We start from the raw sequence: 57,671 nt of genomic DNA on the forward strand, positions 1-57,671 counted from the left end.
GCGGCTTTGATCAATTGACGGATGGTTGCCGACTTATGGCTGCCGAGATTGTCCATGACGACAATGTCGCCTGGCTTGAGCACCGGGACCAACTGCTGCTCGACATAGGCGCGGAAACACTGGCCGTTCATCGGTCCGTCGAAGACACAGGGTGCTGTAAGCTGATCGTTTCTCAAAGCGCCCAGGAATGTCAGCGTGCGCCAGTGGCCATGCGGTGCAAATGCCCGCAGTCGCTTGCCTTTTGGACCCCAGCCTCTGATCGGCGACATGTTGGTCTTGATCCAGGTCTCATCAATGAAGACCAGCCGTTCGGGATCAAGGTGATTTTGCAGGGTCTTCCAGCGCTGTCTTTTGCGAGCGACGTCGGCACGAGCTTGCTCAAGGGCGAATAGTGTTTTTTTTGAAGCGCAGCCCTTCACTGCGAATGAATTCCCAGATCGTATTGTGCGAGACGGAAATACCCCGCTCGGTCAACGCCGCCTTCAGGCCATGGAGTGTCAGGTGTGGGTTCTCGGCGAGCCGTTGCACAATGATATCACGATGCGGTTCGAGTATCCGCTTGCGGTGGCCGCCCATCTTGCCGGGATGAACCGATCCGGTCGCACGATGGCGCTGGGACCATTTTACGACTGAAGATGCGGCAATTTCAAACCGCGTCGCCACTGAACGAACGCTTTCGCCACTCAGCACGGCGGCAATAACGCGCTCTCGAAGATCATTCGATATCGGTGCGGTCATCCAACGCTGGCCTCCATCCAGCCAGCATCAGTGAATCAGAACAAAACTGATTTGGGAAGCGCATTCGATTCAGAGAAAAACGGAAACGCTCTAGCCCGCTTGCCCCGAATGTGAACACGCCACACAGCAGCAAGGTAAAGGCGAGCAGATACCACCGCAACCATTCTGAAGCGTCCAGGGCCCAGCCGATCGCCGTTGCCACGGAAACGAACCCAACGACCAGAATGTTGCGCCGATGTGCCCTGTCTATGAATGCCAGGAGAGCGGATTGCTCCAGCTTGAGCTGGGCGAGTTGTCTACGCAGTTCATCAACATCCTGCGTTAACCGAGCCCGCTCAGCCGCAAGAATTTCCTTATCAAACAAGACAGTCGTCCAATCGTGTTTCCTTCTCGTGACCCGTTGATTGCAGCAGCGTGTCGGCCTGCCGAGCGGCGAATATGGCCTCCAAACGGGATCATATCCGCCCGCTTTGGAAGTATTCAAACCTCTTTGGCATTGTTATTCACAAGTTGACCGCCACTGAACTTTAATCCGGCTGCCATTAGAGCCCCGGCAATTGCCACCCCGGAACTGGTTAATGAAAGTCTGTAAAACGTTTTGATATGCATTTGACGCCCTCGGCGAGCTGATCTTAAGGACACTACCATTCTCCGCAGAAACCATTCGCGGTATTATGATCGCCCGGTACATGTTGTCGTTGGCTTTGCAGCAATGGTTGTTAAGTTCCATTTTGCGAGCCATGGAAAAGTTACGGATATTTTCTGTATATAGGCGATTTCAGGAACGCAAATTCAGGAGTTCCCGTATAGTGTGAAAATATGTACTTTCTCGCACAAGCTTCGGCAGAACTGGCGAATTCCACACAGTCTTGCCTCCTTTCGCTCTCAATTGGTTCAGTCGAGCCGAAGCTGAAATTGCGGCCAATTTAAAGAACAAGTCCAAACGGTCCAGAAGAATGCGAGCATGGGAAGGCGAGAGCCGGTTTCTTCTGAACACAAAATTGATGGTAGGTGGCCACACGATGACCGGGTTCGGAAATTGCGTATATTTCTCCTCAGAAGGCTCACATGCGTAAGCTGGCGCTGATCGCCGCAGCTTTTGGGGCGGCATTGTTAGTCATTGCCATTACATTTTGGCAGGTTATCATTCGACCGGTCGACGAGTTCCTGGCACCTGCGACTGCCGAAAATGCGCGCAAGGACATGGTGTCGGCCGAGACCGATGCCGTGATTCTCATGCCGTTCGTGACCGGTGACGTGCCGCGGCTTGTCCGCGGTGGTTCACTTCAGAAATGGTCTCGAAACCTGTGGTTCACTAGTAATGCAGACGCAGGAAACGTCATCGGCGCAACCCTTTTCGCACTCGGTGGTATGCCACTGACAAAAGATATAGGAACAGCGTTCAAGGCGGGTGTCCCGCTTGAAAAATTCTCTTGTATCACCGCTGGCTGCATAAACTGGCCGGAGCAGAAAACTTCGATGTGGGGATTGTTGTCCATGCGTGACCTCGGTGCTGAACTGGGGCCAGAAGTCCGGCTCGAACACGCGAGCTTCACCGAATACAACGCCTATCGCGCGGCGCATGAAGCCATCTCCAATGATCCGTTGCAGTGGTTCGCTGAGCCAGGAGACAATGTACCAAAACCGGACTCGGACGGAACACGGCAGGTCGTTATAACCCTGCCAACACGTTTGATGCCCATCAAACCTTCAACCGTGATGCCTGCGAAAAATCCTGCTTTTGAAGACAAGCTTCAAAGCTTTGCATCAAGGCTGACCGATGGGCTCGATGCGGGTAATCAGACGATCAATGGCACGGACAGTATGCCGATCTGGGTAACCAAAAACGGGGACTACCTACGCGGTGCCGATGGAAGCACGGTTGCGTTACCGGAACTAGCGGCAACCAGTCCTGCATTGCGCCTGACGGTGAAGGCAGAAGATGTTGCGATCGTCAGGGAACGGTTCGAAGCAGCCGGAATCCCGCCAGCCGACCTCTCACAAATTGCGCCGGCTGTTGCTGACGCTTACGCCAGGTGGCGGATCACAGCATCATGCCTTCCGGAATGCGGCGGAGTTGTCCCTTCCGGCAACCCCTTCCATGAAGCTGCCGAAATGAGTGTTTCGGCAGCGCCCTCCTGGTCTATTTCATTCTGGCACGTCCCGCCTGAATGAGCGATCCGGGCAATAAGTTTACCGTAACTGTTGCTATTGTTTAGTCGGTTACCGGTTGTTTTCTTGCACGTGAAGTAGCGCCCGAATCATAGGCCGATACGGCTCGTCATAGATAAACTGATTGCTGAACTGGGTGTTGACCGAAGAGCTTGCCCATGAGATCGCCGGCTGTTTCAGCGGACGCCCGACGCTCCAAGGGCTGGGTCCTGACATCGGCATGGCGGTCGTCTGGTGAGCGCGCGTCTTTGGCGTACCCCGGGGATCGATCCCGTGCCCCCGACCACAAATGCCAATTTGCCATCGATAGACGTCGTCAGCCCTGCGTTCGCATGACTTTACTTCGTCCGCTCGCTTTTCTGGCGGGCGAGCCCCAACCAGCGTGACGGCATATAGCGTATTGGCTCGGCGAGCTTCGTCGCTCTGCCTTGCGGTCCGGCGCATAAACGCAGGCGGCGCCCGGTGGGTCGCTCCCTCGCCATGGTCGGTCATTTCGGGTGCAAGTTCGAACTGTCGCTCTTGTCTTGCCACGGACGGAGTGGAGCACCGCACCGTGATCTCGCTGGCAAAGAGCTGGACACCCGTATTTACCTCCTTTGCGGAATTGGCCGAGTTGCCGGCCCTCAGTTTGTTCCCTTTGCGATTCTAATGTGTTCACAACGATGTTGACGTGATTGTATGGCCGCCGAGGTTAATGCGGACGTCTAGGTATTACCTGATTGGCACGATTTCAAGCGCCAAAGTGATTTGGCAACTGTTTGCATGACGGGTAAAACCAAGCGCAATCCGTGAAAATCAAAACGCGATGCAAGGACGAGGCCGTTTGACGCTTCACTGACACCTTCGCGAGCGTCAGCACTATGGAGCCATCCATAATCCCGGACATATGCTCCCATATTTTTGTTTCTGGGGATTGGGCCTTGCCACTGTCGACTTCATCAATTCTAAATGCGGTAAAGAGCGAGCATTCTCCCATGGGACGCGGCGAGGAGTGACCCTACTTCCGCCACTCCACCATTGGCTTGGGTGTCGCCCGTTCCCATTTCAAAGGAGTATAATCTGCGCCCGTTTTCCGCCGAGAGATGATGAAAATGGCCCCTTTCATCGAGCACTATAATGGTAGAATCAAATGTGGCCGGACGTCCGAGCAGTTTCACAGGCAGTGAATTGGACCACCTTTCGTCAAACCGCAGTGCAGAACGAAGCAGAGAGCGTTTTTTTGTTAGGCTAACACACTGAATTGTACCGCTATCGTCAAAAAATACGAAGCCGTCAGATACGGACGACAAGCCGTTATTGATCGCAGCATCCTGTTGGATGGGGAATTGCGCAACCAACTTTCCAGCTTTCATCTCGAACGCGCGCAACGATCCACGAGCTCCGACGATGACCAGATCATCTATGATCATCGATGCCAAAAGATAAGTTTCGCTTCTGATCGCCCACAACTCTTCGCCAGTGTCGGCTGAGAGGGCAATCAGATGGTTAATCGGTTTATCATCAAACGACGCACCAGCTTCTGTCGTAACGTGAACAACAACATCGGTTGTGGCACCGATATCGAAGCGATGCCCCGGCTTATCGAACTGCCAATTAATCGCTCCCGTAGAGCTATCCAGGCAGAACGTGCGAAAAGCCCGACCATGCATTTCAACAAGAATTAAACGATTTGGCCCGGCAAGGCAGGGACGTCGAAGTGCAAACCCTACATAGGCACTCCACAACTCGCTGCCATTTTTATCATGAGCGTAAGCCTTACCGCCAAGACTGCTTACATATATTGTACCACTGGCCCCAACCACTGGTTCGTTAATGCAATCAGGGAAGTCTACTCGCCAAATCTCATGTCCCGCCTCTGCATCGAAGGCAATCAAGGTACTTTTGTCAGGATTACGACCGAAATAGAACACCTGATATATGCGACCGTCAGCGAACACAGGCGCACGCGCGTTTACATTACGCTCTTTTGCAAGTCGAAATCGCCAAACTTCCTGTGGGACCATAATCATAAATCTCCTGTATTCTGACTACACCGGAACCGGATATTCGAGCAGATAACCAAGAGATCGATATCTGGAGAAGTTATCCCAAGTGCATCATGCCGTTGATGAGGCTACCTGATTATGCTGCCTCCTGCAAAAGGGAGGCGAACACTTCAGCGGGTGTTTTAAATCCAAGACACTTGCGCGGGGTTGCGTTGAGATCATGGGCGAGGGCAGTCAACTGGGCCGGGTTGACCTGCGTCAGATCCGTGTTGCTGGGTAAGTAACGTCGGATGCGCTTGTTGATGTTCTCAATAGCACCTTTTTGCCATGGCGAGTTTGGATCACAAAACCAGCTTCTGGCCCCCATTCCATCCTCCAAAGCCCTATAACCCATAAACTCGGAACCACGGTCAAAGGTAAAACTTCGGCGCGCATGATATGGTAGCGCTGCAAAGGCTTGAATGATTTTGTTCATAATAGGCTTTGAGTGTCGACTGCTGTTTTTAAGAATGACGCAATAACGACTTTTGCGTTCAACAAGCGTCATGACATTGGCTTCTCCAAGGTCACGTTCAAAGATAATCAAATCGCCTTCCCAGTTCCCAAATTGCAGGCGATTACCAACAAAATCAGGGCGTTGATGAATGCGAAACGCGTCTGGAATGCGGGAACTGCGTGATCTTCTGGTGCCGCGTGGGCAGCGTTTTGTTCGCATCTCGGCCAGGTGTTCATACAGCTTCAGAGCGTATTCTTCCTTTGAATAGATGAAGCGATAGATTGTTTCTGCACACAGACGTATCGCGCTCAGACCATGGCTAACCAGTCGGCCGCAGATCTGTTCCGGCGACCAATGGGCTTCCAATTGTTCAATGTGTGAGTTCATGCCGAAGCGCGACTTTTGCGGTTTGAGTTTACGCAAAACGATGTCTGTTTGTGATTAATTTTTTGCCGAAAGACTTCTGCAGGTGTTTTGTAGCCCAAACATTTGCGCGGCGTATTGTTGAGGCGATGACAGATGAAGGCGAGGTCTCGATCACTGAGGGTGAGCGGATCAAGATCTCGGGGAAGCCATCGTCTTGTGCGTCTGTTGGTGTTTTCAACCGTTCCTTTCTGCCAGGGGGACTGGGGATCACAGAACCATGTTTGCGACCCTATCCCATTCTGCAGATAGGACCATTCTGTAAACTCAGTACCACGATCAAACGTAATCGATCGGCGGGCCATTTGGGGCAGGGGCTGGAGTGCCCTAATCACACCTTCCATCACCGGCTTTGATTGACGATCATTGTTGCGCAACAAAACCGTGAAGCGGCTCACCCGCTCGACCAGAGACGTCACATTGGCGTTGCCAAACCTCTTGCGAAACTGGATAGTGTCGCACTCCCAATGGCCGAACTGCTTGCGCTTGGCAACCATGTCTGGACGATAAAGGATGCTCAGTTCTGGTGGAAAGCGGCGTCCATGATGACGCCGGGCATGACGTGGGCGTCGTTTGGCACGACGTTCCGGCAGATATTTCCAAAGCTCTTCTTTTCGACCGTCGGTGGAATAGACAAACTGATAGATCGTTTCATGACTGACAGAGATTGGATGGCGTTCCAATCGCATTCTCCCTGCAATCTGTTGCGGCGACCATCCATCGCTGATGTGATCGATCACTGACTGCCGGAGCTCATCATACCGGATCAACTTGCGTTGCTTCGAACGCCGCTCGCGGGATTTCTGCTCGGCAATAGTACTATAATAGCCGTTTAAATCCTTGATCTCATCATCGTGAAACTGATTGCGCTTGAGTTCTCGAAATATGGTCGAGCGATGCCTTCCAAGCTTCTCTGCAATAACATCAACGGAAAGCTTTGCAGTGCGCCAGCGTGCTATTCTGCGGCGTTCATCCAGATCAATATGCGCGTAGGTACGTTCCATGACGAGGTCCTTGCATTGAATAACCCATTGTTATCATTTGCAAGTCGCACTTCAAGCTAGAACCCACCCCTGCTATATACGCGGATCGCATAAGCTTAATTATGGAACTAAACCATATCCAATGAAACTATCACCGTACCATGTTTCAGTGCAATCGATCGGTCAGTTTATCGACATGTGTTCCGCCATTGATGCATCGGTCGGCTGGGCAAACCTGTTGCGAGTGCGCCATGAAGTGGATCAGGATCCACTGATTGTTGCCGCTGACCGATACGCGACATTGCGAAAGTTTGTGCCGGCCCTGATCGAGGCGCTTGAGTTCAAGGCCGGAAGACGCAGTGCGAACCGTTTCGGCTGTCCGGGTGCTTCGAGAGGTTCATCGAACCGGAAAGCGCGAGTTATCTGCCGACGCATCAATTCAATCAGCCATAAAATCAGCCATCTCAACATTATAGAAGGTTTTTGTCCGTGGACCGGTGAGGATAGGGTCGATACGGCTTACGCATTCCTGATAATGCGTCGTCTTGCGGTGTTCATCCAGCGCTTCCGGCGACTTGAATACCTCGTAGATGATAAAGCTGTGGTCGTCATCTGGACTGCGCAGGACGTCAAAGCGAAGGTTGCCTGGTTCTCGGCGCGTGCCCTCGTAGTTGATACGAAACGCCTCCAGAAACTCTGCGGCGTATCCCTCTTTCACATTAATGCTGACCATTTGGATAAGCATACTCTATCTCCGTTGTTGATAATGCGCATGCACGGTTAGATAACAAACATCAAAGACCTGGCGCCTTCCATAGCGCCGTGGTGACACCTTCATCCACAAGCTGCCGCTGCAAGGCATAGGCACGTGCCCAACGTCCACCTGCCTCGTCGTAGATGGCCTTGTGATCAAAGTTCGGTTCGAAGCTCCTGTCCCATTGAACCCAGCTCCCCGCCAATTCGACGAAATCACGGCGAAGACCAACACCAATAGCAGCAGCAGCGGCACAGCCGAGCGCGGTCGCCTCCTTCACTATGGGAGTAACAACAGGCAGGCCGGTGGCGTTTGAGAGTATCTGTGACCAGTGAGCGGACTTGGACGCACCGGCAGCAAAAACGATCTTGTCTGGCGTCTTTCCGGAAAGCTTGAAGATTGCTTCAAGGTTGCGTGCGGCCACAATCGCAGCATTTTCCTGCAGTGCGCGAAAGATGGCCGCCTTCCCGGATTTTTCCGGATCGATTGAGAGATTGAGCAGCGAGGGCGCGGCGTGGTACCAGTTTCCATAATGCATTACGTCGGAGAAGACCGGGATGATACCGTAGGCACCCACGGGGATGGCTGCGGCTTTTTCTTCCAGCAGCCGATAGGCGTCTCCGCCCTGCCCCGCTGCGGCCAATTCCTCAGCTCCGAAACTGTCGCGAAACCAGCGCATGACGATGCCGACAAAGAAACTGATCGCTTCAACCTGATTGAGGCCGGTTACGACATGCGGGTTGATGCGCAAATCCATTGACGGGTCGGAAACCGAGGGGCCAACATTGACCACCTGCTGCCAGAAGGTACCACCGAGCACGGCGCAATCTCCTTCATTGACAACACCTATGGCCGCGGCCCCGATTTGGCAATCGCCGCCACCCATGACGACGGGCGTGCCTGCGGCAAGGCCTGTTTCTCGCGCCGCTTTGTCTGTGACATGACCAATAACAGTACCGGGCTCAACGCTTTCGGGAAAAATATCATCGCGCATGCCGGCCTGACGCATAGCCTGCGGTATCCAGGCCCGATCCGCCAGGCTATAGAGCCCGGTCGTGCCCGCGTTTGACGGATCGCTGGCGATGACACCGGAAAGTCGTGCCAGCACCCAATCGGACAGCATACTGATCCTGTGCATGCGCCTGTAGACTTCAGGTAAGTTGCGTTTCAGCCAGAGCAGGCGCGGCAGAGCGCCGAGAGCAAAGCTCTGACCCGTGGCTGCGTAAAGTTCTCGCTCGAGATCGGCAAAGTCGCGCTTGAGGTCGCGTACTTCACGATTAGCGCGGCTATCGACATTTGCGCAGGCCCAGATTTCCTTCCCACTCCGGTCATAAACGACAATCGCCTCTCGCATACTTGTGGCACTGACTGCACGAATGTCCGATGGAGAAATACCGGTTTCCGTAATCGCCTTACGGATGGCACGCGATAGAAGCGACCAGTTACCGTTGACATCGAAATCCATCGAGCCGGGGAAGCGGGGATCGACCTCATGCCACCATTCCTGCTGAGCGCTGGTAATCTGGTTGCCGTTTTCATCGAAAATGACTGCGCGGCCACTGCCCGTGCCGGCATCGACTGCCAGCAGATAGGAAATACTCATGTCGTCTTAATCCTTGATCTCGATCAGGTCATTGGCTGTCGTTTCATCCGTGATGAGAATACCGACGAACTTACCACGCAAAGCCGCATGGATGGCCTGGACCTTTTGCGCGCCCCCCGCGGCCGCCACGACCTTTTCCGCCTTTGAAAGGGCCGCGAGCTTTACGCCTATGACCCGTTCGTGCAGCGTCAGATCAAGCGTTTCACCGTGCTCGTTGTAGAACTGGCAGAGGATGTCGCCGACAGCGCCTTTGCGCCGCAGCGGTTCCACTTCGTCGGGACTAACATAGCCCGCACGAACAACGGTGGAATTCGCCGAGAGCTCGCCGATGCCAACGAGTTGATAGGTCGCGTTAAGCGCCATATCAAGCAGGTTGGTAACAGCAGGCTCGGAGGAAAGCTTACTTGCAACATCAGTATCGCGAACGACGAGCGGCGCCGGCACCAGATGAACGCCGCTGCCCCAATTTGCCGTACGCATACCGTCCACATAGGTGCTTACACCACCCGTCAGACTGACAAGACTGATGTTGCGCTCGTTTGCAAGGTGCCCGAGACGCTGGATTGCATTCGATACGGTGCTACCCCATCCCACGGCCAATAGATCGTTCGGCTGCAGGCGCTGCATTAGAAACTGTGCTGCGGCCTGACCAAGCCGATCGCTTGCATCCTGATCGGGCAATTGCGGCACCACATAAGCTTCCAGAAGACCATAACGCGCCTTGATTTGACGCTCGAGTGCCAGGCACCCCTGGTAACGCGAGTTGATCCGTACTTGTATGATGCCTGAACGCCGACCACTTTCCAGTAGACGCGACACCTTGATGCGCGACATGTTCAGCTTTTCGCCGATTTCGCTCTGCGTCATTCCGTCGTTGTAATAATACCAGGCGATACGTGTGAGGATTTCCTCATCTGTATCGGCGTAGCTCCATTCTCCATTATCCGACGCCATACACGCGGCTCCTTCGGTCATCGTGTGATCATTTTATTATCAATTAAACTTTTGATACGTCAACGCCAAAGGGGACGAAAATTTCCTGCACAACCGGTGTCTTAAGCATAGCCAATATATCGCCGTTTTGAACGGTACTTATACATTATTTCACTACTACTCGTCACTGAACGTATTGACGCTCAAATACGGATGTGATCACATGATTGTCAATAACTACAATTGAACAGGTGCGGTATGACTGATAGCCCTGCGACCGGGAGGGTCGCGAAGCTGACGGACATCTGGAAATCCTACGGTGCCATTCCGGTGCTGCAGGGGGTTTCTCTCGCCTTACAAGCTGGAGAAGTGCACGCGCTTCTTGGCGGCAACGGCGCTGGCAAATCGAGCCTCATGAAAATTATGTCCGGTGTCATCAGCGCCAATTCCGGCGCCATCGAGATCAACGGAAAACCGCTGTCGCATGCCTCGCCGGCATTAGCTCAGGAACTCGGTCTCTACCTGGTGCCGCAAGAGGCCCATATCCTGCCAAACCAGAGTGTCCTGGAAAACATCTGTCTCGGCCTTGCCGCGTCGCCACGTTCGCTGCGGCCCCGCGTCGAACAGCTTGTTGGCGAGCTTGCCGTTTCGCTCGATCTCAACGCCCAGGCAGCATCACTGGAAATAGCAGAGCGCCAGATCGTCGAAATCCTGCGGGGTCTTGTGCGCGATGCGCATGTTTTGATCCTGGATGAACCAACCTCCGCACTCACACCATTTGAGACCGGCGCGCTTTTTGAGCGTATGCGCAAACTGCAAGCTCAAGGCGTCGGGATTTTTTTCATCTCGCACAAGCTGCGTGAGATCCGGGAAATCTGCGGCACGATCAGCGTACTGCGCGATGGTGTAATTGTACTGTCCGGCGCACTCGACAGCTATAGCGATGCCGAGATCATCGAAGTGATGAGCCGTGTGCAAATAGCTAAAAACTCCACCCAGCGCACGAGCCGCAAAGCCTCGCAGCTCGAACAGCCGCGCCTTAGCGTCTCCGGGCTAAGCGGAGAAGGCTTCCGGGACATCAACCTCGACGTCCGCGCCGGTGAGATTCTGGGGCTGGCGGGCGTCGTCGGCGCCGGTCGCACCGAATTCGCTGAAACGCTCTTTGGCCTGCGGCGGCAGACTGCGGGTCGGGTCGTGCTGGAAGGGACCGAACTCAAGAAGCGCTCCCCGCGCTACTGCATCGATTTCGGTCTTGTCTATCTTCCCGAGGACCGGCAACAACACGGCCTCTTCCTTGAGGCACCGCTATACTGGAATGTCTCTTCCTATCTGGTGCACCGTCTACCCTTCTTTCTGCGACCGGGGACGGAGCGAAAGACGTTCGAGGAATTCCGCTCCAGTATGGGCATCAAGTGCTCTGGCGCCAGTCAGGAAGCCCACAGACTTTCCGGTGGCAACCAGCAAAAGATACTGCTCGCCAAGTGTCTTTCGGCACGGCCTAAGGTGTTGATTCTTGATGAGCCCACCCGCGGTGTCGACGTTGCAGCCCGCAACGATATTTATGAGCTCATCCGCCAGCTCGCTGCCGATGGGGTCGCCATTGTTCTCATCTCATCTGATTTCGATGAGCTCGTCGAGCTCGCGGATCGCGTGCAAGTCATGGCCTTTGGCCAGTCCGCCGGCGAACTGGAAAAACAGATATCCGTCGATGCAATTGCCCACCTCGCCTTCGGCGCCACGGAGAGCCATTATGCTTGATCTCTTCGCGCGCAACCGTGTTGCGACCCTGCTGGTTGTCTTGGCTGGCGCCTATATCGCCATCGGTGCAGTCGCTCCCGGTTATCTTTCCGGCGCAACAGCCTCCGTCGTAATCTCCAACAGCCTTGTGCTGATGCTGATCTCGCTTGGTACAATGATCGTCATCTTGACGCGCAGCATCGATGTTTCAAGCGGCTCGGTCCTCGGTCTTAGTGCCGCAGTCCTTGGCTTGTCGCTCAATGCCGGTGTCAGTCTGCCGCTCGCCATAACCTTCTGTCTTTTAACCGGTGCAACCGCCGGTGCCTTTAATGGGCTTATGGTTGCTTATCTCGGCATTCCGTCGATCGTCGCCACCCTCGGCACGCTAGGCCTTTTTCGCGGCATCATGCTGGTTTTGACCGGTGGACAATGGATCGAGGATTTGCCGCAGGAACTGAAAGCGCTGGCCGCCAATCTGGGCTTTGGATTTTCTGCACTGACCATTGTCGTTCTCGGACTTTTCGCACTTGCCTGGCGCGTGCTGCGCGCAACGCGCTTCGGTCGATATTTCTACGCTGTCGGCGACAACAGCGCTGCAGCACACCATCTTGGCGTGCCGGTAAAACTCGTGCGGTTTTCGGCCTTTGTCGCGACCGGCCTCTGTGCTGCGCTCGCCGGCCTCGTCTTTGCAGCCCAGATCGGCTTCATCCCAAATCAGGCCGGCAACGGCATCGAGCTCAAAGCAATCGCCGTCAACGTCCTTGGTGGCGTCAGCCTGCTCGGCGGAACCGGGTCTGTCACCGGCGTCTTTGTTGCTGTCATCTTTATCACCTCCATCGACAGCGCCCTCGTCTTCCTCAAGATTCCTGCCTACTGGAACGACTTTATTGCGGGTGCGATCCTGCTAACGGTGCTGCTTCTTGATGGCCGCATCCGCCAGATCATTGATCGGCGTATTCGTGCCCGTCGCTACGCAGTGCATGAGCGAACATCTACCAGTAACATTCCCACAGGCCCTGCCCGCACCATGGAGGCAAGCCAATGAAAAAGATAATCTTCCGCTGGGAGACCGCGCTTCTGGCCATGCTGGTCGCCGAACTCCTGATCTTCGGTCTCGTTAATCCGCGCTTTCTCAACATCACGAACCTCATCTATGGCACATCTGATTTCGTACAGATCGGCATTGTTGCCCTGCCGCTGACCCTCGTCATCATCGCTGGCGGTATTGATGTTTCCTTTGCCTCCGTGATCGGCCTTTCGGCCATCGTTTTCGGAGTTGCCACTTTCTATGGCGTAGCTTTGCCGCTTTCGCTTCTGCTGGCCCTGATAACCGGTGCGCTTTGTGGACTGCTGAACGCTACCGTCATTCATCTCTCAAAAATACAACCACTGGTCGTTACGCTTGGCAGCCTTTATTTGTTTCAGGGAACGGCAACGGTCGCGTCCGGTCTCGTGGGCGCCGGAGGTTATGAGGGGATCGGCAATTTCCCAGAAGCTTTTAACGCCTTCGGATACGCGAAATTTTTCGGGCTGCCAGCGCCGCTTGCACTCTTCCTCGGCCTTTCCGCCATCCTCATCGTCCTTCTACACTTTACCCGCTTCGGTCGCGCCGTATACCTTTCCGGTCAGTCAGAAAGCGCTGCTCGTTTCTCCGGCATTCCTGTCGGTCGGGTGCAAACCGCTACCTATGTTATAACGGGGATCGCTGCCGCCATTGCTGGCCTCGTCATGTCAGCCTATTTCGGCTCGGCCCGCGTAGATCTCGGTTCGGCAACCCTTCTGCCGGCAGTCACCGCTGCAGTGCTCGGCGGCGCCTCCATTTATGGCGGCCAGGGCTCCATTCTTGGCACTTTGCTTGCCACTTTCGTGATCGGTTACCTGCAGCAAGGCTTACAGGCCACCGGTGTCCCCAGCCAAATTTCCAGCGCACTTTCGGGAGGGTTGCTGGTTATCGCGGTCGCATTGCGCCATGGGAGCGCAATATTGGCCGATGTCGTTGCCGTCACCCGACAACAAAGAAACAACCGGGTAACGATCACCTCAGGAGGAGAATGATAATGATTAAGACAATCATGAAATCGAGTGCAATGGCCGCATCGCTTCTCGCCAGCACGATGCTGGTTGGAGCGGCGCAAGCAGAAAACCAGATAGCCTTCATCCCCAAGCTAGTGGGCGTTGGCTTCTTCACGTCAGGCGGTGCCGGTGCGGTCAAAGCTGGTGAGGAGATCGGTGCAAAGGTGACCTATGATGGTCCAACGGAGCCCAGTGTTTCCAGTCAGGTGCAGTTCATTAACAACTTCGTCAACCAAGGTTATAACGCGATCGTCGTTTCCTCAGTTTCCCCCGATGGACTTTGCCCGGCACTCAAGCGTGCCATGGACCGGGGTGTCCTGGTCATGACGTGGGACAGCGACGTCAACCCGGAATGCCGCAGCTATTACATTAACCAGGGCACGCCGGAACAGCTCGGCGGTCTATTGGTCGATATGGCCTCTGAAGGTGTGAAAAAGGATAAGGCGAAGGTTGCTTTCTTCTATTCCAGCCCGACCGTGACCGACCAAAACGCGTGGGCTGAAGCCGCAAAGGCCAAAATCACCAAGGAACATCCGGGCTGGGAAATCGTCACCACGCAGTACGGTTACAATGATGCCCAGAAGTCACTGCAGACAGCCGAAAGCATACTGCAGACTTATCCGGACCTCGACGCGATTATTGCCCCAGACGCCAATGCGCTACCTGCAGCTGCACAGGCGGCTGAAAACCTCAAACGCGCGGAGGGCGTCACCATCGTTGGCTTCTCAACGCCAAACGTCATGCGGCCTTATATCGAGCGTGGCACGATCCAGCGCTTTGGTCTGTGGGATGTGACACAGCAGGGCAAAATCTCCATCTTTATCGCTGATCACATCCTCAAAAACGGCCCGATGAAGGTGGGCGACAAGCTCGACATCCCTGGAATCGGTACTGTCGAAGTCTCCGCCAACAAGGTGCAGGGGTATAGTTACGAAGCTGACGGCAATGGTATCATTCTGTTGCCTGAGCGCACTGTATTCACCAAAGACAACATCGGAAAATTCGATTTCTGATCAGGCCGAACGGTGGGCAGCCGCTACTGCCCACCGAAATCGCCTTAAGGACAGGACAATTGCATGAAAAGCCGTTGGAACGATGATGACGCTGCCCGTTACGTTAAGGCCGCGCTCGCTTCCGGACACGGCGAAGAACTGCGATTGCGGATTTACTCATCCCGCATCATCGGCGGCGACCCGGGATTTGTCCTTCACGGCGGCGGTAACACCTCGGTCAAGGTGAAGGCCTATGATGGCGAAGAGCTTATGCATATCAAGGGCAGCGGCTGGGATTTGGATTCGATCGAGGCGCCCGGACTGCCAGCTGTGCGCCTTGCACCGCTGCTCGCCGCACGAATCAAAGGCGAGAGGCTTCCCGATCCGGACATGGTGGCGCTGCTGCGCGCAAATCTGATGGAACAAGATGCCCCCCAATCCTTCCGTCGAAGCTCTCCTGCACGCTTTCCTGCCGTTCGCTTATGTCGATCACAGCCACGCCACGGCAATTCTAGCCCTGGCCGACCAGACCACTGGCGGAGTGTTCCCTGGCAATCACACCATCGGTGAAGAAGTGTTCGGCGCGCTCGGTGTTGTCGTTCGCGTCAAGTCGACCGATGACATGGTGCGTCTGGCCAAAAGTTTTGAATGCCAACAGCCGGTAACCCTGCATATGGACAAGAACGATGCCGCTTCAGCCTGGTTTATGCGAAAAACGGTAAGTTCAATATGCAAGAACAAACTGGAAAGACGTTACAACCCACTGCCCATCTCACCATCTGTTTGCCAGTTACGACGCCCTGTCGCCTGGAATGGACATGAACCGCTTGCCATTGGCGATGTGCTGATTGCCAGTCAGAACACTTTCCAATATCTCCGTCCTATTGCCTGAATTTGAAAATGAACAAATCCAGGTGGATGTGCGCTATAGTTTTGCGTTCGACTACCCCTTCACACCAGAAGAAATCATCACCGCTTCTGTCACTTTCTTCTGAAAGATAAGATAGGCAATTGCGACCGGCATGGCGCCGAGCAATGCGACCGACATAAGCCGCGCATAGTATACGCCGAAAGCGTCATTGACTTGGGTGATTCCGACCGGAATGGTCATCTTATTTTCCGTCGTTACCGCCAAGAAAGGCCAGAGGAATTGGTTCCAGGCCATAATGAAGGTTATGATTGCAAGAGCTGTGGTGATACCCCAATTGAGCGGGAGATAGATCTTGAAGAGAAGAGTGAAATCCCCACCGCCATCGAGCACCACGGCCTCGCGCATTTCCTTTGGTACAGCATCGAAAAACTGTTTGTAGACTATGATAACTACAGGGACGATCAGTTGTGGCAAAATGATGCCAGCCCACGTGTTAATCAGGCCGAGGTCATTCATCAGAATAAACTGGGTGACGACCAGAGCCTGGGTTGGCACCATGAAACTCGCAAGAACGATACCGTAAAGAAGTCGTCGACCCGGGAAGCGGAGCTGCGAGATCGCGTAGGCACACATCATGCCGGAAACAATAACCGTCACGGTGATGATGAGCGAAGTAGCGATCGAATTAATGTACCAGCTGATTATGTTCGAGTTCCAGAGAATATCGGCATAAGCCGATAAATTGAACTCGTCGGGTAATATGCCTGCTCCAGTTGAGACTACTCGTTCCTCGGTCCGGACAGAAGTGATGAAAGCCCAGTAGAGCGGGAATATCCACAATGCTGCGGCAAAGAACGTGCCAATTGTTAAGACACCGTTTTCCAGTTTTCTCATCGAGTTCATTTACGACCTCTTGCGCGCAGAAGCTGGAATTGGAGGACGGACAATACTGCAATGATGACGAACAGGACCAAGGCTATCGCCGAAGCGTAACCACCATGATTAAGCTGGAAGGCTTCACGATAAACCATTAGCAGCAGCACATAAGATGAATTGAAAGGTCCACCACTGCTCAGGAGATAGACCTGGTCGAATATCTTGAGCTGTAAAATGAGCTGCAGGGTCAGCACCAGCGCCGTGACAGGCCAAAGCAGAGGCCAAGTGACCTTGGTAAAGAGCTGGCGACGTGTGGCTCCATCGAGCTGAGCAGCCTCGTAGTAATCTTTCGGGATATTTCGCAGGCCTGCAATAAAAAGAAGGACATTAAAGCCGTTCGTCCACCAGATCGTCACCATGGCAACCATCGGCATGACCCAGTATGGATTCTTGAAGACCGGCACAGGCTTTCCATAGAAGAAGCTAATGACAGGCTGTAACACGCCGAATTGGAAATCCAGCATCCACGTCCAGATCTGCGTGACGACCGAAACCGGCAGGATGTAGGGTAGAAAAAAGATGGCGAGCGCCAGCGCCTGCAAGGATCCGCGCAGTCGAGTAATCATCAAGGAAATCCCCAACGCAAGCGCGGTTGTAGGAATTACGGTCAGGAGAATGAAATAGCCGTTGTTCTTTAACGATGTAAGGAACAACTTATCGGTGAGAAGACGCTTGAAATTGTCGAACCCCACCCATTCGCCCGGCCCGATAAGCGGCGAGTTTGTCAAACTGAGTTCGACAAGTCTAATGGCAGGATAAAGAAAAACGAGCGCAAAGATGAACACGAACGGTGCCACAAGCGTGGCGGCCACAGCCACTTCTTTGCGTCGGTTGGTAAGCATTGCCACGTCAAATTCTCCCAAAAAAATGATGTGCTGTGTCCGCACCGGCACGGTGCGGACACAGCAGGACTCATTTCAGCGCGCTCTCGAGATCGGCTTTCACCTGCTCGGCAGCCTCCATGGGCTCGGCGTATCCGTGAATAGCCGGTGAGATGACGTTGATCGCAGCATCATAAGCAGGCGAAGCCACGCCTGCGATCGGCGAGCGGGGATCGTAGGATGCATCGTTCGCAAGAGACGAATAAGTGGCGTTTGGCTCCATCTTCTTGAAATCATCGCTTTCGGCGACCGGCTTATAGGCCGGGATGTGACCCGCATCGGCCCAAGAAATGGCATTTTTCTCCATCCAGCCGATCACGGTCATGACGGCCCTACGCTTTTCCGGCGACATGCCCGTGTTCTTCGGAATAGCGAAAGCGTGGGAATCCGCCCAGGTTGTCCTGGTACCCATCAGGTTCGGAACCTGCACCGCGCCCCACTCGAACCCGAGCGTGCCTTTCTTGGCGAGGTCGACCATGGTGGGCACTTCCCAGACACCATTCAACATGAAGGCAGACTTACCCGAGGTAAACAGAGCAACAGAAGCTTCATACGCGGCCTGCTCCGGTTGCCAACCCTCCTTCCCCCAATTTGTCATCACTTCAATTGCCTTCGAAGCCTTGTCGAGACTATCGCCGGGCAGGACCTGCTTCTCCTTGATCAGCTCTCCTCCCTGCTGACGAAGTAGCGTGTAAAAAACACGATAGGTACCTCCGTCATCCCCTGTAGCGTAAGTTACGGGGGCCTCGGCACCCTTTTCCTTAGTCAATGCGAGTGCTTCTTCGAAATCCTTCAGACTTTCTATGCCGGTCAGCTTGCCGTCAGCATCAAGAAAGCGAGAACCTTCAAGATATTTCTTGTTATAATAAAGTACGATTGAATGGATGTCGAAGGGTACCGCATAGAGCTTATCATCGCCCGTTGCTGCGTTTATCGCGGCATCAAAAAAATCACTCCGCGCCACTCCCGCATTCTTCAGATCCTCCTCGCTTATCTCGTCAAGAACACCTTCTTCCAACCCAAGGGGCAAGCGGGAAAGATGATAAGTCATGATATCTGGCCCCTGGTTTACTGCGACGGCCGTGCGAACTTTGGTGTAATAGGGAATCCCCCACTCCAGCGTCGTGCCAGAAATCTTGATATCTGGATGCTCCTCATTAAAGCGATTGATCAGCGCTTTCATCCGCACGCCGTCGCCGCCACTTAAGAAGTCCCACCAGGTTATGTTCTGCTGCGCGATGGCGGGCATGGTCATCAATGCCATTGCTCCTGCTGCAAAAAGACTTCTGTATCGCATAGGATCTCCTCCTCCAAAGGTCCGATCGCCATTTCCCGATGGCGGTGAGTTACAGTTCTTGTATGTCTGAAAGTTAGCGAAGTCGGCTGCCATCCTCCGCAAAGATGAGAACATGTTTGGGATCAGCCGAGAGTGAGATAGACTTTCCCTTCAGGCTCTCCCGCCGGCCACGTGTTTCCACCACGATTTCCCTGTCATTCCCGAGACGGGCATGGAGGTAGGATACCCCTCCCAGGTCCTCCTCCATCTGAACCGTTGCCTCAAACCCGCCTTCGGTCGTGTTGAGATGTTCGGGCCTGAGTCCCAACTTCACGGCCGTGCCTGCGGCAACATCGGTGACAACCTTGGCCAGAAGCTCCTTGCCCAGACCATCCAGCACGATCCGTAAGACGTCACCTTCGCGTCCTGTCACATGTCCATCAAGGAAATTCATCGCGGGTGAGCCGATGAAACCACCGACGAACTGGTTATCTGGATTGTCGTAGAGTTCCAACGGTCGACCCGCTTGCTGCAGCCTGCCTTGCTTCAATACAAAAATTCGGTCAGCCAGTGTCATGGCCTCAACCTGATCATGGGTGACATAAATCATAGTCGCGCCGATCTGCTTGTGCAGCTTGGCAAGCTCGAGACGCATTTGGACCCGCAGTTCCGCATCGAGATTGGACAAGGGTTCATCGAATAAAAAGACCTTGGGTTGGCGAACGATGGCGCGCCCTATTGCAACTCGCTGACGCTGCCCCCCCGAAAGCTCCGACGGTCGCTTTTTCAGTTGTTCTTCCAGATGCAAAATACGCGCCGCTTCGAACACCATCTCATCGATCTTTGCTTTCGGCGTTTTCTTCAGCTTGAGCGAGAAAGCCATGTTCTCGTAAACCGTCAAATGCGGATAGAGCGCGTAGGACTGGAATACCATAGCGACTTCTCGCCGTGCAGGTTCGACTTGCGTGACGTCCCGGCCCTCAATGGAAATTGTACCCGAACTTGTGTTCTCCAGCCCCGCAATCATCCTCAGGAGTGTCGATTTTCCGCAACCTGAAGGTCCGACGAACACGGCAAAATCGCCCGTCGGTATGTCCATGCTGACATCATGAATAATACCAACGGGACCGAAGCTCTTGCTGACATTCCGTATCGTTATACCCATTGTGTCGCCTCAACCAATCTTGAGGCGCAACACGTGATAAGACAGTGCCTTCAGAGACCCCTTCAGCTTTCCATCCTCAACGCCAATGCCTGATCCAGCTTTTGGCACCACATGATCAGGTTTGTCTGGACCGTTGGTCTCTTGCAGGCCATAACCTTCCATAGCATGGTGCTCCACCAATACCGGATCGGCAAAGCCAGTCAGTCCAATATCGAGTTCGGCAGTTTCCGTGAGATGGCGGTTTACGATGAAAAGTGTCAACAGCCCCTCCTCGCGATTGTGCACGGCGGCAACATCGAGATAAGAAACATCGTCTGCAACGCTACAATCATATGTCGGCGCATCAACCGCTACACTTAGCGCATCACCGCGACCATAGATTGATGCAAACCGGTAGGGATGATAGATGGTCTGGCGCCAGGCTGGACCGTTCTTTTCTGCCCTGATCGGTGCGATCACGTTCACGAGTTGCGCGATACAGGCAATGCGAACGCGATCGGAGCGACGGATGAATTCATTCAATAGGCCGGCAACAAAGAGAGCGTCCTCGAAATTATAGGTCTCTTCCAGCAAAGCCGGCGCTTCCGGCCAATCCCAGGTGCGCCAGCGGTGACTGTCTTCCTCGCGGATATGATACCAGACATTCCACTCGTCGAAGCAGATATGGACATCGTTCTTGGCCCGCTTCTTGGCTTTCACATAATCGATGGCGCCAGCTATTGTCTGGATGTAGCGACCAGTCTCCTCGATCTTGCCAAAGTAGTTGAGTGTATCTTTGCTCTTGTTGCCGAAATATTTGTGCAGCGAGATGTAATCGACATTCTCATAGCACTCCTCAAGCACCTCCCGCTCCCACTCTGGGTAGGTTTCCATCCCATCGTTGGAACTTCCACAAACGATAGTCTCAATTGACTTGTCAAAACTCTTGAAGGCTTTGGCTGTTTCGTTGGCGAGCCGTCCATATTCAACCGCCACCTTGTGACCTATTTGCCATGGGCCGTCCATTTCGTTGCCCAGGCACCACATCTTAACGCCATAACCATCATTTCCCGCATGAGAGCGGCGCAGGTCGCTCCATGCTGTCCCTCCTGGAAAGTTGACGTATTCCAGAAAGTTGCGCGCATCATCGAGACTACGCGAGCCAAGATTGACTGCCAGCATCATTTCGATGCCGGCCAGTTTCGACCAATCAGCGAATTCGTTGATCCCTATCTGATTGGTCTCTTTGGAACGCCATGCCAGATCAAGACGCACAGGTCTCTGATCACGGGGGCCGATGCCATCTTCCCAACGATAAGCTGAAACAAAGTTCCCGCCTGGATAGCGGATTGCTGGAATCTTCAGATCCTGCACAAATTTCAGCACATCCTTACGAAATCCGTGCTCATCGGCCTGTGGATGGCCGGGTTCATAGATACCTCCATAAATCGCGCGGCCCATATGCTCGATGAAAGCGGAATAAAGCCGCTCATCGATGGTGCTGATCTTGAAATCCCGATGAACGGCGACACGTGCCTTCATTCTAGTTCCTCCCAAAGCAATCAACAAAACGATATAAATCGTATTTTTTGATATACTCACGAAAGAAACACGTTGATGTCAATGGGGAAATTGAAAGCCGCCGTCGCGGGGCCACGTGACACCACGGCAAAAAATAGTACTTATTGCCTTGTTTTCAGACGTAAAAGCAGATCCTGATCGTAATTTCCAAAGCCCTTGCCGAAAATATTCAAACCGCCGGGATGCTTACTCTCAGCCTTGACTTCGATCCTGATGCGAATCGATCGGTGATCGTCGAGTGAAAGATCGGTAGTTGTCACTTCAGATATTCGCAAACCATCCACAAAAGTGCCCGCATTAGTCACAGCCCAGGTTTTCAGCATGCCGTATTGCGAGCCTTTCAACTTCCACCAATCAGGTGTGTAAGTGCCACGCCGATCTCCGAAATCCCCTGGTGATGTCCAGACACCCGTCTCACATCCATTGACCGAAAGAACTATATCCGATGGCCAATTGGCGAGCGTTCCAGGCACCTCGGAACTGACTTCCATGACCACCTCGACAGCTTCTATCCTGTCGCCACGCAACTTTGCGTTATTGGGGAACTGATATTCGACGAACCCGCTGGTAAACCACAACAAACTGGTCTTCATCCGTTCCGGATCCATGAATGTTTCAGGCACGTCGAGCAAGCCGATAATTCCTTCGGTCGAACAGATTCCACATGGAGCAGTAACCGAATTGTTTGTATAAAGTCCGAGTGGCATTGATACTTCGATGAGATTGGATGACAGTTCCTGCGCCTGGGGCTGAAAACTGACGATCAGCTCGTCATAAACAGTAAAGCAGATCTTTTGATTACCTTTACGAGCCCTCTGTACCTCGATCCGTACCAGGCCCGCCTTTTGCAGTATTTGCAGATGTGTCGAGACCGAGGACTGCGGAAGACCGGCAGCCTGCGCCAGATCGTTTATGTTGATACCCGGATGCCGGGACAAAACGTTTAAAAGTTTCAAACGCGGCAGCGATGCAACGCCTTTGAGCGCCGCAAGGTCTTTCTCCGGGTCGATGACAAGAAATTTCTGGTTCATGGACCGAATGTAAACATCGCCGCTAAAAATGTATATCGGAAATTTGGATATATAAGAATAGCGGATTTATCTCTTTTTTGGCGGCTGGTATACAGCCCGAACTGCTCTATCATTTGATCAGCAGATTTCATACGCGCCACCAATCAATTGCCATCGAATTTCCGGGCTCCGCTTGTCACCCACAGCGATACGGCGATCCATCGCCTTGAAGGGATAGGAACTAGTGACTGGAATTATGAAGGCTATCTGCCTGAAATCACAGAAAAACGAATTTAAGATCAATGTTGATTTAGGCCCGGAAACAGACGGTTCTATCCAGCGTAAAAGATTTGGAAGCGACTGTTATTGCCTGGTGACGCATTTGCGTGGATTCCAAATCAGGAATGTTTACATCATGTATGCAATCAAGACCATGCTGCATCGAAATCTGAAACGATCAAAGCAAAGATTAAAACGGATCCCAGACCCAATCTTCAAATGCATGACGTACCTGAATTACAAAAACTGTGCCGTCTGCTTCAATTTGATAAATAATGAGGTGGGCTTTAAAAGAAAGCATCCGCACAGATGGAGCAATTTCTTCAGGTGCACGCGCCATTTGTGGGTTCTTGGCAATTAATCCAGAGTGTTAAACAACTCTGCATGATAGCGTTTCGCCTGCACAGATCTAAACCTTGCTATACCCTGCTCGGCGATAGCAATGATATTGTCTTCCACAAGAACAGAGAGTTTAAATTCCATCAGTTGCGTTTAAGAGATTTTTCGGCGCTTGTGATTGCCGTAGCGAAGAGTTCATCCTGTGAACGACTTCCTGGGCCACTTTGTAAGCCCTCGTCAACAAAGCGCTGCATCGCTGTGATCTTATCGCTGCGCATTTGATCTTTACGGATCAAATCGCGCACATAGTCACTCGCATTCGAATAGCGTCCCGTTTTGGCCTGAGTCTCAACCCATTCTTTCATAGGATGAGGGAGCCATACGTTCATCGTTACCATCAAATTCTACCTTCACTGCAATTAAAAATTGCAGATTGGCAAAGTTTGTCAATGTTATTTTCACTAGCTACCTATCCATTTAACGTTCCAGGCCAGACCGTTGATCATGATAACCAGTCAAGAATCCACGTTCGCGCAATTCTGAAGTCCGGCATGGGGACCGTAACTGTCGGTCCGTTTTCGATGATTGCGGAAACAATTGACGCCATGCAATTCGAATGACAACTGTGACCATTTCCGACCTTCGTGGTTGACGTTTGCAGAACTGCAGTTTCGACTGCTGTATGTTTTGAGTGCTGATAAACTGACCGAAGCACGCAACGGCAACGCTGTCATGGCCAGATGCAGTTTTGATTCCTTTGTCTCAGACATCGGCGCTCTAAGAGTTGGTCATCTGACGACCATTGCTATTGTGGAGACGCGAACCTGAGGTTTGGATCCAAATCAATGTATGTACGTCGTCTACAGATCAACAATATCCGGTCGATCGACCAATTGGACCTCAAGCATAACGCCGAACAGGCTGCAGGTAGGCACGTAATTCTCGGCGCGAACTGTTCGGGCAATTCGAGCGTCGTTCGCTCGCTGACGCTGGCACTCAGCGGCGCCAGGGAATCTGTTGCGCTTCGCGTTTTGGAATGCTTGGCAGCGGGGCGGTACCCAAAGTACATCGATCCGTCTGCAGTTCCCGGGCGATGCTTGCGACATCGTCAACAAGCGCGGTCTCGGGACACGAGGTCCGGCATTTCCCCTTGTCGTGGATCCAGGAATGCAAGTCTTTCCTCATAAACAGAATATTCTGGCGGCTTGAACGCCGGACTGGCGAGGGTCGATGGACACGCCTTCGTCATCGCAGCAATTCACTGCTTAAACCGTGGCCTTCGGATCCTGTCCAGATCTTCGGGATAATCGATATCCATGGCCTCGATTTGTGTTAGTTCAATCTGCGCGTCGGAGCTCATCAAGGAGAGCAGGCCCCGGGCACCACTATCGCCTTGTGCCATTATCGCTGCCTTACTGTAATCGGACGCCATAATCATGACAGGTGGCAGGCGCACCGAAGCCAACGCCGAGCAACATGAGTGATTTTTTTCCATTAGTTTGCGTAGATGCCTAGGGGAAGCATTCGGCATGTCGCCGAGGCAGATTAAAAGTTTGTCCGCGCCTATATAACGCGCGTGGTCGACCGCACGATGAAACGACGCAGCCATCGATAGACCAGGCTGCAAGAACAAGGGGGGCAATTCTATCGGCAAGACAGCTGCTACCTCCGGCGAAGAGACCACGGCAGCGCAGACGTCACAGCCGGCTGATAATAAAGTTTGTGCTGCTATTGCGACAAGGGGCTTTTGCCTGCAACGAGCTAAAAGCTTGTCGTCGGGTCCGAAGCGGTGCGATGCTCCGGCCGCCAGCATTACACCCAGTGTCTGCATGATTAATCAGTCCTCACCCTTTCTGCCAGCGAGAGAATCGACCGCCCGGTTTCGGCCTGAGTGATTTCGGCCAGCACTGAGATCGCTAGCGCCTGTGGATCACGTGTCGAGGCGATGACGCCGATCGGACCGCGCACGCGCCTTCGATCCGGCTCGGAAACGCCAAGTGCTTCAAGTCGTTCCAGGCGGGTGCGGTGTGCCTTGATACTTCCCTGAGCACCAATATAGAAAGCCTCACTTCCAAGTACGTGGCGCAAAATCTCCGGTTCGTGGTCGTGGTCGTGATAGAAAAGTGTCACGGCCGTGTTCGCATCGACCGGCACGGCATGAAGATCGGAAAGCCGCGTAAGGGAATGGCTTACGATTCCCATGTTACCGGCAGAGCACAGCGTCGTCTGGTCATGGCTGATAAGAATGTGGTCGCGGCCCAGATTTGCCGTCATCTGCGCAAAAATCAGGGCCTCCGGTCCCGCTCCCAAGATCACGAACCGTGTCGGCGGACAGAACGGCATCACCAAACTTCCACTCTCCCCGGCGGGCGCGTCGAACTGGTCTAGCGCAAGCCGGCCCTCCGGCGAAATGCGGAGATTTACCGGCACGCGCGATCTGCGCCGCTCGGCCAGTCTTTCCAGAACGGTACGGTCTCGCAGCGGAAAAAGCATGATCTCGATTGCTCCGCCGCAGGGTAAGCGTATGTCGAAATAAGGACTATCTGCGCCATAGCGAAGTCGCTTCGGCCGGCCGGTCATGCGCACATCGCGGGCGTGCAAGGCAACATCCGCCTCGACGCAGCCGGACGTTAGCGCACCGACCCAGCGATCATCCGGGGCGATGACCATCGCCGCGCCCGGATTGCGGTAGGCGGGGCCGATTGTCGCCGTCAATAGAGCGATGACTATTCCCTCGCCCATATCGGGCGCGGCCTGCCAGGGATCAATCAGTGCAGGATGCATTCCACTCTCAGCCTCCGTGCCGAATGAGCTTAAGAGCGTCCGCGACATCGGCGGGCGTCACATTGGCCTCGTGTCCACCCCAGCGCTGACGCAAATAATTTACCAGATCAGCCATCTGCCGGTCGTCCAGTTGATCGGCGAAGGCAGGCATGGTTTGCATGCGCTCTCCCCGCGCCAGGTTACGCTCGTGTACACCTTCGTGAATGACGCGAACGAGAGTGACAGGATTCTCATACATGGCAGTCGTATTGACGTTGAGCGGCACGGAAGAGTGCGGCTGGCCCTCGCCGGAAACACCGTGGCATCCGGCGCAAAGCCCGACATAGAGCTGCCCGCCCGCCGGATCCGGCGTGCCGACCGGCTCCTTGACGCGTGGACCCTGCATCGACTGGTCCTGCGTAAGATAGGCCGAAATTGCCTGTAAATCCGCATCGTCGAGATGTGCGGTGGAATGTTCGAGAACGGGGAACATGCGGAACGTCATGACACCTTGCGGAGACAGGCCATGGCTGAAGAACCGGACGAGATCCGGTTTTGTCCAGCCGCGCTCGGCCAGGGCTGTTGTCGTCAGGTCCGGCGCATAGGCGCCCTCGATCACGTTGCCCTTGAGATATTTGTCCTGTTGCAGCGCATAGGTGAGGCCGCGCGGCGTGTGGCATTCGCCGCAGTGGCCCAGCACATCCACTAGGTATTTGCCTCGGGCAAAAGGTTCCTTCGCCGCTTCGGTCGCATCGAAAGGCTTTGCCGCCGGGCGCTCAAGCGCGTTCCACAGCGCGATCGCCGGACGGATATTGAAGGGGAAGACCATCGAATTGGGCCGGTTGCGCTTCTCCACGGCCGGCTGCGTCAATAACCACGCGAAAAGCGCATCGCTGTCGGCGCGCGTAATCTGGTGATAGCTTGCATAGGGCATCGCCGGATAGAGATTGCGGCGGCCAGGTGCAATCCCATAGGCCACGGCGCGGTAGAAATCGTCCGAGGTCCATGTGCCGATGCCGTATTCCTTCGAGGCACTGATATTTGTGCCATAGATCGTCCCCATGGGCGTGACCATGGACATGCCGCCCGCCAGGTCCGATCCTCCGGCGGGGTCGGAATGACAGGCCCCACAGTCGGCCTCACGCGCGACTTTCTGTCCCCGAGCAACCAGAGCGGCATGCGCTTCGGCGCTCAGATGCGCGAAATCCACCGTCGACGGCGGGATGGATGAGGAACTGCTGCCAATCCAGTACATGCCGCCGACGACGGCCACACCGATGATGCACAGTAACGCGAAGACACGCAGATACTTAGCCATTGTCCATCACTTTCCTGCTGCGCGTTACCGTGGTGAGACCGGGCGTGTTCAAGACGACCTCACGAACCGCTTCGTAATAACGGACATAACCCGTGCAGCGGCAGATATGCGGGTCAAGTGCCGCAAGGATTGCACCTTCCACATCGTCGGCAGGTACTGGATTCTGCTTCAGCTTCTCGATCAGCACCGTCGCCGAATTGACGAAACCGGGAGTGCAATAGCCGCATTGAAACGAAAAATGCTTCAAAAACGCTTCCTGTATGGGAGACAGGACCTGCTGTCCGCTGGAATCTGTTTCGGCGATGCCTTCGACCGTGCGGATGGTCTTGCCATTGAGCCACGCAACGCCGGTGATGCAGGCCGGAACCGTCGAGGAACCTTTCTCAGCGTCGTCGACGATGATCGTACAGGCGCGGCATACCCCTTGCCCGCAGCCGAGACGGGTTCCTGTGAGATTGAGATATTCCTGCAGGAACTCGATCATCATCAAGTCTTCCGGCAAATCAGCCGGGCCGACCTTCTTGCCGTTGATGGTGGCTGAAAAGCTGATTCTGGCTTCCATCACAGCGCCTCCTTGATTCTGGCCGCGCTGATCGGCAGCCGATAGAAACGTTTACCCGTCGCATGCGCGATGGCATTGGCGCATGCGCCGACGATCGGGATCATCACCACTTCCGCCATGCCCTTAGGCGCATCCGTGCGTGAAGCCGGCGGCAGAACATGGCCCGTCTGCGTCCAGACCGCGACTTCGGAAGCGCGTGGCAGATGATAGCGGCTGAGACCCCATTCGCCGTTGCCGGGACCGTCGGCTCCCGTCGGCAGGTCTTCATAAAGTGCATGGCCAATTCCCATGGCGATGCCACCCTGAAGCTGACCAGAGACCAGTTCCGGCACGATCTGCGTACCGCATTCGAGCCAGGTCTTGTGTGACAGTAGCTTTACCCCACCGGTGCCGGTGGATACAGTAAGCTCGACAAGGGTGGCGCAGGGCGCATAGTAAATCGCGCCGGCGGCTGCGCGTTTTACAGGCGGATAACTGACCCGCGTGCGCGGCTGAAAGGCATAGCCGCCAGCCGTCATCGCAGCCATTCTGGCCGCATTGGCACCGTCGCCCCATTTGACCGACAGCGCGTCGATCGGCATCGTGATCGGCTTGCCGTCGACTACGAAATCGGCCTCGGCCCAGGACCGCCGGTTGAAAGTATGGACGCAGATGCCCGTGATCAGTCCGCGTTCATGCGCCCTGGCCGCCAGCCGCTCCATGGAAAGCGGCTCAAGCGATCCAGCAACCAGTTTGCCCTCGCGCCATTCTACGTCTTCGAACTTGACTGGCACCGGCAAAAGTTGCCCGCCGTCGGGTCCACCCCAAATCGACAGGGCTGCTTCCCACAGGCCCAGTTGCAGCAGTAGCTTCGCGGCCTGCTGCGTTGCGTGGGTGAAATAATAGGCCGAATTTGAAGCCGAACGTGGTGATGTGAAGCTTGGCACCCAATACGGGTCCTGCGCCAGTCTGTCTTCATCCTCCTGCGGGGTCGAATAGGGTTCCTCCCTGGTGTGGACCGGCATTTGCGGCCAGTCCTGAACCGCGAATTCGACCTCGTCCACGGGACGTCCGAGGAAGGGTTCGGCAACGAGCATCTGCGCCGTCGTTGATCCGGCACCGATTTCCGATGTGACGTGTCTCATTCTCAGACGTCCCTGCGCCGTCACCTCGATCTGCACGACCGCGGCCTCTGCAGCCGTGCCGAAGCTCTTCTGCACCGAGGCGAAGCCGATCCCGTACAACATCCCGGGATTGGTGGCTTCATAGTCGGCCTTCCGCCTTGCACGTTCCGTCCATAAGGGATCGCGCGCGGCAAGATCGAGGATTTCGCCCATTCGCAGATTGCCGGCCGGAGTGGCGCCCTGCGTGTTCTTCATTCCGGCCTGCAACACATTGCGCCGACGCAACTCGATCGCATCAATGCCGATACCGTCCGCCACTTCATCGACCAGCATTTCCGTCGTCGCCATGGACTGAAGTGTACCATAACCGCGCACCGAGCCGGACGTTACGCCAATGCTCGGCAGCACTTCGACGGACAGGTCACTTTGCGGGAAATAATAGGCTGACTGGGCGGATGCGACGGCAAGCGTGCCGATGGATGGGCTGAAATTCATGACACCGCCGCCATCACCGACCATATGGCACGTCAGGGTGCGAAATTTACCCTCATCGTCCACCGCAATCGCTGTTTCAATATCGAAGGGATGGCGTTTCAGGCCGAACTGGAAGTGCCGCCAGCGGTCAAGTGCCAGCCGTACGGGTCGGCCCTGCGAATAGAGTGCCGCGAGCGCCACATAGAAGGGAAACGGATGATGTTCCTTCTGGCCGTAGCCGACCGTGTAACCAGCCATGAAGTCGAGCTTGTGCAGCGGTAGCCTGCTTTCCTTGATCATGCTCATCGTCAGCTGCGCAACTGCATAGGGTGCCTGCGTCGCACCGACCATGCGCAGCGTGCCGCTGTCGCGCTCATACCAGGCCAGTCCGTTATCCAGTTCAAGCGCCGCGGGCTCAATGGACTGGCTGTAGAACTTTCGTGCGAATACCTGTGTTCTCTTGCCCGGATTGCGCATTTCGCCATTGATGCGGGCGGATTCGCGCATCGCGGTACCGAATTGCGGATCGTCTTCTTGCGGCCATACGATGCCGGAAGCATCCGCTTTCGCCCTGACCATGGTGTTCTTCATCGAGGAATAACGGTCTTCTGCGTACGGATCGCCACCATCTACGCGGACGTGGCGCGCAGCCACATAGGCCGCGCGGGCAGCCGGCAACGCCTTGGCTCCGAAACGGAAAATATCCGTATTGAACTGCAACAGTTTCGCGGCAACGCGGAAGCGCTCATAATCGTGCCAGATGCCTATCGCCACCGGCTGCCCGAGCATGGGAGAGACGTTGCCGGGTTTGAGGAAAAACTCGCCATAGAATCCGGGTTCGGGCATGACCATATTGTCGGACGCAATCGTGTCGGCGTCGATCAGCACGTCGGGCCTGTATTGGCCGAGCACGGACAGATCCAGCCCCTCGTAGATCCGTTCCGCGCGCGGGATATGGATCGTCAGGGCATAGGACTGATGATCGGGCCAACCGGGCAGATCGTGCGCGCGGCTATCGATCGCGAAGACTTTCTGCCCCGTCACTTTCGCCATGCCGTCGCGGCGATATCGCAGCGACCCGCCAGCGATCCAGCCGCCATCGGAGCCGACCGGCGATGGCATCATGTCCGCCCGCGCGTCGCCGAGCGGGCGAACTACAGCGGTGACACCAAGCGCTGCCGCAGCTTTCAAAAAATTTCGACGTGTCAGATCGAGCCTTGCCACGATCCCTCCTTTGTTACGCCTGATTTATGGAGCCGGGGAATGAAGCTCCGCCCTTCGCCGTTTCTTTGGCGACCGCAAGCCGACCCGGTCAGAGTTCCCCCTGATTATCACGTTGGATAACGTTTGCAAATCGTTTTGCATCGTATGTGACGCCGTGATATTCATATCGAAACTGGAGTTTGCGATGAGGAAACCTACAATCGGCGACCTGGCCAGGGCAGCGGGCGTATCGGTAACGACAGTATCCCACGCCTTTAGTGGAAAGCGTCATGTCGAGCCCGGAACTCGTCAGCGGATTGAAGAAATTGCCCGACAGATCGGCTATCGCCCCAATATCAGGGCACGACTGCTGCGCACGGGCACAGCAAACTCCATAGCTCTCATATCAAGTATGCCATTCGCGGTGGCTGCCGGTCCGTCGCGACTGGGCTTTCTGATGGAAATCGCGGCGGCTGCAGCCATGCCTGCCTTGCTGAACGGCCTCGCGCTTTCGATCGTTCCCCCAATGGAGTCGGAGGGTGCCCTTGATGCCCTTGAGGTGGACGGTGTTATAATTGTCGAGCCGACCGTTAATGACCCGGTGTTGGAATATTTTGACGATCGTAACATTCCGATCGTCTCGATCGGACGTGTCCCGGATCGAGATGATATCACATTTGTCGACTTGCAAAGTGAGCGCACGGCCAAACTGCTGCTGGACCACCTCGCCACAGAGGGTGGCAGAACAGGGCTGATAACAGGCACCGCGCGACGCAATTCGTATTACGAGACAGAGCGAGCCTATTTGCAGTATGTGGCCCGCCATGGTTATCAACCAGTGGCGATCAGGCTCGAAGAAAGCGGTGGAGAGCAGGCAGCGAGGGAAGCCGTCGACATACTTCTGCGCGATACGCCCGACCTGACCGCCCTGTGCGTTCCCGTTGACGCTTTTGCCTCCGGCGCTCTTATTGCCGCAAAAGCTGTTGGACGCCTGGTGCCGGATGACCTGAGGATCGCAACTCGATATGATGGCTTGCGCGCCAAACTGGCTTCGCCTGCACTTACTGCAGTCGATCTTCATCTCGATGAGGTTGCCACGGCTGCAGTCGAGTTGCTGATCGCCAGATTGCAGAACCGCGAACCCCCTAAGCCCTATTCTCTGCTACCGGAATTGGTAATCCGCGCTTCGACGCAGCCTTTGATGAGAAGCCGACCGGCTTTCCGATGACTTCCTCTCCATGATAACCGAATAGGCGCTCGGCACCACTGTTCCAGCTTCTAATAATGCCATTCAGATCCTTGCTAACGATGGCGTCGTCTGAACCGTCGACAATTGCAGCGAGCCAATCCCGTAGATCGAGATCGGATTCGTCGAGTTGGGGTTGCGAAGCACTGGCATGATGGAGCCTTGCTGACATATCAGGAGACGCAAAGCGAAGGCTCTTCTTCAAGCACGGTTCGGCAATCAACCATCGCCTTCAAAGTGTCCCCGGACGGCACCTTGCTGTGGCACCACTTGCATGAGACATTTTCCCATGAATGAACCATACGCAATGTCAGGAAGTGCCGACATCCGGCTCTCCTGAGCGGTCTCCAATGTTCTTTAACCAATCTCCCATCATGTTGCGGACGATCTGATGCAGTCACCGGAAGCCGCTCAAAGCTGATCGTCAGCATCTGATGTGAAAGCACCGCGATGTCTGGATGGTGCCCGTTTGGCAATTGTCCATTCCCGGATGATTTTTCAGAGCGGGTCGGGTGTAGTCATGTCTGTGGCCTTTAAGGCGGCGGTTACAATGCCGCTGATTTCATTGGTCAAAGGACATTTCGAATGGCAAGTATCGTAGTATTATCGTTAAGGCGATGCTTCCCACGCCACATATAGATCGCACGAAAATGCCCTATTGTAGCGCGACTTATATCTGTGCTCATTAACGTTCAGGAACTCTTCTGCCATAGGGCCAGTCCAAGTTTATCCACGATCAACAGCCTCGCGACGGGGCTCACCTCGAGAGAGTATTAGAATGCACAAAGATTTACACGAGGCGAACCGCCTCTCGTGGAATGCGGCGACAGTCGCCCACAACAGCCATAAGGGTGATCAGGCAGCTTTCTTTCGCGGTGGTGGTTCGACATTGTTCCCTGAAGAGCGCGATCTTCTTGGCGAAGTTGGCGGATTGAGCCTGCTCCATCTGCAGTGCAATTCCGGCCAAGACAGCTTGAGCCTCGCACTGCTGGATGCCGATGTGACCGGTGTCGACATTTCCGATGAAGCGATAGCGTTTGCCCGGCGTCTTTCAGACGAGAGCGGCATTCAGGCGCAATTTGAGCGCGATGATTTGTTTACATGGTTCGACCAAGCGGCTTGCAATCGCCGGCTATTTGACCGGGTTTTTACATCTTACGGAGCGATCAGCTGGCTTTCGGATCTCGACATCTGGGCGCGCGGCATTGCCAGTGTTCTGCAACCAGGCGGTCGATTCACATTCTTGGAATTCCACCCATTCGCCATGGTGTTCGATGAGCAGTGGCAGCCGCGCTACGACTATTTCAATAAGGCTCCCGTCGAGGATGGCGGCGTTGGCGACTACGTGGCCGATTCCGGACACGGATTGACTCCTGGCGATAGTACGGCAGGAGTTGTGGGTTTTAGAAACCCGCATCCCTCGTACGAGTTCAGTTGGGGGGTAGGTGACGTAATTTCTGCGCTCATCCGTGCAGGGCTAACCCTGGAAAGAATGGTTGAGTTCCCTTACGCTAACGGCTGGCGGGGTTTTAACGACATGCGCGACATCGGCGGCCGACGCATGATCCCGCCTGCTAAGATGCCGTCCATTCCGCTCATGTACGGTCTGGTCGCGGTTAAGCACTAAGCTCGACTTCGTACAAATTGAGCATTAATTTGAGGGGGTTGTTTGGGCGTCATGGGGATCTGTTGCAAAAATTTCGGTGGGGCAAAGCTTGGCCGACCGCTGGACGCGACTATGCTGCAGGCGCAGCGTAACCTTAACCTGTGCGCAGATGCCTGTTGAACTATGATGTAGTGATTACGCGGATTACAGGCCAGCGATATCGCGCCAGATAGTATTGGCAGTTTGGCGCAGCTAGCGGTGAATGGCAGAGGTGAAGCGGTCGCGAGGAAAATGATGAAGGTTGTAGATTGGGTCGTGAATGGATGCGAAACGCTGCAAGTGCCGTGCTGATTTGAAGCGCTTCATGCACCGCTCTTTCCATCTTATGGGTTGATGAGAATTCTCGGCCCGATTGTTCAAACCTTTATGCTGGCAATGATCACAGTCCGTAAGGCTGATCTCCCGATTGGCAGCACCATAAGATCCCAGTTTATCCGTGACCATGAAGCGGGGAACTGCGCCCTGACCTGACAAGAGTTTACGGATAAAGCGTCTGGCGGCCTTAGTATCACGGCGTTTCTGGACTAGCACTTCCAGCACAAAGCCATCCTGATCAACGGCGCGCCACAGAAAGTGCCGTTCGCCGTTGATCGTCACGGCAGCCTCATCAAGGTGCCATTTGTGACCAAGGCGCGGTGAGCGGCGACGGATTGTATTGGCATAGTCTCGTCCGAACTTTTCAGCCCATCGGCGCACTGTGTTATGGGTGACGAGAATCCCTCGGTATGCCAGCATGTCTTCGACCATGCGAAAGCTTAGCGGAAACCGGAAATACAGCCACACCGCTTCTGCAATAACTCAGGTGGAAAGCGATGGCGATAATAAAGCGGGGAGCGATTGTCGAGCATGCCCTCTTATCCACCGCTGAGACGTACAGCAAAGTTAAGGTTACGATGACCCCATGCCCGCTTTCAATCAACGCGCATGGGACGCCGGGTTATTTGGTATGGTAGACGGGCTGCAAGGCATAGACCGGTGTATCGATTCCCTCCATACGGGCCTTGAGCTGTAGCGACAGATATTGCGAGTAATGCCGCGACTGATGCAAGTTACCGCCATGGAACCAGAGCGCCTCCTGCTGGGTGGGCTTCCACATATTCCGCTGTTCGCCTTCCCATGGCCCTGGATCTTTCGGCGTTTCCGAGCCCAGACCCCAGACCTTGCCAACCTTGTCCGCGGTTTGCTGGTCGATGATATCCGCGACCCAGCCATTCATCGAGCCGTAGCCCGTCGCATAGACAATCAGATTGGCGGGCAGCTCTGTCCCGTTGGCAAGCCGGACCGAATTGTCGGTAATCTCGTCGATCTGACCTGAAGCAAGCTTGATCTTGCCGTCGATGATGAGCTGCGAAGCGCCGATATCGATGTAATAGCCGGAACCGCGCCGCAGATATTTGAGGAACAGCCCCGAACCGTCCGAGCCGAAATCCAGCTGGAAACCGGCCTTTTCAAGCGCGGCATAGAAATCAGCATCGATCTCGCGGATCTTGTCATAGATGGGCTTCTGAAACTCATGCATGATGCGATAGGGCAGCGAGGCGAAGATCAGATCGGCCTTGGCGGTGGTGACGCCATTCTGCACTGCCTCTTCCGAGTAAAGCGCGCCGAGGCCGTGTTTCATCAGCGGCTCCGAGCGTACAATATGTGTCGATGATCGCTGTACCATGGTCACATCCACGCCTGCTTCGCAAAGCGCAGCGCAAATATCATGCGCCGAATTGTTCGACCCGATAACAACGACCTTCTTGCCCTTGTAGCCATCGGGTCCGGGATGGCGGGATGAATGCTGCTGTTCGCCCTTGAAGCAATCCTGTCCTTTGACGTTCGGGATATTCGGCTTACCCGACATTCCGGTTGCAAAGACTAACTGCTTTGGACGAAGGATTACCTCATCTCCATCCCGGTCAACGACGACAGACCATTCCTTCTTTTGTTCGTTCCATTGTGCAGACTTGACCGTGGAACGTGTCCAGTAATTCAACTCCATTACTTTCGTATAAAATTCCAGCCAATCGCCAATCTTGTCCTTTGGCGCAAAAACCGGCCAGTTCTTCGGGAAGTCGATATAGGGCAGATGATCGTACCAGACCGGATCATGCAGGCAGAGCGACTTGTAGCGCTTGCGCCATGAATCGCCCGGGCGCTCATTGCGCTCGACGATGATCGTCGGCACGTCAAGCTGGCGCAGGCGTGCGCCAAGCGCAATACCGCCCTGCCCGCCGCCAATCACCAGCACATAGGGCTGCTTGTCATAGCCAAGCGTGCGGGCTTCCTCCTCGCGCTCTTCCTTCCATGTCTTGGCGCCAATATCCTGACCGTGCTTCGCACCTAGCGGGCGGGTAAAGCCGGACTTTTCCTCGTGACCCTTCAGCTCCGACATGACGGTGAGAAGGGTCCATATCTTGCCACCCTTCAGGCGAATGAGACCGTAACCACGCGCGACTTCGGTCTCAAAAGAGATCCAGCTTTCGGTGAGGCCATCGGCTTCCGTCGCTGTCTCCCCGGCTGCAACTAGCCATTTTGTCGGCTTCACAAGCTGTAATTGCGACTGCAGCATGTCGCGCACCTGATCATGACCCTCCACAGTCTTGATGTTCCAAGTGAACGCGACCAGATCGCGCCAGTAGCAATCATCGGCAAACATCGAAACCGCTTCATCGATCCGGCCCGCTTCAAGTGCTGCGCCAAACTTGTCGAGAAAGGCCTGCACGCGGACATTTGGTGTTTTCTCTAGCATTGCAATTTCCTCCCATAGATGTTGACGCCGTGCTCTCCCAAGCCCGGCAGTGAAATGCGTTACCTTTTGAGATCGATCAGAATTTTGAGCTGCGTACCCGCCGGGTCGAGCAAACGGTCGAAACCTTCGGCAACAGCGTTCTCCAACGCGATTGTCCTGGTAACGATCTTTTTTGCCGGAATCTGGCCGCTCGCAATCAGCCTTGCGACGCGCGGCCAGTAATGGGTGGGATAGGCCCACGAGCCGCGAATATCGATATCCTTGAACGTGACATCGAACCAGTTGAGCGGGTTTTCATGTGGGTGAAGGCCGGTCTGTACCACAACGCCCTGTTTGCGGACGGCATCGGTACAGTTCTTCAACGCATGTTCATTGCCAACGCATTCGATGGCCACATCACAGCCGACATTGCCTTCCGTCTCGGCACGGACTACATCGCCAACATTTTCAGACTTCGGGTTGATGGTGCGAATATCAACCAGCTTTTCGCGCGCAAGCTGCAAGCGTGTCTCGTTGAGATCAGAAAGGAATATCTGCGACGCGCCCGCAGCCCGCGCAGCCATCGCCACCAGAATGCCGATGGGACCGGCGCCCGTGACAAGCACGCTGTTGCCAGCCGTCACGTCGCCACGGTCGCAGGCGTAAACCGCAACTGCTGTCGGTTCGATCAGCGCCGCCTCTTCATCGCTGAGATCGTCGGGGATGGGCTGGACATTATAGCTGTTGAGCAAAGCCTGTTCGGCCATGCCACCCGAATGCCAGGACAGCCCCGCCAAAGCCAGACTGGTGCTTAAGTGATAAAGCCCGCGATCGGCAAAATAGTCGCCTGCCCTTGGCATGATGAGCGGTTGGACCGACACGCGGTCGCCGACTTTCACGCGGCGAACATCAGCCCCTACGGCTTTGACCACGCCGCCAAATTCATGGCCCAAAATCTGAGGACCACTTGCCTTGGTGAAGGGATGCGGTTCAGCCGGAATGAAAATCGGACCATAGGCATATTCGTGCAGATCGGTACCGCAGATGCCGCAAAAGCGGTTTTCAATCAGAACCTGATCTGCGCCAGGATCGACTGGTGCCGGCACGTCTTCAACGCGCAGATCCCTGGCAGCATAAAAGCGCAACGCACGCATATATTTCTCCTCCATTTGCCTCACTGGAGGAAAAGCAAGCCGCATGCCAGTTGCGGCTTATGTTCTAAGCCTTTGTTTGGTCTTCATTATATTTGGGGCAAGAATTTATCCTGAACCAATGCAACAGGATTTATGCAACAGCTGTTGCAACAGTTGCGCCGTCAGCGTATCTGCTTCAAACGACGATGGATTGTCGACCGATTGACGCCAAGTTTTCGCGCCAGCGCGGAAATATTGTTGCCACACGCATCAAGCTCACGGCGCAAGGCTTGCTGGTCAGTACGGCCATTTCCCGCCGCAGTTTCAGCCTGAAAATGTTCGGGCAGACAGTCGGTGGTGATTGTTGCATCTGTTGCAATTGCGGCTGCAACGCGCAACGTATTGTTGAGTTCGCGCAAATTTCCCGGCCAGCCGTAGGGCAACAGCGCTTTTCTCGCGGCACGATCAAGTGTGATGGTCTCGCCTTCTTCTTCTCCGATGCGGCGCAAAAGATGATCGACCAGATTGTCGAAATCCTGTCTCTGTCGCAACGACGGCAGGGTCAGTGTTGCGGCATTGAGCCGATAGAGCAGATCTTCGCGAAAACGCCCTTCGGCTGCCAGCGCGGCCAGATCGCGATGCGATGCCGACAGAAGCCGGAATCTGACCGGTTTCGGCTTCAAAGCACCGACAGGCTGGATTTCGCTTTCCGAAAGAACCCGCAGCAAGCGGCTTTGCAGCGCTAGCGGCATGTCGCCGATCTCGTCCAGAAACAACGTACCGCCATTGGCCGCCTCGATAAGTCCGGTCTTTCCCTTCTGCATCGCGCCGGTGAAAGCGCCGGGAACATAGCCGAACAATTCGGATTCGATCAGTTGTTCCGGTATTGCCGCGCAATTGACGGCGATGAAGGGGCCGGGTTTGGCGTTGCTGTCGTGAATGGCGCGCGCCAGATATTCCTTGCCGCTGCCGGTTTCGCCTTTGATGAGAATGGGGATATGCCGGTCCGCCAGTTTGGCCGCACGGGCCTGAAGCGCCTCCATGGCGGGGTCACCGAAACTCAACTGACGCAAGGCAGCCGGCAACCGCACGGATATGCTGGTCGCAGGTGCGCGGAAACTGCTGACGGGCGCAATGGCGCTTGCGAACAGTGCCAGACCATTGCGCGCCCGGAGCAGGCGCTCGCCATTGGGCCGTCCGCGCATTAGCGCCGGAAGCTGATCAATATCAATATCGAAGACGCTGGAGATCGGTTTCCCGATGAAGTCCCTGGTGGAGATCGTGCTCAGGTTCATGCCGCGGGCGACAGCACCAAAACCGCCATGCGTCATGCCAGTGATCGTGCCGCTGCCGTCAATCGTAATCGCTGCATCGGGATCGACATCGAGAAAATCCGGCAACCGTGCCAGACGCAAAACCCAGTCCTCGCGGGCCCTGGTCATCAGATTGGCAAGCTCGATCCGCCGCGCTGTTGAAGCGACCAGATGAAGTGCCAGCTGCTGGCTTGCTTTCGAAGTCGGTGAGCGCAGTTGCGAAATATCGAGCACCGCCGACAGATCGCCAAACGTATCAAAAATGGGCGCTGCCGTGCAGGTCAAACCGATATGGCAGGCGTCGAAATGGTCATCCTGATGGATGATGACAGGTTGGCTCGAAACCATGCAGGCCCCGACGGCGCATGTTCCCGCACGATCTTCCGACCATTCCGATCCGAGATAGAGGCCAGCCTTGCGCAGCTGATTGTCGAATGTGGGGTCGCCCATGAATTCCACCGTGACGCCACGCGCATCCGACAACAGCAGGACATAGCTTTGATCGGCGACTTGTCTGAACAGCGCTTCGAGACCGGTGCGCCCGATGCGAATGAGTTCTTCCGACTGCTCGCGATGCTCCCGCAGCAATGTGTCAGGCACGATATAGGCTTCCTGCGTCTGAGCAGGATTAAGCCGATAATCATTGAGGCACCGCAACCAGGATTGAATCACAGGCAGATCACGACCTGTCGTCCCGCCCATGGCGACGCGTTCAATCTCCCTGATGTGCGACAGTGTCGACACCATGAGCTTCCTCCTCTGCCTAGAAGCTGGCATAAAAGGCGTGTGGACTCAAGTACGCCGATCGTCTCCAGCAGAGGTTACGTCGCAAAATTTCGTCTTGAAAAAATGCAGCCAACACTCCTGAGCCTCGATGGAGCTCGACGTTCTTCGATCGCTTTGCAGGCGAATGTTGCACTCCGGATATCAGTTGTTCGAGAGGGTGTCTTCGCCGACCGTTTTCATGAACATACCAAGCCCGGCGACACAGAGGGTTAGAACCACATAGGCGACAATCCAGTTCAATTTGTCCGGGCGTGCTACGGCTGAAGCCAAAAGCACCGGAAGGAAGAGTTTGGCAAAGCCGATATGGCCGTTTCCGCATTCTATCAAGAGGCGGGCACAGGGGTTCTGTGAGCCACGTTCTAATCCTTTGCGTTGTGAACATCCGAACCGGATTGGACCTGCAACGCTGACACAGCTCGGGCAATCAATGAGCGAAACTGTTCCGCCACATCGGTATTTGCTGGACTGTAGACCATCATGTTGAGATCGGAGCGGCCTTCGACCGCGAAGGTCGAGAATTCCAGATCGATCCGTCCGAGGATCGGGTGGTAAAGACTCTTTACGCCTTCGCGCGTGGTCGTGATTTCATTGTCATCCCACATCGCCTTGAATTCGGGGCTGCTGGCCGAAAGTTCTTCGACCAGTTGCCGAATTTCCACGCCCGCCCCGGCGCGTGCGGCGTCGGCCCGGAACGCGCCGACGACATAACGCGCGACGGTGCGCCAGTCGTCTTGCGCGGCGCGCATGCGCTCATCGGAGAACATCATGCGAAGAACGTTGCGCTTCTCTTTTGGCAGTTTGGCATAGTCCGTCAGTATCACGGCAGCTGCCTTGTTCCACGCCACCACGTCCCATGTTGCCGTCCTGATGATGGCAGGGCTGAAGGGCATGGCGTCCAGTACGTGCTGCAGCCGGGGCGTGATGCCATCGTGCTGGCGGTAACGCGGCTCGGGAGGATGTCCGAAAGCGAGAATATGGAGATGATCACGCTCGGGCTCGGTCAGCATCAGCCCCTTTGCGATGCGATCGAGCACGTGGCCGGAAGGCGACCCACCCCGCCCCTGCTCCAGCCACGTGTACCAGGTAGGGCTTATATTGGCGAGCAGCGCGACCTCCTCGCGCCGCAAGCCCGGCGTTCGGCGGCGCCCCGGCTGAAACCCGAATGACGCCGGTTCAAGGCGCATGCGGCGATCACGCAGGAATGTGCCGAGAGCATTTTCGGTGACGCTGTCGCTCATGCGATCCTGTTGGCAATTATACTAGGATAAAGTCACTACTTTAACAGGACAATTTTCCATGAGATTATCCGGCACGTCAATACATGGAGATTTCATATGCGTGTTTTTCTGACAGGTGCCACCGGGTTCATCGGGTCCAGGGTCCTCCGCGATTTGCTGGTCGCAGGCCATGAGGTGATCGGCCTCACCCGTTCCGATGCCGGAGCGAAAGCACTGGCAAGCGCCGGTGCATCCGCTCATTTCGGGACTCTTGAGGATTCCGCAGGCCTGGCTAAAGGAGCCGAGAATGCCGACGCCGTCGTCCACACGGCGTTTGACCATGACTTCTCGAATTTCGCGGCAAATTGCGAGAAGGATCACCGCGTTATCGGCGCGCTCGGGTCTGTTCTGAAGGGATCCGACCGGCCGCTGCTTATCACATCAGGCGTCGGCATCGGTGATCCGGGCAATGGCGAACCGGCTCGAGAGGATGTGTTCGACGCCGGTCATTTCAACCCGCGCATAGCCTCGGAACTGGCCGGGCAGGAACAACTCGCGGCGGGTGTCAATCTTGGTGTCGTACGACTTCCGCAAGTACATGACACCCTCAAACAGGGGCTCATTTCGCCATATATCGCAATGGCGCGCGAAAAAGGTGTTGTCGCCTATGTTGGTGAGGGCGCCAATCGCTGGGCCGCAGGTCATGTGAACGATGTGGCAAGGCTTTACGTGCTGGCGCTCGCGCGCGCCGAACCTGGCGCGCGCTACCATGCTGTTGCCGAAGAAGGCGTTGTCGCGCGCGAGATCGCCGAGGTTGTCGCCAGCGGACTTGGGCTTCCCGCCGCCTCCCTCTCGAAAGAAGAAGCGCAAGCCCATTTCGGTTGGTTCGCCATGTTCGCCACGACCGACATGACGGCTTCGAGCACGCTGACGCGGCAGAAGCTGGGTTGGCAGCCGACTGGTCCCAGCTTGCTCACTGACCTCAAAAACATGGACTATTCGGTGATGCAGGTCTGAATTCGGAAATACTGACTACGACCGGAGTACAAAGACGGACCGCGCACGAGCGATGAACCTGGAGCGTGGCAAGATCTGCCAGAATGTCAGACCGCCGGGCCGCTTCATCACCAGGCATATGCGGGTCGGCCTCATAGCCATGGCTACGACGGTGTCTCGCAGTTCAATCGCGAATATGCGCGCAGGTTCGAACGTTCGCCCAAAAAAGGATGCTTTGGCGATGCGGGACGAACGATCACAGCCGCCAGCTGCCATGATCTGACGGCAATTGGGCTGGCAGCTCCCGGATCACCCAGGCGTGGACTGAAGCAAGCAGGCGACGAGGATCCTGCTGGCTTCACACCGGGGACACCATTCACCATGGGCATCCTCAGGCCACAAGCGGCCTCCGTTTGGCGCAGGATCGAGGCCGCAGGTGGGACGTCGCGTTTCCTCCGCCCCAGGGCCATACCCTGGAAAATCGCAAGCGAACCATCAGCGCCTCTCTGGGATCTCATCGGCAGCCTTACCGACATCTTCCACCCCAAGACTACGCAAACGACTTCAGTTCATGCGGGTATGACCTGGAATGATCGAAATCCACTCTATCTTCGTGAAATCCACGTCAGGAAGGACTCGGGTTTCCCGCTATCCGTCCGCGCCTTTTCGATCAACGGCCTGAGGGTGCTTTTGACGAATTCTTCCATTGTGGTGCGAAGCGCCGGACGATCAGCCATGAGCTTTACACGCCCGTCGTTGAGAGCGGCCGCGGTGTTTCTGTCATAGACCCACCGATCAAGCGTTCCGGTCCTCTCCCGGAATTCCGTTTCGATCTTCCTGTCGTCTGGATCGACGAAGCGATAGTTCACTTCCCTGCTGAGAGCTCGACCGACCATCGTGGCGATCTCCGACATCGTGTAATCGACGCCGAGTTGCTTCACGGATCGGTGCTGGTCGGTCGGCGTGTCGAACTCCTTCGCCGCAAAATTCGCGATGTCCTCAATGGCAACCCAGGGAGTTTTGACGTTGGGCTTAAGCGTCCAGCCGATCGAGTGGTAGTGCCCTATCGCGTCGACCCACCTCGACAGGTCCTGCATGAACCACCCAGCTTGCAGGTGCACCAGTTTGATGTTGCGCAGCCGGTTGAGGACCTGGTCAAGGATATGGAAGCCCTGGAAATGGCAGGTATTTCCACTGACCTCGGATCCCATTCCGGTCAGGTTCACGGCCAGTTTCACAGAGGAATCCCGAAGTGCATCGAAAAACCGAAGCGCTACCGTAGGATAGTGCCCATGGAAGTCCTCCGATCCCCAAAGGGTTTTGACCATCAGGAACGCAGCGTCGGCGTCTTCGAAGAACGTGTTAAGATCACCGGTACCGGTGTCGAAGCTGCCAATGAATGGTTCTGCTCCTTTCGCGACAAGTGCATCGAGGGCGGGCCCTCCTCTCGAAAGAGCTTTGACGGAATGGCCTTTGGCCAAAACGTTTTCGGTAAGTCTGGCGCCGATCCTGCCGGTCGCACCAACCACGGCAATACGGATGGTTTATCTCCTGGAGTTGTTAGGCCAGGATCCTAGAGGATTGCGTTGCGAACAAAATTGGAGATAATGCCATATGATCTCTAAATTGGGTCAATTTTCGAATGAGCGACCTCCCTGCAGTACTGCTATCGATCTAAGCCTCCCGCATGGGCCAGCGATGGCGATCAGTGTGGACTTCGCCGAACATGAAGCCGAGGGACACGAGCATCAGCACCGACAGGGTCAACTGGTCCTGGCGCTGCACGGTGCAGTTACCTGCAGAGCGGAAAAGGAAGTCTGGATCGTTCCGCCAAACTGTGGAGTCTGGATCCCAGGCGGCGTTCCTCACAGCAACCAGGTCACGTCCAACGCTCGTATAACATACCTGTTTGTAGAACCACACGCGGCCATGCTTCCGGCTGAATGCTGCACTCTTTCGGTATCGCCGATGCTTCGGGAAATGATCCTCCAGCTAGCGGAAATATCACAGGATGACAGGGACGACGCTCATGTTGGTCGCCTCATGCGGGTCATGCTGGATGAACTCGCGCTTATGCCGCGGGAGAGGCTGGAGCTACCTGTATCCAACCATCCAAAGATTGCCTCGATCACTGCAGCCCTTTTGGCGGCCCCTGGCGACCGCCGAACCCTCGACCAATGGGCTGAGCATGTCGCCATCAGTGAGCGAACTTTAAAGAGGCTTATGTGTTTGGTTGCGGAACATCATTGGGATGAGGTAGGATGGGCTATTGCTGAAAATGCCTGGCGTTTCAAAACCATGATTAATGAGGCCCTGTGATGATGCAAATCCATCCTCAAGCGCGAACGACCCCTGCGGTGCGGGCAGAAATTGCCCGATCAACGGAGCCGACAAGTGTCATCGCCAGGCGCTATGGCATCAGCGATGAAACAGTGCGCAAATGGCGCAAACGGGGAGAGCATGCTGTCGAGGATCGCTCGAGCCGTCCAAAGCGTTTGCCATGGCGCGTAACGGAGGAAGAGCGCGCCATCATCTGCGCGGTGCGACGCGCGACCGGCTTTCCACTGGATGACCTGACTTTCGTCCTTCGCCACTTTCTGCCGCATCTCAACCGCGACAACATCTATCGTGTCCTGAAGGCTGAAGGTCTGAACAGGCGTCCAGCAAAACCATCAACCCTTCCGACCAAAGGACAGGGCCGCTTTCGCGAATATGATCTGGGCTACGTCCATATCGACGTCAAACATTTACCGAAGCTGCGGACCGCAGATGGAGAGATACGCAAGCGCTATCTTTATGTTGCAATCGATCGCTGTTCGCGCTTCGTACATCTGGCCGTTTACAATGCTGAAAATGCAGCCAATGCGGTTGCCTTCCTGAGCCAGACACGAAAGGCGTTTCCCTTCCGCATCACGCATGTGCTCACCGATCGCGGATCATGCTTCACCGCCGATGCCTTCGAAGAAGCCTGCGCAAAACTCAAAGTCATCCGCCGTACGACAAAGCCATATACGCCCCAGACTAACGGCATGGTGGAACGCTTTAACGGTCGTGTCGCGAGCGAGGTTCTCGGGATTAATGTTGCCGATCATCTTGATCTTGAGACCCTGCTCGTCGGCTTCAACCATGCCTATAATCGACGAAGACAGCGGGTTCTTTCGGGAGTGTCGCCCGTCGACAAAGTAAAGCAACATATTGAGAAGAACGCTCGCCTCGCCAACCCTGTTTACAAACCCGCAATTGACGACGAACTCATGGCCAAAGTAGATGATGTGCTTTATTATGCCAATGAGGTCTCACAACCAGACAGCGGTCGCGTTGCGGGAGGTTGGTCGTGTTGAGCGCACTCTCTTTATAACAGAATGGATTCTCGATACCGATATGCAACGCCGTGCGCAGATCGGCCTCAACAAAGGTGAGGCTCATCACGCCCTGAAAACGCCCTGCGCATTGGACGCCAAGGGGAAATCCGCGATCGAACCACGGAAGGTCAGCATTACCGGATCGCCGGGCTGAATTTGCTTACGGCAATCATCATCTACTGGAATACCGCACATCTCGAGCGTGCCATCGAAAATCGACGGAATGAAGGGCTCGACGTTCCACCGGAGCTGCTGGCGCATACCTCCCCGCTCGGGTGGGCGCATATCCTTCTGACCGGAGAATATCTTTGGCCCATTGGTGAAAAAGCTTAGGGTGTCATTCCGCCCTCAGCCGGAACTGACCCCTTTTTTGATGCCTCCATAAGCCACGGAGGAGGCGGTGATTACGAGCCTTCTGCCGATTGCGACGATAACGGCTTGTGGGATTGCCGCGTTTTTTGATTCGTTGTGTGGCAGATTTCACAACACAGATTGATACGCACTGGGCACGCAGCCCGGTGCACAAACAGGCTCAATACCCGCCGCCCTTCGGCGCAAACTTAAGGTTAATTGGTATTATTTTGCTGTCCCACAGCACCGGAGCGCCTGACTCAGCTTGACCGCATAAGGCGACAAGCGGACAGTCACCTGATATCCAGCCAAGAAACCAACTGTCGTTAAAGCATTCGCTACGCTTTGAAAAGGTATGAACCGCTGCCCCCGCAATGGGCGATCCGCTGATAGTTAAATAAGAACAAGATGCTCTTCCGCACACAAGGCGGAAGAGGCTCTATGTCTTGCCACCTGATATAGTTGGCGCCAAGGCCATTGTTCTCGTCATTACTGAAAGTAGCATGACCAGGAGATCAATCCCTCTTAAGGACTGAATTAAATCCGTACCTTGGTGCCCGATTGCGCAACACGGCTACTACGTCTGCGAATACCTTGTTTCTCACCTCTGAATAAGACTGCTTGGAATAATGTGCAGCATGTGGAGAAAGAAGGAGGTTTTCCACGCTCAGAAGCGGGTTGTCCATCCCTACCGGTTCCTGAACCAGCGTATCAATGCCGGCGCCAGACAGATGTGCCGATTGGAGTGCTTCAGCCAACGCTACTTCATCCACAAGGCCGCCGCGGGAAACGTTGACTAGGATCGCACCCTTCTTCATTCGTGCAAGCACGTCTCGTGAGATGATATTCTGTGTTTCAGGCGTGGCGGGAACATGAAGCGAAACAATATCGGATTGAGTTATCACTTCCTCGAACGTGGCTGCGTCCACACCGGTCGCAGCAATGCGCTCCGCAGCCATATAGGGATCGTAAGCGATGATCCTATACCCGAATGCTGAGGCCTTGCGTGCCGTCATACGACCGATTTGACCAAAACCGATCAAACCGAGCGTTTGATGCGATGGCCGAACAATCCCCTCGCCGTCAACCATAGCCTGCCATCGCCCTTCACGCACTGCGGTGTCGTAGCGCTTCAGCCGACGAGCGAGAGCCAACATCATTGCCACGGCGTGAGTGCTGACCTCGTCCAGATTGGAGTCTGGCACATAAGTGACCTGCACTCCTGCCCGTGTACAGGCCTCGACATCAATGGAATCGAGTCCTACACCAAAACGACCGATAACTTTGAGTTTTGGTAGCGCCTTCAAAACACGCTCAGTCACCGGTTCCCGCAAGATCATCAACGCATCTGCGTCGTGGCATTCCTCAATCAGCTCGTCTTCATTGAGAAGTGTTTTTTCTATGAAGGCCGCATCGAGCTCTGCAAGATAGGCATGTTGTTCCGGCTCAACGGCGAGAACGCCATCACACTTGACGATCTTCATGCAGATTTCCTTTCCGTTTCAGTGAGCGCGGCTCGCGCTTGCGATATGCCTCCAGCCATTGCAGCGCCGAGAAACATCGTATCGCTTGCGAGCAGGTAGAACGAGATTCCTTTCCCGTACCAAGCGGCTATGTCGCTTGTATCCGGGCGGAAAATGCCTACGGCTTTGTTCGCAGAAATTGCTGTTCTTGTGATCTTTTCAATCGCAGCAACAAGCTTTTCGCGACCATTTGGTCCCATCGCATCGATGGAAACGGACAGGTCTCCGGGGCCAATGAAAATCACATCGACGCCATCAACTTCTGAGATCTCTTCGATATTGGCCAGACCTTCAGCCGTTTCGACCTGGATCGCCAAAGCGATGCCATCGTTTGCTGCGGTTAGATAGTCTGGAATACGATAGCCATAAGCCGCGGCGCGACCAGGTCCAACCCCTCGAGCGCCGATCGGCGGATAGCGCGTTGCCTGAACTGCGGCCCGTGCCTGGTGAGCCGTTGATACGCGCGGCACAAGAACACCTTGCGCACCGGCATCAAGCACAGCCGCAATCGCTTCCGGTGCATGGCCCGGTACCCGGACCATAGCCGGCACAGCGTGAACATCGCAAGCCCGGATCAGATCCTCAATACGCTCGCGACTGATCTGCGAATGTTCCCAGTCTATGCAGACGAAATCAAGCCCGGTGGCAGCCGTCACTTCGACCGCGACAGGATGGGGGATAGCGGAAAACGTTCCCATCAGCGGTGAGCGTGCCTTGCAGCGAGCACGAAAACTTTCCATGAATCCATTCCTTTTAAATGCGTTAGAAGACTGAAATTTCTTTCCTTCCACGCAGTTTTAGCGGGCAGCAACAAGTAGCGCCTCACGCCGCCGTGCAAGACGGATGTTCACGAAACTCATGAGCCCTCCCGACAGAAGAAAAGCAGCCGCGACGAAAAGCGCATATTCATAATTACCGGTCGTATCGCGAATGATCCCGAACAGGTAGGGACCGGTGAATCCACCGAGATTTCCAAGTGAGTTCGCCAGTGCCATCGCGGCCGCCGCGGCAGCGCCTGATACAGCAGGCCGCGGCAGCGCCCAATAGGCGCTCCCGCCAGCATAAATGCCCGCCGCAACACAACAGAACGCGAACATCGAAATCAGCGGATTTGTCGTCAGAGCGCCGATCACAAATCCCAGCGCCCCAAGAGCACAGGGGATGAGCACGTAAAACAGGCGATCATCCGTATATTTCGTGTAACGGCTCCAGAAATAGATCGCGAGCGCGGCTGCTATATAGGGGACAGCCACCACCCAGCCCACCATCGAAGTCTGAACACCCAGTTCACGAACGATTTGTGGAAGCCACATGTTAAGTGCATAGCCAGTTGTCAGGATAAGAAAATACTGGAACGCGAGCGCAAGTGTAGGCAAATCCATCAACGCAGACAGTGGCGAGGCATGCTTTGCGGCAGAATTGCCTTCCGCCTGCAACTGCGCGCGCAATACGCTTTTCTGGTCATTGTTGAGAAATTTCGCGTCTTCGATGCGATCAGGCAGTTTGAGAAAGACGATAACGCCGAGGATGATGGCAGGTATACCCTCGATTACAAACATCAAGCGCCAGTCAAAGGCTTCGATCAACGCTGTGGAAAGCGGTGCACCGACCGCATTTGCAACAGGGCCGAAGGCGAAAAAGATTGCTGTTGCCCTGCCAATTTCGCGTTTCGTGTACCACTGGTTCATATAATAGACGACACCGGGAACAAAACCGGCCTCTGCAAGCCCCAGTAGGAAACGGATCGCATAGAAGGAATAGGGGCCTTGCACCAAAGCCATGCACATGGACAGAATGCCCCACGTGACCATGATACGCGCTATCCATCGGCGCGCGCCGACCTTCTGCAAAATCAGATTGCTCGGAATCTCGAATACGAAGTAGCCGAGAAAGAAAATACCTGCGCCAAAACCGTAAGCGGCCGCGGAAAGACCTATTTCCGCATTCATTGTCAGCGACGCGAACCCGACGTTAACGCGGTCCAAAATTGACACGAAAAAGCTAATCCCGAGCAGCGGCATTATGTTGCGTGTCACTTGTCGAGCGATATGTTCATCCATAATTTCTCCTCCATGGGAATCAATTTTCCCCTAAGTTCCCGATATTAAAGTGTCGGCACTTTTTGTTTTTTTGTCGACACATATAGAAAAGATGGAGCCATGTCTAATAAATTTACGCCCTCAGACGAGCACAACGATCAGCAAGGACGTACTGGTGACATGGTGCAGATCTTGGTCGCCAGTTTGCGAGGAAAAATTCTAAGCGGGGAACTGCCAGCCGGGCAGAGGATACGCGAATCGAGCATAGCATCAGAGCTCAGCGTCAGTCGTGCAACGCTACGTGAGGCCCTCAGGCTAATCGAGAGGGGTGGATTGATCGAGAAATCACCCAACCGTTCCTATATCGTTGTGAGCTTCAATGAACGAGATATTTTTGAACTGGCCACCTTGCGTACGGCTCTTGAGGTCATGGGAGCCCGTTTAGCGCTTCAAAGAAGTTATACATCTTCCGCTTTAGCGGCGACCATACCTGCTATCGCATTGGCTGCAGAGAACCGCGATCTCAAGGCGCTGGCGGCGGCGGACCGTCGCTTTCATGAGATATTGATCGAATGCGCTGATCACAGGCGTCTTCTGGAATCGTATCATGCATTACAGGATCAGATTGAACTGGCCATGCTGAATGTCCAGAAACATGAACTGAATATTGCGGGAATAGCAGACCGGCACGCACGGTTAGTTGCACTTGCCACAAACCCGGACAAATTTGTTGAAGAGCTCTCTCGACACATCCGCGAGGGCATGGGCGTTAGCGATATATCGGTATTGATTTGATTCACACGGTATCATTTCATACAAATCTCGGGGGTGGTGAACTGATTGCCAGTCAATAACGTGTCTTCGTAGCCATCCAGTGCGCAATCCCATGATGTTAACGTGGCACCGCCTCTTAAAGAGTGCTGTACAGATACTGCGCGGTAAACAGATCGAGATGCCCGCCGCCAACATTTTTGTAGACGGTGATCTGGCGGTCGTCGCTGCGGCCTGGATGTTTTGCCTGACATAGCTCAATCAGATCAGCTTCGATCTGCTCACGGTTGATCAGACCGGTGGCGAGCGGAATTCCGAGTTCACCCGAACCATCACAGCAATGGCGCGTATCGACAAATACCCGTTCGGCGCGGCGGAACACGTCATCGTCGGCTTCTCGCATGTCTGGCATATAGGCGCCGATCAGATCAACATGAGCGCCCTCTTTCAGGAGTTTTCCCTTCACCAGCGGACTGGTCGACATGGTGACACACGATATCACGTCCGCCTTCGAGACTGTGTTATCGAGATCCTCCACGGCAACGATGTTGACGCCAGCAATGTCAATTCGGCTGGCAAGTTTTTCCGCTCTGTCGAAGTTGCGGTTCCAGACAAAGACTTGACCGATCGACGGTCGGCTGGCGCAATGAGCCTGCACCACATGGGGCGCTAGCCCCCCGGCACCAACCACCAGCAAGGTACGGGCGTCCTTGCGCGCCAGCAGGCTGGCGCCAAGTGCCGAATCTGCCGCCGTCTTCTTGAAGGTTTCAATGGCGCCGTCGCAGACCATCAGTGCTTCGCCGGTCTGACCGCTGAATAGTGTTACCGTGCCCTGGATCGAAGGTTGGGCCACAGGAAGTTTGACATTCGCAGGGAAAACCCCGACCAGCTTGACGGCAACGGCCTCGCCTTCGAGCCACGCTACCAGGGATACGAACTGGTTGTCAGCACTTTGCCGGTCCCGCAGTACGGTAGTGTCGCATTGCGGTCGTTTGCCGCTCGCGTGCGCTTGACGCAAGGCTTCGATCAATCCCGGATAATCGAGCGCGGCATCGGTTTGATGTGCATTGAGAGTTATCATCATTCGTTCCTGTCAGGCCACGCGCGTCAGAAAACTTTTGGTACGCGGATGTTGTGGATTGCCCATCACCTTTTTAGGCGGGCCGGATTCAACAATCACGCCACCATCCATGAAAATCAGATGGTCGGCGACTTCGCGAGCGAAGTTCATTTCATGCGTGACGACAATCATGGTCACGCCATCTTCGGCCAACTGGCGCATCACCGCCAGAACCTCACCGACCAGTTCCGGATCAAGAGCTGATGTGGGTTCATCAAAAAGCATCAGCCGAGGCTGCATCGCCAATGAACGGGCAATCGCCACGCGTTGCTGCTGCCCACCGGAGAGCTGGTCGGGATAATAATTGGCGCGCTCGGTAAGGCCGACTTTTTCCAGCAGCTTCATCGCCGCAGCGGTGGCCGACTGGCGGCCTATCTTGCGTACGATCATAGGCGCCTCGATGATGTTTTCCACCACGGTCTTATGGGGGAAGAGATGGAAGCCCTGGAACACCATGCCCATTTTCTGGCGCTGGCGCGCCAGTTCGTTGAAGGACATCGTATAAAGCCGCTCACCCTGCCAACGCATGCCGATCGGCTCGCCTTCCAGCAACACGGCTCCGGAATCCGGCACTTCGAGATAGTTCAGGCAGCGCAGCAATGTGCTTTTGCCGGAACCGGATGGGCCGACAATGCAGGTCACGTCCCCCTTTTCCACCGTCATGTCGATGCCGTCGAGCACCCGGTGATTGCCAAAAGATTTGGTCAGTCTTTCCACCTGCAGCAGTGGCAAGCTCGCGGACGTTTCATTCATTTTTGATATCCAAGCGCAAATTTGAAGGGCAGCAGTCTGGACAGGAATGACGCGGAACGGGTGATCTGCCGGGATTTCAGACGGTTCTCGATATGGTGTTCGATGATAGTCAGGGCGGTTGACAGGATGAGGTACCAGATCGTAGCCACGATCAGCAGCGGAATGGTCTGATATGTGCGCGAATAAATCATTTGCGCCGAATAGAGCAAATCGGGCAAGGCAAGCACGCTGACCAGCGACGTGAATTTCAGCATTGAAATGGTGTCATTGCCGATCGGCGGAATGATAATGCGGATTGCCTGCGGCAGCACGATGCGCTTCATGATCTGAAACCGCGTCATGCCAAGTGTCGCGGCGGCCTCGGTCTGGCCCGGATTGATCGCCTGGATGCCAGCGCGGATGGTTTCGGCGGCATAGGCGCTTTCTGTAAAGGACAGGCCAAGCAGTGCTGCACTCATCGGCGTGATCAGCGTGTTCATGTCCCAAGACCACAAGGTCGGCCCGAACGGAATGCCAATGGTCAGATTGGGAACCAGAAGCGCCAGATTGTACCAGAAAATCAGCTGGACCAAAGGCGGAACGCCGCGAAAGAACCATATCCACAGCCAGCTTGCCCATTGCAGCACCGGATTGGCCGAAAGGCGCATCACGGCCAGTATGATGCCGATTGCAAAACCGAAGATCATTGCGGCAAAAGTCAGGAACAGCGTGCGCGCCAAGCCAGCGAGAATGTCGGGATGAAACATGTAGCGCACAACAATGTTCCATTGCAGGTTCTCATTGGTCGCCAGCATATTGACAAAACTCAATGCGATCAGAATGAGCACGGCGCCGGTGATCCATCGAGACGGATGGCGCACGGGTATCGGTTTGACACTATGTATATCCGGCCGGTGCGCGACCGTCTTTGCTGTTCTTGCCATGATTTACTCCAGACTACCGTATCGTGTTTAGCGAAATTCGTATTCGAACTCACCAAACCGGCCGGCCCGTGATCCGGGCTGGCCCTTGCGTAATGGACCGCGGCTGTATTCGCACCGCCGCCGGCTGACGGGCGTTCTCCTTCAATCGGCCCTGACTATTTTGGCTCCGGATTGTCCTTAGTAACCAGAACCGCCTTTTCCAGGGTGCCGGCGCCATCAACGCCCCACTTTGCCATGATTTCCTTGTAGGAGCCGTCATCGATCATGGACTGGATGGCATCACGGAAAACTGACCCGAGCGCATCGCCCTTGCGTACGCCAATGCCGTTGAAGACCGGATTGCTGACCAGTTCAGATACGCTGAAGCGCCCGGTAATCTTGGCCATATAGTGCATTTTTGCCGATCCGGCCGCCACCATCTCAACACGCCCCGAGGACACAGCCAGTTCGGCGGCGTTCTGGGTGGTGAATTGCTGCAGGTTAATCGGCTTCCCACCGGCGGATTCGCACAATTCCGCGCTCTTTTCCTTCAGATATTGGTAGTCCCAGGCACCGGTCATCACTGCAACGCTATGGCCGCACAGATCTTTTTCCGACTTGATGGAAAAGTCCTTGCCTTTCAAGAAGGCATAGGCGGTGCCTTCCTTGCGCTGAGGAATGAAATCAAGCGAATCAAGCCGTTCCGGCGTCACACCGAAGGAAGAAAATCCGGCGTCAAAACGCTTGCTGGCCAGGCCCGGAATGATGGCGTCGAAACTGGTTGCGGTAAATTCGAATGGCACGCCAATGCGTTCCGACATGGCTTTGGCCATGTCGATGCTCCAGCCTTTCAGGACGCCGTCTTCGACAAACTCATCCGGCGGCCAGTCATTGAAGGCGGCAATCTTGACGCCCTTCCTGTAATTCTCCGGCACAGCGTCCTGTAGTGCCTTAATCGGAGCGGCATGCAGCGAGGTGATGCTGGCGGCCGTGGCCAGCGCTACCATCATGCGCCGGGATGCGGTTTTGCGACGATTGGTCATTTATCTCCCCTTTGATTGGAACTTTATCCCCGTGCGAGGCTCGTCTTCTACTTGCGTTGCTGATAATGATATGCGAACGTTCTCACAATATAGCCATTGATTGATCGCATCCGTCAAGTTGAAAGTTGAGATCAGGCCCATCATCGCCTATGAAACGGTACAGGTATTGAGCAGCGTGAAACTGCTTGGAAGGAACGCGCAGACATGAGTGAACGACGCGCCGACAAGACGACCATTGCCGATGTGGCGCGCCTGGCCGGCGTCAGCACCGCGACCGCCGGACGTGTATTGGGCGGCTATGGCTATACCAGCGAAGAAATCCGCGACAAGGTGAAGAAATCCGCTGATATGCTGGGCTATCGCCCCAATCTGCTGGCACGCAGTCTTATCACCGGGCGCAGCAAGACCATAGGCGTTGTCGCGGGCGACATGCAAAGCCCGTTTTACGCCAGTATTCTGCGCGGTATTTCCGATGTGGTTCGTGCGCGCGGCTTTGGCTTGATCGTCACCAACAGCGATGAATCGATCGATCGTGAGCTGGAGGCAGTGGATCTTCTGCGCGAAAAGCAGGCCGACGGCATCATCATTGCGCCCTGTGATATTCTCAAGGCGCAGCACTTGCACGATGTCGTTGCCAGCGGCTGTCCAGTGGTTCAGATCGATCGCCGCGTGAAGGGATTGAAGGCGGATTCGGTGACCGTCAATGGCCGCCAGGCCGCCCACGCCGCAGTGACCCAAATGATTCTCGACGGCCATAGTCGGATTGGCGTACTGGCGGAACTCGAGCATGGCCGCTACAAGAATCTCAACGCATTTCTTCACGACCGCCAGCACAAGAAAATCGATATTTCATCGCTTTATCCGAGCTGGCAACGTCTGCTCGGCTATATCGAAGCGCATGAGGAAGCCGGGATCGCCTTTGATCCGAGCCTCGTTGCCCAGGTGGGCAGCTATTCGATCGATATTGCCCGCCAGCACGCCATCGCGTTGTTGACCCGGGAAACCCCGCCTTCAGCGCTGTTTACCACCGATGGATTGATGTCAGCCGGCGCCATGCTGGCAATCAGCGAACTCGATATTTCCATTCCGCAGCAACTGTCCGTGGTCTGCTTCGACGATCTGGACTGGATGTCGTTCTTTACCCCTAAACTGACGGCAATCCGGCAGCCGCTGCTCGAGGTTGGCGAAGCCGCGGCGCGTCTAGTCCTGGAGCGACTCGATAGCGCCGATCGAGCGCAGCAGGATATTGTGCTGCATGCCGAATGGCAGCCCCGCTGTTCGCTCGCCCGCCATCGCGGTTGATCTGGCCGGTCTTAACCTCAAAAAGACATGTGCGGTGGGCTCAATCCTGCAACTCGGCTATAGGCTCGCCGAGATCAATCGGCGCGGCATGGCCTGTACCGCCATATTGGCCGCATGTCGCCGCAGCAACGCGTGACGCCGCCTGTAGCAATGTTGCGGGCGCCTCGCCTTTCACCAGGCCATAAAGGGTGCGGGCGATGAAACTGTCACCAGCGCCTAACGTGTCAACCGCCACAATCGGCGTTGCTTCGGCATGGAAAACCCCTTGCGCACCGGCAAGAACTGCGCCCTTGGTGCCGCGGGTGACCAACACCCAATCCGCGCCGCTCTCGCGCAGGCAGGCAATGGTCGCCGTAACCTCGTCCGGCGAAAGCTCACCGCCCGAAACAGCGGCCAGAAAGCATTTCGGGCCGATACGTCGATAGTGTTCCACGTCGCGACGGGTGGAGAAATCATAGGACAGGCGTTGCGGCGCAATGGCATCCAGCCAGCCGTCAAGGCCGCTCGACTGACCAATATGGACGGCATCGAACCGGCGCGCAAACTGAATATCGGCAGCGCTCGGCTCAAACATCGACACTCCGAGATCAAAGCGGATGAAATAGCGATCATTATTGCCGCGATGACCAATAATGCAATAGGCCGTCTTGCCTGTGGCCTCCATGCGCAGATGCGAAGTATCGACGCCCTCGTCGCGCAGTGCCGCCTGAATGACCCTCCCGGCCGCATCCGCGGCAACCACGCCGATATAGGCCGCCTCGGCCCCAAAACGGTTCATATGAATAGCGACATTGACACAGTTACCGCCCGGAAACATTTCCCGACGCGAAATGTAACAATCGACGACATTATCGCCCATCGCCGCGATTTTGATCATTCTTATTTTCCCAATTGACAAGATGTGAGAACGTTCGCACACTGAAGTAGAACTGTCAACGTATCGCGGGGTTAGTACCGGGAAATGTTGCACTGGACCGGAACGGCTGCCGATCGGCGCAGCCAGGCTCTTCAAGACGCTGAAAAGAGGAACAGAATGCCAAAACAACTTCCTACCGATATTGCCGAAACCTTGAATGCGCTTGCGCAGCGGGATTTTTCACATGTTTTTCTGGTTGCATGCGGTGGATCGCTGTCAATCATGCATCCGGGCAAATATTTTCTGGACCGCCATTCGGGACAGCTGACATCTGACGTCTATAATGGCGACGAGTTCGTCACACGTGACCCACGTCGCCTCAACAGTGACGCCGTTGTCATTCTCTGCTCTCAGACAGGCACCACGAAGGAAACTGTGCGTGCAGCAAAACATGCCAGCCGCCGGGGTGCCCACGTGATCTCCCTGACGCTAGATCCGCAATCTCCGCTCGCTACCGCCGCCGACCACGTGCTGCAATACCAGGCCTCCTACACCACTGGCATTCCGATCGATGGCGCCGACAGCAATTACAGCGTGCTTTACATGTTGCTGGCAGGCATTGTTGATTTGTGCGAAAAGACCAGCCTTCTGCCAAAATTGCTGGAAAGCCTGCCGGCACTGCAACCGGCCATCGAACGCGGGCAGCAGCATTTTGATGAAACCTTTACCAGATATGCCGAGCGTTATGGACGCGAGAAAGTCATCTATACTATGGCCAGCGGTCCAGTTTATGGCGCGGCCTATTCATTCTCCATCTGTGTGTTGATGGAAATGCTGTGGATCAATTCGCAAGCTATCCATGCCAATGAATTCTTCCATGGCCCATTCGAAGTTGTCGACAAGAATGCCAGTTTCGTCATCATGATTGGGCTCGATGAAACGCGAGCGCTGGCTCAGCGGAGCCGCGATTTCCTGTACCGGTTCGGCGAGCCCGACAATATGCTGGTGCTGGATGCAGCGAACCTCGATCTCGCTGGAATAGATGACACTTTCAAGGGATATTTCGTGCCGTTGATTTTCTTCGATGCTCTTTGGAAATTTGCCTATAAACTGGCGGCGAAACGTGAACATGTCATGCTAGACGGTCGCCGCTACATGAAAAAGATCACCGACTACTAACAGCACCCCGGCTCAATCTTCGTTGCAGTTGGGCCGGGGCTACTACCGTTCCCGACATTGCCATGGCTGCTCGCTATACGGTGAATGGCCTCGATAATGCGGAGCTCGCCGTCTACGATCTTTTCCGACCGACCGACAATCAATTGCGTTTACCGGAGATCACGGCGTTACCCTTGAAGAACCGCACTATGTACCGCTGTGCCGAAATCACCGCCCAAAGTTGATACTCAAAACTCTAGATTACTCGAACCGGAACCGCTGTTCCATTGGCGGAGAAGATATGCATCTCCTTCGTCGAGGCTGTAAATGATAGTGTATCTGATAGCCTAAAATCCGCTTCTTCAGGCGTCTTGATCAAATATTTGGTGTCGGAACCGGCCATATCGATATAAAGGATTTGCGCCTCGCCCAGATGCTCTACAAGATCCACGGTTCCCGAAAAGACAGGTCCTTCGGTTTCCCTTGGGGCGATCCTGGTATTCTCGGGTCGAATTCCAACGCTAATTCTATCATTGAGAGCGAAAGCTCCGTCACCGGCTTCAATGGCAATTTTCGTCCCACAGTCAAGATGACAGGTATAATTATTCCCCGAGGCTTTCGATATGGTACCCGCGAGTATATTCATAGCAGGAGAACCAATAAACTGGGCGACGAAAAGATTGGCTGGCTTTTTGTAAAGCTCCACCGGTGTCCCAATCTGTTCGATATTGCCATCCTTGAAAACAACGATCCGATCAGCCAGTGTCATGGCTTCCACCTGATCGTGTG

47 protein-coding genes and 6 pseudogenes (1 of these 53 running past the window's edge) are annotated in these 57,671 nt (G+C 55.1%); 16 read left to right on the top strand and 37 right to left on the bottom strand.

Annotated features, from left to right (window positions below; genetic code table 11):
• Positions 1 to 738, bottom strand: a pseudogene (locus AAE521_RS21730) (IS630 family transposase); the annotation flags it as partial.
• Positions 716 to 1,102 (bottom strand): hypothetical protein, encoded by a 387-nt coding sequence (locus AAE521_RS21735; protein ID WP_342062421.1) that lies wholly within the window; start codon positions 1,100 to 1,102, stop codon positions 716 to 718. The gene AAE521_RS21735 and the pseudogene AAE521_RS21730, both read right to left, overlap by 23 nt.
• Positions 1,103 to 1,806: 704 nt before the next feature.
• On the opposite strand from AAE521_RS21735, the gene AAE521_RS21740 reads away from it, so the two are divergent.
• The gene (locus AAE521_RS21740) at positions 1,807 to 2,913 is read left to right on the top strand and encodes a hypothetical protein (RefSeq protein ID WP_342062422.1); all 1,107 of its coding nucleotides are present in this window, start codon (positions 1,807 to 1,809) and stop codon (positions 2,911 to 2,913) included.
• A gap of 941 nt (positions 2,914 to 3,854) precedes the next feature.
• Here AAE521_RS21740 and AAE521_RS21745 read toward each other — a convergent pair.
• From AAE521_RS21745 to AAE521_RS21770, 6 genes and pseudogenes are all read right to left on the bottom strand, one after another.
• Positions 3,855 to 4,913: an outer membrane protein assembly factor BamB family protein gene (locus tag AAE521_RS21745; protein WP_342062423.1), complete on the bottom strand. Its 1,059-nt coding sequence runs from the start codon at positions 4,911 to 4,913 to the stop codon at positions 3,855 to 3,857.
• A 118-nt stretch (positions 4,914 to 5,031) separates the two neighbouring features.
• Positions 5,032 to 5,766: pseudogene (locus AAE521_RS21750) on the bottom strand (IS30 family transposase); the annotation flags it as partial.
• Between the two features lie 8 nt (positions 5,767 to 5,774).
• A complete protein-coding gene (locus AAE521_RS21755) occupies positions 5,775 to 6,818 on the bottom strand; it encodes an IS30 family transposase (protein ID WP_342062424.1) in 1,044 nt (347 codons plus the stop codon).
• A gap of 418 nt (positions 6,819 to 7,236) precedes the next feature.
• Positions 7,237 to 7,542 carry an antibiotic biosynthesis monooxygenase gene (locus AAE521_RS21760; protein WP_342062425.1) on the bottom strand — a complete coding sequence of 102 codons (306 nt, stop codon included), beginning with the start codon at positions 7,540 to 7,542 and terminating at the stop codon, positions 7,237 to 7,239.
• A gap of 49 nt (positions 7,543 to 7,591) precedes the next feature.
• Positions 7,592 to 9,154 carry an autoinducer-2 kinase gene (gene lsrK, locus AAE521_RS21765; RefSeq protein WP_342062426.1) on the bottom strand — a complete coding sequence of 521 codons (1,563 nt, stop codon included), beginning with the start codon at positions 9,152 to 9,154 and terminating at the stop codon, positions 7,592 to 7,594.
• 6 nt (positions 9,155 to 9,160) lie between these two features.
• Complete coding sequence (locus AAE521_RS21770; protein ID WP_342062427.1) at positions 9,161 to 10,108, bottom strand: sugar-binding transcriptional regulator; 948 nt, start codon at positions 10,106 to 10,108, stop codon at positions 9,161 to 9,163.
• Positions 10,109 to 10,345: 237 nt separating this feature from the next.
• Between AAE521_RS21770 and lsrA the strand changes: the two genes are divergently transcribed.
• The 5 genes and pseudogenes from lsrA to AAE521_RS21795 all read left to right on the top strand — a co-directional run.
• Complete coding sequence (gene lsrA / locus AAE521_RS21775) at positions 10,346 to 11,845, top strand: autoinducer 2 ABC transporter ATP-binding protein LsrA (RefSeq protein ID WP_342062428.1); 1,500 nt, start codon at positions 10,346 to 10,348, stop codon at positions 11,843 to 11,845.
• Entirely contained in the window at positions 11,838 to 12,869 is a 1,032-nt protein-coding gene (locus AAE521_RS21780; RefSeq protein WP_342062429.1) for an ABC transporter permease subunit, read from the top strand. Before lsrA ends, AAE521_RS21780 begins: the two co-directional genes overlap by 8 nt.
• Positions 12,866 to 13,879: an ABC transporter permease subunit gene (locus AAE521_RS21785; RefSeq protein WP_342062430.1), complete on the top strand. Its 1,014-nt coding sequence runs from the start codon at positions 12,866 to 12,868 to the stop codon at positions 13,877 to 13,879. Before AAE521_RS21780 ends, AAE521_RS21785 begins: the two co-directional genes overlap by 4 nt.
• A gap of 2 nt (positions 13,880 to 13,881) precedes the next feature.
• Positions 13,882 to 14,910, top strand: coding sequence for an autoinducer 2 ABC transporter substrate-binding protein LsrB (gene lsrB, locus AAE521_RS21790; RefSeq protein WP_342062431.1), 1,029 nt, complete (start codon positions 13,882 to 13,884; stop codon positions 14,908 to 14,910).
• Positions 14,911 to 14,973: 63 nt separating this feature from the next.
• Positions 14,974 to 15,418 (top strand): annotated as a pseudogene (locus AAE521_RS21795) (class II aldolase/adducin family protein); the annotation flags it as partial.
• Between the two features lie 414 nt (positions 15,419 to 15,832).
• Here AAE521_RS21795 and AAE521_RS21800 read toward each other — a convergent pair.
• The 13 genes from AAE521_RS21800 to AAE521_RS21860 form a co-directional block, all read right to left on the bottom strand.
• Positions 15,833 to 16,663 carry a carbohydrate ABC transporter permease gene (locus AAE521_RS21800; RefSeq protein ID WP_342062432.1) on the bottom strand — a complete coding sequence of 277 codons (831 nt, stop codon included), beginning with the start codon at positions 16,661 to 16,663 and terminating at the stop codon, positions 15,833 to 15,835.
• Positions 16,660 to 17,538 (bottom strand): carbohydrate ABC transporter permease, encoded by an 879-nt coding sequence (locus AAE521_RS21805; protein ID WP_071633205.1) that lies wholly within the window; start codon positions 17,536 to 17,538, stop codon positions 16,660 to 16,662. The genes AAE521_RS21800 and AAE521_RS21805 overlap by 4 nt, the downstream gene beginning before the upstream one ends.
• Positions 17,539 to 17,608: 70 nt before the next feature.
• Positions 17,609 to 18,841 (bottom strand): extracellular solute-binding protein, encoded by a 1,233-nt coding sequence (locus tag AAE521_RS21810; protein ID WP_342062433.1) that lies wholly within the window; start codon positions 18,839 to 18,841, stop codon positions 17,609 to 17,611.
• 106 nt (positions 18,842 to 18,947) lie between these two features.
• Positions 18,948 to 20,018, bottom strand: a complete 1,071-nt coding sequence (locus AAE521_RS21815) for an ABC transporter ATP-binding protein (protein WP_342062434.1) — start codon at positions 20,016 to 20,018, stop codon at positions 18,948 to 18,950.
• A 9-nt stretch (positions 20,019 to 20,027) separates the two neighbouring features.
• Positions 20,028 to 21,539, bottom strand: coding sequence for an arabinosylfuranosidase ArfA (gene arfA, locus AAE521_RS21820; protein ID WP_342062435.1), 1,512 nt, complete (start codon positions 21,537 to 21,539; stop codon positions 20,028 to 20,030).
• Between the two features lie 140 nt (positions 21,540 to 21,679).
• A complete protein-coding gene (locus AAE521_RS21825; protein ID WP_342062436.1) occupies positions 21,680 to 22,609 on the bottom strand; it encodes an ArsR/SmtB family transcription factor in 930 nt (309 codons plus the stop codon).
• 448 nt (positions 22,610 to 23,057) lie between these two features.
• A complete protein-coding gene (locus tag AAE521_RS21830) occupies positions 23,058 to 23,207 on the bottom strand; it encodes a type II toxin-antitoxin system RelE/ParE family toxin (RefSeq protein ID WP_342062437.1) in 150 nt (49 codons plus the stop codon).
• A gap of 142 nt (positions 23,208 to 23,349) precedes the next feature.
• Entirely contained in the window at positions 23,350 to 23,604 is a 255-nt protein-coding gene (locus AAE521_RS21835) for a type II toxin-antitoxin system ParD family antitoxin (protein WP_342062438.1), read from the bottom strand.
• Between the two features lie 860 nt (positions 23,605 to 24,464).
• On the bottom strand, positions 24,465 to 25,037 hold the full coding sequence (locus AAE521_RS21840) for an NTP transferase domain-containing protein (RefSeq protein WP_342062439.1): 573 nt from the start codon (positions 25,035 to 25,037) through the stop codon (positions 24,465 to 24,467).
• 2 nt (positions 25,038 to 25,039) lie between these two features.
• On the bottom strand, positions 25,040 to 25,990 hold the full coding sequence (locus tag AAE521_RS21845; protein WP_342062440.1) for an XdhC family protein: 951 nt from the start codon (positions 25,988 to 25,990) through the stop codon (positions 25,040 to 25,042).
• Between the two features lie 7 nt (positions 25,991 to 25,997).
• On the bottom strand, positions 25,998 to 27,287 hold the full coding sequence (locus tag AAE521_RS21850) for a c-type cytochrome (protein ID WP_342062441.1): 1,290 nt from the start codon (positions 27,285 to 27,287) through the stop codon (positions 25,998 to 26,000).
• Positions 27,280 to 27,849, bottom strand: coding sequence for a (2Fe-2S)-binding protein (locus tag AAE521_RS21855; RefSeq protein WP_342062442.1), 570 nt, complete (start codon positions 27,847 to 27,849; stop codon positions 27,280 to 27,282). The genes AAE521_RS21850 and AAE521_RS21855 overlap by 8 nt, the downstream gene beginning before the upstream one ends.
• Positions 27,849 to 30,650, bottom strand: coding sequence for a xanthine dehydrogenase family protein molybdopterin-binding subunit (locus AAE521_RS21860; RefSeq protein ID WP_342062443.1), 2,802 nt, complete (start codon positions 30,648 to 30,650; stop codon positions 27,849 to 27,851). The genes AAE521_RS21855 and AAE521_RS21860 overlap by 1 nt, the downstream gene beginning before the upstream one ends.
• Before the next feature lie 184 nt (positions 30,651 to 30,834).
• On the opposite strand from AAE521_RS21860, the gene AAE521_RS21865 reads away from it, so the two are divergent.
• Entirely contained in the window at positions 30,835 to 31,857 is a 1,023-nt protein-coding gene (locus tag AAE521_RS21865) for a LacI family DNA-binding transcriptional regulator (protein WP_342062444.1), read from the top strand.
• On the opposite strand, the pseudogene AAE521_RS26780 reads toward AAE521_RS21865, so the two are convergent.
• Positions 31,841 to 31,975, bottom strand: a pseudogene (locus tag AAE521_RS26780) (PAS domain S-box protein); the annotation flags it as partial. The gene AAE521_RS21865 and the pseudogene AAE521_RS26780 sit on opposite strands and share 17 nt — an antisense overlap.
• A 678-nt stretch (positions 31,976 to 32,653) precedes the next feature.
• Here AAE521_RS26780 and AAE521_RS21875 point away from each other — a divergent pair.
• The gene (locus tag AAE521_RS21875; RefSeq protein WP_342062445.1) at positions 32,654 to 33,502 is read left to right on the top strand and encodes a class I SAM-dependent methyltransferase; all 849 of its coding nucleotides are present in this window, start codon (positions 32,654 to 32,656) and stop codon (positions 33,500 to 33,502) included.
• 231 nt (positions 33,503 to 33,733) lie between these two features.
• Here AAE521_RS21875 and AAE521_RS21880 read toward each other — a convergent pair.
• From AAE521_RS21880 to AAE521_RS21900, 5 genes and pseudogenes are all read right to left on the bottom strand, one after another.
• Positions 33,734 to 34,389 (bottom strand): annotated as a pseudogene (locus tag AAE521_RS21880) (IS6 family transposase).
• 89 nt (positions 34,390 to 34,478) lie between these two features.
• Positions 34,479 to 36,278: an NAD(P)/FAD-dependent oxidoreductase gene (locus AAE521_RS21885; RefSeq protein ID WP_342062446.1), complete on the bottom strand. Its 1,800-nt coding sequence runs from the start codon at positions 36,276 to 36,278 to the stop codon at positions 34,479 to 34,481.
• Between the two features lie 59 nt (positions 36,279 to 36,337).
• The gene (locus AAE521_RS21890; protein WP_342062447.1) at positions 36,338 to 37,411 is read right to left on the bottom strand and encodes a 2,3-butanediol dehydrogenase; all 1,074 of its coding nucleotides are present in this window, start codon (positions 37,409 to 37,411) and stop codon (positions 36,338 to 36,340) included.
• A gap of 161 nt (positions 37,412 to 37,572) precedes the next feature.
• Entirely contained in the window at positions 37,573 to 39,450 is a 1,878-nt protein-coding gene (locus tag AAE521_RS21895; protein WP_342062448.1) for a sigma-54-dependent Fis family transcriptional regulator, read from the bottom strand.
• 398 nt (positions 39,451 to 39,848) lie between these two features.
• Positions 39,849 to 40,727, bottom strand: coding sequence for a helix-turn-helix transcriptional regulator (locus tag AAE521_RS21900; RefSeq protein ID WP_342062449.1), 879 nt, complete (start codon positions 40,725 to 40,727; stop codon positions 39,849 to 39,851).
• A 96-nt stretch (positions 40,728 to 40,823) separates the two neighbouring features.
• Here AAE521_RS21900 and AAE521_RS21905 point away from each other — a divergent pair, with 96 nt between their 5' ends.
• On the top strand, positions 40,824 to 41,723 hold the full coding sequence (locus AAE521_RS21905) for an SDR family oxidoreductase (protein WP_342062450.1): 900 nt from the start codon (positions 40,824 to 40,826) through the stop codon (positions 41,721 to 41,723).
• Between the two features lie 584 nt (positions 41,724 to 42,307).
• On the opposite strand, the gene AAE521_RS21910 is transcribed toward AAE521_RS21905, so the two are convergent.
• Entirely contained in the window at positions 42,308 to 43,243 is a 936-nt protein-coding gene (locus AAE521_RS21910; RefSeq protein WP_374864496.1) for an NmrA family NAD(P)-binding protein, read from the bottom strand.
• Positions 43,244 to 43,400: 157 nt separating this feature from the next.
• Here AAE521_RS21910 and AAE521_RS21915 point away from each other — a divergent pair, with 157 nt between their 5' ends.
• From AAE521_RS21915 to AAE521_RS21925, 3 genes and pseudogenes are all read left to right on the top strand, one after another.
• Positions 43,401 to 44,021 (top strand): AraC family ligand binding domain-containing protein, encoded by a 621-nt coding sequence (locus AAE521_RS21915; protein WP_374864488.1) that lies wholly within the window; start codon positions 43,401 to 43,403, stop codon positions 44,019 to 44,021.
• Positions 44,021 to 45,043, top strand: a complete 1,023-nt coding sequence (locus AAE521_RS21920; protein ID WP_342062452.1) for an IS481 family transposase — start codon at positions 44,021 to 44,023, stop codon at positions 45,041 to 45,043. Before AAE521_RS21915 ends, AAE521_RS21920 begins: the two co-directional genes overlap by 1 nt.
• A pseudogene (locus AAE521_RS21925) lies at positions 45,003 to 45,397 on the top strand (Tn3 family transposase); the annotation flags it as partial. The gene AAE521_RS21920 and the pseudogene AAE521_RS21925, both read left to right, overlap by 41 nt.
• 533 nt (positions 45,398 to 45,930) lie before the next feature.
• On the opposite strand, the gene AAE521_RS21930 reads toward AAE521_RS21925, so the two are convergent.
• From AAE521_RS21930 to AAE521_RS21940, 3 genes are read right to left on the bottom strand one after another with little or no spacing between them, the layout of a single operon-like run.
• A complete protein-coding gene (locus tag AAE521_RS21930) occupies positions 45,931 to 46,899 on the bottom strand; it encodes a C-terminal binding protein (RefSeq protein WP_342062453.1) in 969 nt (322 codons plus the stop codon).
• On the bottom strand, positions 46,896 to 47,678 hold the full coding sequence (locus AAE521_RS21935) for an HpcH/HpaI aldolase family protein (protein WP_342062454.1): 783 nt from the start codon (positions 47,676 to 47,678) through the stop codon (positions 46,896 to 46,898). The genes AAE521_RS21930 and AAE521_RS21935 overlap by 4 nt, the downstream gene beginning before the upstream one ends.
• A gap of 57 nt (positions 47,679 to 47,735) precedes the next feature.
• Positions 47,736 to 48,998 (bottom strand): MFS transporter, encoded by a 1,263-nt coding sequence (locus tag AAE521_RS21940; protein WP_342062455.1) that lies wholly within the window; start codon positions 48,996 to 48,998, stop codon positions 47,736 to 47,738.
• 99 nt (positions 48,999 to 49,097) lie between these two features.
• On the opposite strand from AAE521_RS21940, the gene AAE521_RS21945 reads away from it, so the two are divergent.
• On the top strand, positions 49,098 to 49,772 hold the full coding sequence (locus AAE521_RS21945; RefSeq protein ID WP_342062456.1) for a GntR family transcriptional regulator: 675 nt from the start codon (positions 49,098 to 49,100) through the stop codon (positions 49,770 to 49,772).
• Between the two features lie 115 nt (positions 49,773 to 49,887).
• On the opposite strand, the gene AAE521_RS21950 is transcribed toward AAE521_RS21945, so the two are convergent.
• The 4 genes from AAE521_RS21950 to AAE521_RS21965 form a co-directional block, all read right to left on the bottom strand.
• Positions 49,888 to 50,829, bottom strand: coding sequence for an ornithine cyclodeaminase (locus AAE521_RS21950; protein WP_342062457.1), 942 nt, complete (start codon positions 50,827 to 50,829; stop codon positions 49,888 to 49,890).
• A 12-nt stretch (positions 50,830 to 50,841) separates the two neighbouring features.
• The gene (locus AAE521_RS21955; protein ID WP_342062458.1) at positions 50,842 to 51,621 is read right to left on the bottom strand and encodes an amino acid ABC transporter ATP-binding protein; all 780 of its coding nucleotides are present in this window, start codon (positions 51,619 to 51,621) and stop codon (positions 50,842 to 50,844) included.
• Positions 51,618 to 52,544 carry an amino acid ABC transporter permease gene (locus tag AAE521_RS21960; protein WP_342062459.1) on the bottom strand — a complete coding sequence of 309 codons (927 nt, stop codon included), beginning with the start codon at positions 52,542 to 52,544 and terminating at the stop codon, positions 51,618 to 51,620. Before AAE521_RS21960 ends, AAE521_RS21955 begins: the two co-directional genes overlap by 4 nt.
• A gap of 155 nt (positions 52,545 to 52,699) precedes the next feature.
• A complete protein-coding gene (locus tag AAE521_RS21965; protein WP_342062460.1) occupies positions 52,700 to 53,566 on the bottom strand; it encodes a transporter substrate-binding domain-containing protein in 867 nt (288 codons plus the stop codon).
• A 204-nt stretch (positions 53,567 to 53,770) separates the two neighbouring features.
• On the opposite strand from AAE521_RS21965, the gene AAE521_RS21970 reads away from it, so the two are divergent.
• On the top strand, positions 53,771 to 54,868 hold the full coding sequence (locus AAE521_RS21970) for a LacI family DNA-binding transcriptional regulator (protein ID WP_342062461.1): 1,098 nt from the start codon (positions 53,771 to 53,773) through the stop codon (positions 54,866 to 54,868).
• 40 nt (positions 54,869 to 54,908) lie between these two features.
• Here the strand turns inward: AAE521_RS21970 and AAE521_RS21975 are convergent, their stop codons facing one another.
• Positions 54,909 to 55,838: a PfkB family carbohydrate kinase gene (locus tag AAE521_RS21975; protein WP_342062482.1), complete on the bottom strand. Its 930-nt coding sequence runs from the start codon at positions 55,836 to 55,838 to the stop codon at positions 54,909 to 54,911.
• A 63-nt stretch (positions 55,839 to 55,901) separates the two neighbouring features.
• On the opposite strand from AAE521_RS21975, the gene AAE521_RS21980 reads away from it, so the two are divergent.
• Positions 55,902 to 56,903 (top strand): SIS domain-containing protein, encoded by a 1,002-nt coding sequence (locus AAE521_RS21980; protein ID WP_342062462.1) that lies wholly within the window; start codon positions 55,902 to 55,904, stop codon positions 56,901 to 56,903.
• A 62-nt stretch (positions 56,904 to 56,965) separates the two neighbouring features.
• The gene (locus AAE521_RS21985) at positions 56,966 to 57,127 is read left to right on the top strand and encodes a hypothetical protein (protein ID WP_342062463.1); all 162 of its coding nucleotides are present in this window, start codon (positions 56,966 to 56,968) and stop codon (positions 57,125 to 57,127) included.
• Between the two features lie 11 nt (positions 57,128 to 57,138).
• On the opposite strand, the gene AAE521_RS21990 is transcribed toward AAE521_RS21985, so the two are convergent.
• Positions 57,139 to 57,671 carry the final stretch of an ABC transporter ATP-binding protein gene (locus tag AAE521_RS21990; protein ID WP_342062483.1) on the bottom strand. It continues 574 nt past the right edge of the window, so 533 of the gene's 1,107 nt are visible here — the last part of the coding sequence; its start codon lies beyond the right edge, outside the window — the gene reads right to left on this strand; it ends in the stop codon at positions 57,139 to 57,141.

Source organism: Brucella cytisi, assembly GCF_038433355.1.
GTDB classification, from domain to species: Bacteria; Pseudomonadota; Alphaproteobacteria; order Rhizobiales; family Rhizobiaceae; genus Brucella; species Brucella cytisi.

Bases quoted from the DNA above. Each gene is read 5' to 3' on its own strand.
- lsrA (WP_342062428.1), top strand. From the start codon at position 10,346: ATGACTGATAGCCCTGCGACCGGGAGGGTCGCGAAGCTGACGGACATC.
- AAE521_RS21810 (WP_342062433.1), bottom strand. From the start codon at position 18,841: ATGGCATTGATGACCATGCCCGCCATCGCGCAGCAGAACATAACCTGG.
- AAE521_RS21895 (WP_342062448.1), bottom strand. From the start codon at position 39,450: ATGGTGTCGACACTGTCGCACATCAGGGAGATTGAACGCGTCGCCATG.
- AAE521_RS21845 (WP_342062440.1), bottom strand. From the start codon at position 25,990: ATGCATCCTGCACTGATTGATCCCTGGCAGGCCGCGCCCGATATGGGC.
- AAE521_RS21805 (WP_071633205.1), bottom strand. From the start codon at position 17,538: ATGCTTACCAACCGACGCAAAGAAGTGGCTGTGGCCGCCACGCTTGTG.
- AAE521_RS21960 (WP_342062459.1), bottom strand. From the start codon at position 52,544: ATGGCAAGAACAGCAAAGACGGTCGCGCACCGGCCGGATATACATAGT.
- AAE521_RS21930 (WP_342062453.1), bottom strand. From the start codon at position 46,899: ATGAAGATCGTCAAGTGTGATGGCGTTCTCGCCGTTGAGCCGGAACAA.
- AAE521_RS21785 (WP_342062430.1), top strand. From the start codon at position 12,866: ATGAAAAAGATAATCTTCCGCTGGGAGACCGCGCTTCTGGCCATGCTG.
- AAE521_RS21825 (WP_342062436.1), bottom strand. From the start codon at position 22,609: ATGAACCAGAAATTTCTTGTCATCGACCCGGAGAAAGACCTTGCGGCG.
- AAE521_RS21745 (WP_342062423.1), bottom strand. From the start codon at position 4,913: ATGGTCCCACAGGAAGTTTGGCGATTTCGACTTGCAAAAGAGCGTAAT.
- AAE521_RS21955 (WP_342062458.1), bottom strand. From the start codon at position 51,621: ATGAATGAAACGTCCGCGAGCTTGCCACTGCTGCAGGTGGAAAGACTG.
- AAE521_RS21945 (WP_342062456.1), top strand. From the start codon at position 49,098: ATGTCTAATAAATTTACGCCCTCAGACGAGCACAACGATCAGCAAGGA.
- AAE521_RS21920 (WP_342062452.1), top strand. From the start codon at position 44,021: ATGATGCAAATCCATCCTCAAGCGCGAACGACCCCTGCGGTGCGGGCA.
- arfA (WP_342062435.1), bottom strand. From the start codon at position 21,539: ATGAAGGCACGTGTCGCCGTTCATCGGGATTTCAAGATCAGCACCATC.
- AAE521_RS21780 (WP_342062429.1), top strand. From the start codon at position 11,838: ATGCTTGATCTCTTCGCGCGCAACCGTGTTGCGACCCTGCTGGTTGTC.
- AAE521_RS21915 (WP_374864488.1), top strand. From the start codon at position 43,401: ATGGCGATCAGTGTGGACTTCGCCGAACATGAAGCCGAGGGACACGAG.
- AAE521_RS21865 (WP_342062444.1), top strand. From the start codon at position 30,835: ATGAGGAAACCTACAATCGGCGACCTGGCCAGGGCAGCGGGCGTATCG.
- AAE521_RS21835 (WP_342062438.1), bottom strand. From the start codon at position 23,604: ATGGTAACGATGAACGTATGGCTCCCTCATCCTATGAAAGAATGGGTT.
- AAE521_RS21940 (WP_342062455.1), bottom strand. From the start codon at position 48,998: ATGGATGAACATATCGCTCGACAAGTGACACGCAACATAATGCCGCTG.
- AAE521_RS21800 (WP_342062432.1), bottom strand. From the start codon at position 16,663: ATGAACTCGATGAGAAAACTGGAAAACGGTGTCTTAACAATTGGCACG.
- AAE521_RS21885 (WP_342062446.1), bottom strand. From the start codon at position 36,278: ATGCTAGAGAAAACACCAAATGTCCGCGTGCAGGCCTTTCTCGACAAG.
- AAE521_RS21970 (WP_342062461.1), top strand. From the start codon at position 53,771: ATGAGTGAACGACGCGCCGACAAGACGACCATTGCCGATGTGGCGCGC.
- AAE521_RS21890 (WP_342062447.1), bottom strand. From the start codon at position 37,411: ATGCGTGCGTTGCGCTTTTATGCTGCCAGGGATCTGCGCGTTGAAGAC.
- AAE521_RS21935 (WP_342062454.1), bottom strand. From the start codon at position 47,678: ATGGAAAGTTTTCGTGCTCGCTGCAAGGCACGCTCACCGCTGATGGGA.
- AAE521_RS21830 (WP_342062437.1), bottom strand. From the start codon at position 23,207: ATGGCGCGTGCACCTGAAGAAATTGCTCCATCTGTGCGGATGCTTTCT.
- AAE521_RS21950 (WP_342062457.1), bottom strand. From the start codon at position 50,829: ATGATAACTCTCAATGCACATCAAACCGATGCCGCGCTCGATTATCCG.
- AAE521_RS21900 (WP_342062449.1), bottom strand. From the start codon at position 40,727: ATGAGCGACAGCGTCACCGAAAATGCTCTCGGCACATTCCTGCGTGAT.
- AAE521_RS21985 (WP_342062463.1), top strand. From the start codon at position 56,966: ATGGCTGCTCGCTATACGGTGAATGGCCTCGATAATGCGGAGCTCGCC.
- AAE521_RS21770 (WP_342062427.1), bottom strand. From the start codon at position 10,108: ATGGCGTCGGATAATGGAGAATGGAGCTACGCCGATACAGATGAGGAA.
- AAE521_RS21840 (WP_342062439.1), bottom strand. From the start codon at position 25,037: ATGCAGACACTGGGTGTAATGCTGGCGGCCGGAGCATCGCACCGCTTC.
- AAE521_RS21760 (WP_342062425.1), bottom strand. From the start codon at position 7,542: ATGCTTATCCAAATGGTCAGCATTAATGTGAAAGAGGGATACGCCGCA.
- AAE521_RS21755 (WP_342062424.1), bottom strand. From the start codon at position 6,818: ATGGAACGTACCTACGCGCATATTGATCTGGATGAACGCCGCAGAATA.
- AAE521_RS21905 (WP_342062450.1), top strand. From the start codon at position 40,824: ATGCGTGTTTTTCTGACAGGTGCCACCGGGTTCATCGGGTCCAGGGTC.
- lsrK (WP_342062426.1), bottom strand. From the start codon at position 9,154: ATGAGTATTTCCTATCTGCTGGCAGTCGATGCCGGCACGGGCAGTGGC.
- AAE521_RS21965 (WP_342062460.1), bottom strand. From the start codon at position 53,566: ATGACCAATCGTCGCAAAACCGCATCCCGGCGCATGATGGTAGCGCTG.
- lsrB (WP_342062431.1), top strand. From the start codon at position 13,882: ATGATTAAGACAATCATGAAATCGAGTGCAATGGCCGCATCGCTTCTC.
- AAE521_RS21815 (WP_342062434.1), bottom strand. From the start codon at position 20,018: ATGGGTATAACGATACGGAATGTCAGCAAGAGCTTCGGTCCCGTTGGT.
- AAE521_RS21855 (WP_342062442.1), bottom strand. From the start codon at position 27,849: ATGGAAGCCAGAATCAGCTTTTCAGCCACCATCAACGGCAAGAAGGTC.
- AAE521_RS21850 (WP_342062441.1), bottom strand. From the start codon at position 27,287: ATGGCTAAGTATCTGCGTGTCTTCGCGTTACTGTGCATCATCGGTGTG.
- AAE521_RS21740 (WP_342062422.1), top strand. From the start codon at position 1,807: ATGCGTAAGCTGGCGCTGATCGCCGCAGCTTTTGGGGCGGCATTGTTA.
- AAE521_RS21980 (WP_342062462.1), top strand. From the start codon at position 55,902: ATGCCAAAACAACTTCCTACCGATATTGCCGAAACCTTGAATGCGCTT.
- AAE521_RS21875 (WP_342062445.1), top strand. From the start codon at position 32,654: ATGCACAAAGATTTACACGAGGCGAACCGCCTCTCGTGGAATGCGGCG.